49 protein-coding genes, 3 pseudogenes and 3 CRISPR repeat arrays (1 of these 55 running past the window's edge) are annotated in these 57,671 nt (G+C 68.2%); of the genes and pseudogenes, 23 read left to right on the forward strand and 29 right to left on the reverse strand.

Annotated features, from left to right (window positions below; translation table 11 throughout):
• The first annotated feature begins 94 nt into the window (after window positions 1-94).
• Complete coding sequence (locus ACIBM5_RS41595) at window positions 95-220, forward strand: hypothetical protein (protein WP_396011882.1); 126 nt, start codon at window positions 95-97, stop codon at window positions 218-220.
• A 138-nt stretch (window positions 221-358) separates the two neighbouring features.
• On the opposite strand, the pseudogene ACIBM5_RS41600 reads toward ACIBM5_RS41595, so the two are convergent.
• The 10 genes and pseudogenes from ACIBM5_RS41600 to ACIBM5_RS41645 form a co-directional block, all read right to left on the reverse strand.
• A pseudogene (locus ACIBM5_RS41600) lies at window positions 359-1,068 on the reverse strand (IS110 family transposase); the annotation flags it as partial.
• Window positions 1,069-1,853: 785 nt separating this feature from the next.
• A complete protein-coding gene (locus ACIBM5_RS41605; RefSeq protein WP_396011883.1) occupies window positions 1,854-2,117 on the reverse strand; it encodes a hypothetical protein in 264 nt (87 codons plus the stop codon).
• A 346-nt stretch (window positions 2,118-2,463) separates the two neighbouring features.
• Window positions 2,464-2,715 (reverse strand): annotated as a pseudogene (locus ACIBM5_RS41610) (DUF721 domain-containing protein); the annotation flags it as partial.
• A 397-nt stretch (window positions 2,716-3,112) separates the two neighbouring features.
• The gene (locus tag ACIBM5_RS41615) at window positions 3,113-3,304 is read right to left on the reverse strand and encodes a hypothetical protein (RefSeq protein WP_396011884.1); all 192 of its coding nucleotides are present in this window, start codon (window positions 3,302-3,304) and stop codon (window positions 3,113-3,115) included.
• Between the two features lie 582 nt (window positions 3,305-3,886).
• Window positions 3,887-5,113: an erythromycin esterase family protein gene (locus tag ACIBM5_RS41620; protein WP_396011885.1), complete on the reverse strand. Its 1,227-nt coding sequence runs from the start codon at window positions 5,111-5,113 to the stop codon at window positions 3,887-3,889.
• A 20-nt stretch (window positions 5,114-5,133) separates the two neighbouring features.
• Window positions 5,134-6,243 (reverse strand): methyltransferase, encoded by a 1,110-nt coding sequence (locus tag ACIBM5_RS41625; RefSeq protein WP_396011886.1) that lies wholly within the window; start codon window positions 6,241-6,243, stop codon window positions 5,134-5,136.
• Window positions 6,218-7,243 (reverse strand): Rieske 2Fe-2S domain-containing protein, encoded by a 1,026-nt coding sequence (locus tag ACIBM5_RS41630; protein ID WP_396011887.1) that lies wholly within the window; start codon window positions 7,241-7,243, stop codon window positions 6,218-6,220. Before ACIBM5_RS41630 ends, ACIBM5_RS41625 begins: the two co-directional genes overlap by 26 nt.
• Entirely contained in the window at window positions 7,240-8,337 is a 1,098-nt protein-coding gene (locus tag ACIBM5_RS41635) for a hypothetical protein (RefSeq protein ID WP_396011888.1), read from the reverse strand. The genes ACIBM5_RS41630 and ACIBM5_RS41635 overlap by 4 nt, the downstream gene beginning before the upstream one ends.
• A gap of 56 nt (window positions 8,338-8,393) precedes the next feature.
• Entirely contained in the window at window positions 8,394-9,734 is a 1,341-nt protein-coding gene (locus ACIBM5_RS41640) for a cytochrome P450 (RefSeq protein WP_396011889.1), read from the reverse strand.
• Window positions 9,734-10,807 carry a polyprenyl synthetase family protein gene (locus ACIBM5_RS41645; RefSeq protein WP_396011890.1) on the reverse strand — a complete coding sequence of 358 codons (1,074 nt, stop codon included), beginning with the start codon at window positions 10,805-10,807 and terminating at the stop codon, window positions 9,734-9,736. Before ACIBM5_RS41645 ends, ACIBM5_RS41640 begins: the two co-directional genes overlap by 1 nt.
• A 249-nt stretch (window positions 10,808-11,056) precedes the next feature.
• Between ACIBM5_RS41645 and ACIBM5_RS41650 the strand changes: the two genes are divergently transcribed.
• From ACIBM5_RS41650 to ACIBM5_RS41665, 4 genes are all read left to right on the forward strand, one after another.
• On the forward strand, window positions 11,057-12,301 hold the full coding sequence (locus ACIBM5_RS41650; RefSeq protein ID WP_396011891.1) for a cytochrome P450: 1,245 nt from the start codon (window positions 11,057-11,059) through the stop codon (window positions 12,299-12,301).
• Between the two features lie 79 nt (window positions 12,302-12,380).
• Window positions 12,381-14,291, forward strand: a complete 1,911-nt coding sequence (gene dxs, locus ACIBM5_RS41655; protein WP_396011892.1) for a 1-deoxy-D-xylulose-5-phosphate synthase — start codon at window positions 12,381-12,383, stop codon at window positions 14,289-14,291.
• A gap of 421 nt (window positions 14,292-14,712) precedes the next feature.
• Window positions 14,713-15,378 (forward strand): helix-turn-helix transcriptional regulator, encoded by a 666-nt coding sequence (locus ACIBM5_RS41660; protein WP_396011893.1) that lies wholly within the window; start codon window positions 14,713-14,715, stop codon window positions 15,376-15,378.
• Between the two features lie 67 nt (window positions 15,379-15,445).
• Window positions 15,446-16,252: an SDR family oxidoreductase gene (locus ACIBM5_RS41665; protein ID WP_396011894.1), complete on the forward strand. Its 807-nt coding sequence runs from the start codon at window positions 15,446-15,448 to the stop codon at window positions 16,250-16,252.
• Between the two features lie 69 nt (window positions 16,253-16,321).
• Here the strand turns inward: ACIBM5_RS41665 and ACIBM5_RS41670 are convergent, their stop codons facing one another.
• Window positions 16,322-16,777, reverse strand: coding sequence for a hypothetical protein (locus ACIBM5_RS41670; protein ID WP_396011895.1), 456 nt, complete (start codon window positions 16,775-16,777; stop codon window positions 16,322-16,324).
• Between the two features lie 26 nt (window positions 16,778-16,803).
• Window positions 16,804-18,351: a restriction endonuclease fold toxin-2 domain-containing protein gene (locus tag ACIBM5_RS41675; protein WP_396011896.1), complete on the reverse strand. Its 1,548-nt coding sequence runs from the start codon at window positions 18,349-18,351 to the stop codon at window positions 16,804-16,806.
• A gap of 401 nt (window positions 18,352-18,752) precedes the next feature.
• On the opposite strand from ACIBM5_RS41675, the gene ACIBM5_RS41680 reads away from it, so the two are divergent.
• From ACIBM5_RS41680 to ACIBM5_RS41690, 3 genes are all read left to right on the forward strand, one after another.
• Complete coding sequence (locus tag ACIBM5_RS41680) at window positions 18,753-19,301, forward strand: Mu transposase C-terminal domain-containing protein (RefSeq protein ID WP_396011897.1); 549 nt, start codon at window positions 18,753-18,755, stop codon at window positions 19,299-19,301.
• 356 nt (window positions 19,302-19,657) lie between these two features.
• Entirely contained in the window at window positions 19,658-19,894 is a 237-nt protein-coding gene (locus ACIBM5_RS41685) for a DUF397 domain-containing protein (RefSeq protein ID WP_396011940.1), read from the forward strand.
• 91 nt (window positions 19,895-19,985) lie between these two features.
• Entirely contained in the window at window positions 19,986-20,906 is a 921-nt protein-coding gene (locus ACIBM5_RS41690; RefSeq protein ID WP_396011898.1) for a helix-turn-helix domain-containing protein, read from the forward strand.
• A 23-nt stretch (window positions 20,907-20,929) separates the two neighbouring features.
• On the opposite strand, the gene ACIBM5_RS41695 is transcribed toward ACIBM5_RS41690, so the two are convergent.
• The 8 genes from ACIBM5_RS41695 to ACIBM5_RS41730 form a co-directional block, all read right to left on the reverse strand.
• Window positions 20,930-21,739, reverse strand: a complete 810-nt coding sequence (locus ACIBM5_RS41695; protein WP_396011899.1) for an SAM-dependent methyltransferase — start codon at window positions 21,737-21,739, stop codon at window positions 20,930-20,932.
• Between the two features lie 232 nt (window positions 21,740-21,971).
• The gene (locus ACIBM5_RS41700; protein ID WP_396011900.1) at window positions 21,972-22,481 is read right to left on the reverse strand and encodes a hypothetical protein; all 510 of its coding nucleotides are present in this window, start codon (window positions 22,479-22,481) and stop codon (window positions 21,972-21,974) included.
• Entirely contained in the window at window positions 22,478-23,407 is a 930-nt protein-coding gene (locus ACIBM5_RS41705) for a hypothetical protein (protein ID WP_396011901.1), read from the reverse strand. Before ACIBM5_RS41705 ends, ACIBM5_RS41700 begins: the two co-directional genes overlap by 4 nt.
• Before the next feature lie 88 nt (window positions 23,408-23,495).
• Window positions 23,496-23,651, reverse strand: coding sequence for a hypothetical protein (locus ACIBM5_RS41710; RefSeq protein WP_396011902.1), 156 nt, complete (start codon window positions 23,649-23,651; stop codon window positions 23,496-23,498).
• A gap of 828 nt (window positions 23,652-24,479) precedes the next feature.
• A complete protein-coding gene (locus ACIBM5_RS41715) occupies window positions 24,480-24,674 on the reverse strand; it encodes a hypothetical protein (protein WP_396011903.1) in 195 nt (64 codons plus the stop codon).
• 153 nt (window positions 24,675-24,827) lie between these two features.
• Window positions 24,828-25,232, reverse strand: coding sequence for a DUF6009 family protein (locus ACIBM5_RS41720; protein ID WP_396011904.1), 405 nt, complete (start codon window positions 25,230-25,232; stop codon window positions 24,828-24,830).
• A complete protein-coding gene (locus ACIBM5_RS41725; protein ID WP_396011905.1) occupies window positions 25,229-26,755 on the reverse strand; it encodes a phage/plasmid primase, P4 family in 1,527 nt (508 codons plus the stop codon). The genes ACIBM5_RS41720 and ACIBM5_RS41725 overlap by 4 nt, the downstream gene beginning before the upstream one ends.
• Entirely contained in the window at window positions 26,752-27,828 is a 1,077-nt protein-coding gene (locus ACIBM5_RS41730; protein ID WP_396011906.1) for a bifunctional DNA primase/polymerase, read from the reverse strand. The genes ACIBM5_RS41725 and ACIBM5_RS41730 overlap by 4 nt, the downstream gene beginning before the upstream one ends.
• 2,156 nt (window positions 27,829-29,984) lie before the next feature.
• On the opposite strand from ACIBM5_RS41730, the gene ACIBM5_RS41735 reads away from it, so the two are divergent.
• A complete protein-coding gene (locus ACIBM5_RS41735) occupies window positions 29,985-30,260 on the forward strand; it encodes a hypothetical protein (RefSeq protein ID WP_396011907.1) in 276 nt (91 codons plus the stop codon).
• Between the two features lie 180 nt (window positions 30,261-30,440).
• Here ACIBM5_RS41735 and ACIBM5_RS41740 read toward each other — a convergent pair whose 3' ends face one another.
• Entirely contained in the window at window positions 30,441-30,629 is a 189-nt protein-coding gene (locus ACIBM5_RS41740) for a hypothetical protein (RefSeq protein WP_396011908.1), read from the reverse strand.
• A 50-nt stretch (window positions 30,630-30,679) separates the two neighbouring features.
• On the opposite strand from ACIBM5_RS41740, the gene ACIBM5_RS41745 reads away from it, so the two are divergent.
• The 5 genes from ACIBM5_RS41745 to ACIBM5_RS41765 all read left to right on the forward strand — a co-directional run bounded on the left by ACIBM5_RS41745 (window position 30,680) and on the right by ACIBM5_RS41765 (window position 34,914).
• The gene (locus tag ACIBM5_RS41745) at window positions 30,680-31,087 is read left to right on the forward strand and encodes a hypothetical protein (RefSeq protein ID WP_396011909.1); all 408 of its coding nucleotides are present in this window, start codon (window positions 30,680-30,682) and stop codon (window positions 31,085-31,087) included.
• Window positions 31,088-31,347: 260 nt separating this feature from the next.
• Window positions 31,348-32,637, forward strand: coding sequence for a transcriptional regulator (locus ACIBM5_RS41750; RefSeq protein ID WP_396011910.1), 1,290 nt, complete (start codon window positions 31,348-31,350; stop codon window positions 32,635-32,637).
• 450 nt (window positions 32,638-33,087) lie between these two features.
• Window positions 33,088-33,924: a hypothetical protein gene (locus ACIBM5_RS41755; protein ID WP_396011911.1), complete on the forward strand. Its 837-nt coding sequence runs from the start codon at window positions 33,088-33,090 to the stop codon at window positions 33,922-33,924.
• A 295-nt stretch (window positions 33,925-34,219) separates the two neighbouring features.
• Window positions 34,220-34,633, forward strand: a complete 414-nt coding sequence (locus tag ACIBM5_RS41760; protein WP_396011912.1) for a hypothetical protein — start codon at window positions 34,220-34,222, stop codon at window positions 34,631-34,633.
• On the forward strand, window positions 34,630-34,914 hold the full coding sequence (locus ACIBM5_RS41765; protein WP_396011913.1) for a hypothetical protein: 285 nt from the start codon (window positions 34,630-34,632) through the stop codon (window positions 34,912-34,914). Before ACIBM5_RS41760 ends, ACIBM5_RS41765 begins: the two co-directional genes overlap by 4 nt.
• A 286-nt stretch (window positions 34,915-35,200) precedes the next feature.
• Here the strand turns inward: ACIBM5_RS41765 and cas3 are convergent, their stop codons facing one another.
• A complete protein-coding gene (cas3, locus tag ACIBM5_RS41770; RefSeq protein WP_396011914.1) occupies window positions 35,201-38,215 on the reverse strand; it encodes a CRISPR-associated helicase Cas3' in 3,015 nt (1,004 codons plus the stop codon).
• 58 nt (window positions 38,216-38,273) lie between these two features.
• On the opposite strand from cas3, the gene ACIBM5_RS41775 reads away from it, so the two are divergent.
• The 5 genes from ACIBM5_RS41775 to cas6e are packed head-to-tail and all read left to right on the forward strand — an operon-like array spanning window position 38,274 to window position 43,366.
• On the forward strand, window positions 38,274-39,845 hold the full coding sequence (locus ACIBM5_RS41775) for a type I-E CRISPR-associated protein Cse1/CasA (RefSeq protein WP_396011915.1): 1,572 nt from the start codon (window positions 38,274-38,276) through the stop codon (window positions 39,843-39,845).
• Entirely contained in the window at window positions 39,842-40,429 is a 588-nt protein-coding gene (gene casB / locus ACIBM5_RS41780) for a type I-E CRISPR-associated protein Cse2/CasB (RefSeq protein WP_396011916.1), read from the forward strand. Before ACIBM5_RS41775 ends, casB begins: the two co-directional genes overlap by 4 nt.
• Before the next feature lie 53 nt (window positions 40,430-40,482).
• Window positions 40,483-41,793 carry a type I-E CRISPR-associated protein Cas7/Cse4/CasC gene (locus ACIBM5_RS41785; RefSeq protein WP_396011917.1) on the forward strand — a complete coding sequence of 437 codons (1,311 nt, stop codon included), beginning with the start codon at window positions 40,483-40,485 and terminating at the stop codon, window positions 41,791-41,793.
• Window positions 41,790-42,629: a type I-E CRISPR-associated protein Cas5/CasD gene (gene cas5e, locus ACIBM5_RS41790; protein WP_396011918.1), complete on the forward strand. Its 840-nt coding sequence runs from the start codon at window positions 41,790-41,792 to the stop codon at window positions 42,627-42,629. Before ACIBM5_RS41785 ends, cas5e begins: the two co-directional genes overlap by 4 nt.
• Complete coding sequence (gene cas6e / locus ACIBM5_RS41795) at window positions 42,626-43,366, forward strand: type I-E CRISPR-associated protein Cas6/Cse3/CasE (protein WP_396011919.1); 741 nt, start codon at window positions 42,626-42,628, stop codon at window positions 43,364-43,366. The genes cas5e and cas6e overlap by 4 nt, the downstream gene beginning before the upstream one ends.
• A gap of 904 nt (window positions 43,367-44,270) precedes the next feature.
• Here the strand turns inward: cas6e and ACIBM5_RS41800 are convergent.
• From ACIBM5_RS41800 to ACIBM5_RS41810, 3 genes and pseudogenes are all read right to left on the reverse strand, one after another.
• On the reverse strand, window positions 44,271-44,972 hold the full coding sequence (locus ACIBM5_RS41800) for a hypothetical protein (RefSeq protein WP_396011920.1): 702 nt from the start codon (window positions 44,970-44,972) through the stop codon (window positions 44,271-44,273).
• Window positions 44,973-45,748: 776 nt separating this feature from the next.
• Window positions 45,749-46,303 (reverse strand): annotated as a pseudogene (locus ACIBM5_RS41805) (ImmA/IrrE family metallo-endopeptidase); the annotation flags it as partial.
• A 386-nt stretch (window positions 46,304-46,689) separates the two neighbouring features.
• Window positions 46,690-46,860 (reverse strand): hypothetical protein, encoded by a 171-nt coding sequence (locus ACIBM5_RS41810; protein ID WP_396011921.1) that lies wholly within the window; start codon window positions 46,858-46,860, stop codon window positions 46,690-46,692.
• 103 nt (window positions 46,861-46,963) lie between these two features.
• Between ACIBM5_RS41810 and ACIBM5_RS41815 the strand changes: the two genes are divergently transcribed.
• Both ACIBM5_RS41815 and ACIBM5_RS41820 read left to right on the forward strand, forming a co-directional pair.
• The gene (locus ACIBM5_RS41815) at window positions 46,964-49,909 is read left to right on the forward strand and encodes a tetratricopeptide repeat protein (RefSeq protein WP_396011922.1); all 2,946 of its coding nucleotides are present in this window, start codon (window positions 46,964-46,966) and stop codon (window positions 49,907-49,909) included.
• On the forward strand, window positions 49,893-50,567 hold the full coding sequence (locus tag ACIBM5_RS41820) for a hypothetical protein (protein WP_396011923.1): 675 nt from the start codon (window positions 49,893-49,895) through the stop codon (window positions 50,565-50,567). The genes ACIBM5_RS41815 and ACIBM5_RS41820 overlap by 17 nt, the downstream gene beginning before the upstream one ends.
• 24 nt (window positions 50,568-50,591) lie before the next feature.
• A CRISPR array of direct repeats spans window positions 50,592-50,925; the repeat unit is 29 nt; unit sequence GGAACCATCCCCGCGCTCGCGGGGCCGAC.
• A gap of 170 nt (window positions 50,926-51,095) precedes the next feature.
• Here the strand turns inward: ACIBM5_RS41820 and ACIBM5_RS41825 are convergent.
• The 3 genes from ACIBM5_RS41825 to ACIBM5_RS41835 form a co-directional block, all read right to left on the reverse strand.
• Window positions 51,096-51,797, reverse strand: coding sequence for a DUF6508 domain-containing protein (locus tag ACIBM5_RS41825; protein WP_396011924.1), 702 nt, complete (start codon window positions 51,795-51,797; stop codon window positions 51,096-51,098).
• Between the two features lie 259 nt (window positions 51,798-52,056).
• Window positions 52,057-52,572: direct repeats of the CRISPR family, unit length 28 nt; unit sequence GGACCATCCCCGCGTTCGCGGGGCCGAC.
• A 611-nt stretch (window positions 52,573-53,183) separates the two neighbouring features.
• On the reverse strand, window positions 53,184-53,720 hold the full coding sequence (locus ACIBM5_RS41830) for an NUDIX hydrolase (RefSeq protein ID WP_396011925.1): 537 nt from the start codon (window positions 53,718-53,720) through the stop codon (window positions 53,184-53,186).
• Between the two features lie 27 nt (window positions 53,721-53,747).
• Window positions 53,748-55,085: a transcriptional regulator gene (locus tag ACIBM5_RS41835; protein WP_396011926.1), complete on the reverse strand. Its 1,338-nt coding sequence runs from the start codon at window positions 55,083-55,085 to the stop codon at window positions 53,748-53,750.
• Window positions 55,086-55,250: 165 nt separating this feature from the next.
• Here ACIBM5_RS41835 and ACIBM5_RS41840 point away from each other — a divergent pair, with 165 nt between their 5' ends.
• Window positions 55,251-55,463, forward strand: coding sequence for a hypothetical protein (locus ACIBM5_RS41840; protein ID WP_396011927.1), 213 nt, complete (start codon window positions 55,251-55,253; stop codon window positions 55,461-55,463).
• A 203-nt stretch (window positions 55,464-55,666) separates the two neighbouring features.
• Window positions 55,667-56,230, forward strand: coding sequence for a hypothetical protein (locus ACIBM5_RS41845; protein WP_396011928.1), 564 nt, complete (start codon window positions 55,667-55,669; stop codon window positions 56,228-56,230).
• A gap of 121 nt (window positions 56,231-56,351) precedes the next feature.
• Window positions 56,352-56,928: a CRISPR direct-repeat array (repeat unit 28 nt; unit sequence GGACCATCCCCGCGTTCGCGGGGCCGAC).
• 623 nt (window positions 56,929-57,551) lie between these two features.
• Here ACIBM5_RS41845 and ACIBM5_RS41850 read toward each other — a convergent pair.
• Window positions 57,552-57,671: the end of a hypothetical protein gene (locus ACIBM5_RS41850; RefSeq protein WP_396011929.1), read on the reverse strand. 630 nt of this gene lie beyond the right edge of the window; only the last 120 of its 750 coding nucleotides appear in the window; the start codon falls outside the window, past its right edge — the gene reads right to left on this strand; its stop codon occupies window positions 57,552-57,554.

A 57,671-nucleotide genomic window follows, 5' to 3' on the forward strand; every position in this document is an offset into this window, starting at 1 on the left:
CAACCCCGCCCGCAGGCCCCGAACCTGCCGCATGTCCACACCCACAACATGCTCTCGACAGACATATCTGGCAAGACCTAACGAAGTCCTACTAGTGAAGAGTCTGGACACCGAGGCCGTCCGCGCGGCCGCGCGGGACCCGCAAACGCGGGCGATGCTGCGCGAACTGCTCGCGGTCCTGGACGAGTACGACGACAAGGGTGAGTCCGCCTCGGCCTGAACCGGCCGAGACCACGAGGCCCGCGCGTTCGCGCGGGGCCTCGTCGTGGAGGACCCAACTGCCGGCCGACGACGCGGATACACCACCACGACAGCCTCGACAGCGCCCTCGATGCTATCGCCGCCATCGACCGTGCCGGGCGGCGGTCCTCTCCCCGGGGACGGCGGTGGACTGTGCCTCGGCGGCGGTGACGGCCGCTTCCGCCGCGCTCTTGGCGTGGTTGGCGGCCCGGACGCCGTGGTTCTTCAGCCAGGTAACCGGCCGGGTCCGGCCGATCCTGCGCAGGGCGGCCGGGGTCTGGTAGCCGGTGAGCAGGATGAGCGCGGTCTCGGAAGTGCTGTAGTCGAAGGCCCGTTCCAGGGCAGGGAAGTACTCCAGCATCTGCGCGCGGAGCCTGTTGATCGCCCTGGTGCGGTCCGCGACAGGTCCATGCTGCGGGCGGTCAGGATCTTCAGGTCGACCGCGATCTCGCCGGTCTCCTGCAGGGGTTGCAGGTCCCGGCGCATCCGGGCCTGGTCGGCGATGACGAAGGCGTCCTTCGCGTCGGTCTTGCCGTCACCGCGGTAGGAGCCGGAGGCGTGGTGCACGGTCCGGCCGGGAATGTAGAGCAGCTTCTGTCCGTGGTCGACCAGCAGGGCGATCCACAACGCGGCGCCGCCGGCGTTCAGGTCGACCGCCCACGTGACAGGGTCTCCGTCGGCCAACTCCACCACATCGCCCAGCAGTTCTAGCAGTTCGGCCTCGTTGTTCGGCACCCGGCGCGAGAGCACCTTCGCGCCGTCCGAGTCGATGACCGTGCAGTGGTGCTCGGCCGTGCCCGCGTCCGTCCCCGCCCACAGTTCGGGCACCGGACCTCCTCCTCGTCGTTGTTCCGCTCTCCCAGCAGACGACCTCGCCGACGTGTCCATACAAGCGATCCGGTTCGCGCATCCCAATGAGCGGTCGAGTCGTCGCGGGGCGCCGGGCGGCCAATCTCTCTAAGCCACAAACACGGCGTAACCATGACAGCCACACCCGGCACCCCTGGGTGTGTCCCGATCTTACGAATGACCCGAATCAACCCACGAAGAAAGGTATGGAATCCATACCCGGATCTCGATCGCCGACAGATCGGTCGGGAGTTCCGGAGCAAGGCCCGGGCGGAGAACGGGAGACGGGGGCCATTCGGTCCGTTCTCGGTCGGGCCTTCGGCGTTCGACGGCCCGGAGCACTTCGTCGCGTGTCGGGACGGGAGTTCCTGCCAGGGCGTTCATCGGGTTCGCACAGCGGGCAGGTGGCGCCCGACTCGATAACGTCGTGTAAACGGAGGACGCACACCGTGCCGCAGTGTTCGCCGGCGCTCTCCCAGCCGTGGTTCGCTCCGGGGTAGGGCGCTTAAGAAGTCGTTTCATTTGGCGTACCTGCGGTAGCAGATGGATGCGGCGGCGATGCTGACGAACGCTCCGAAGTGCGATCGCGGCCGCCGGTTGTGGGTCGCGACCGTCGGCGCTGGCCGCGCCGCTTGCCCGGGTCCGTGGGCGCGAAGCGAACGGGGCCCGCCACGCGCCGCGGTGTTGGCCGCTAGCGCGGCGCCCAGGGCCTGGCGGGCGAGGTCGGCCATGAGGGAAGGCTGCTGCCGAATGCCGGCGGCGGATCAGGCAGGGTCGTCGGGGGCGATGCCTTGTGCGCGGGCGAGGGCGAACAGGACACGTTCGATGGTGTCGAGGCGCTGGGCGATGCTTCGGTCCCCGGGGGCGCCGACGGCGTCGGCGAGGGAGTCCACGTTGCGGAACGCCGTCTGCTGCTGCTCGGTGACGGTCTTGAGCTGCTCCGAGTGCTCGGCCAGGGTACGGCCGGTGCGGAATGCTTCGGCCTCGAGGTCTCGCAACCGTTCGTCGTGCGTCGTCTCTCGCGCCATGGCCCCATCCTGTCAGACGAACGACACGGCACGCCCGGGCCGGGGTCGTATCCGACAGGCGCATGCGGACTGCCGGAGAACGGGCGGCCTCAACCGTCTCGGAACCGGCCCGTCCGGGCCTGACGCTCCCGGCGGGCCGTGCAAGGGCCCGCGTCCAGGAATCCCGCCTGCTGGATCCGGGAGAGTCTGTGCCCGCCTCCCGGGCTCGTGGGCGAGGAGGATCGGGCTCTCGGACCACGTTGTCCCGGCGTTGTGGCGGTGGTGTCGGAGACTGGACGCGGGGCCGCGCGTCGGTGTGGTCCGGTGGTGTGCGGGGCGTCGCGCAGGGCGGAATCACGCGCAGAGAGTGGACGGTTTCCGCGCCGACGGTGGCGTTCATCCGTCCGATCAACGACTTCTCCAGCAGGCGGAGTTGGGTGGCGTAGGTGGGTGAGGCGGGGTGCAGGTCCAGGCGGCCGGTGTCGGGGTCGTAGTGACCGGCGCGGACGTGTTCGGCGTATTCGGGGCAGGCGCGGGGCCAGATGTCGGCGATGGACCCACCGGTGAGCGGCTCGGCCCAGCCGCGGTCGACGAGCAGCTGCTCGAGGAGACTGCCCAGGGGCTGTGGGTCGCGGTCGTCGGTGCGGGCCGCCCAGGACCTGCTGGCGCGGGCCCGTTTCGCGGGGGCCTCGCCGGTGCGGTCGCGGGCCGCAGCAGGGGCGGCAGCGCGAGGCGGGCTGGGTCCTGCGGGCGGACGTCCTCGGTGGACGCGATCACCTGGCGCCCGCGCTGGTCAGCTTCGTCGTGGTCGACGTCGCCAGGCGCTGCGCGAGGTCGATCAGACTCGCCATCACCAGGAGCGCCCCCAGTTTCGGGTCGTCGGGGTCGTGGGTGACGTCCTACCGGAGCCGGTTCCGTTGCGCGGTGGTCGTTGCGGCCGGTTCGGGCAGGCCGTCCTCGCGCTCCCGGTCGTCGACGGGCGGATCCCCAGCCGGGACCGAGGCGTGACCGGCTCGTCATGCGTGGGGACTTTCGGTCAGCCAGACGTGTCCCGGCGGGACGAGAGCGTGGTGAAGGCCTTCATCGGGCTGAGGAATCTCGCCGTAGTCCTCATTGTCGTCCTCGACACGCAGACCGTGGACGACCGCCTCGAGCACGTTGGGCAGGCGGGGCAGGTCGCCGCGACGGCACTGCTCGAGGATCGCCATGCGGCTCGGGCAACAGCAGCAGGTCGCGGCTGTCGTGGGGACCGACGGCGATCGGCGCACGGGCGAGGTCGTGGGCCTGGGCGAGCCAGTGGTGGGAGTCGCGGACCTCGCCGCGGGTGCGGTGGGTCGAGGTAGAGGCAGTAGGCGGCGGTGTGGCTGCCGGCTCCGGCAGCGAAGCGCCACCAGAAGTCGGCAGCCTCGTCGCGGCCGGTGAAGTGCAGCAGGCAGGCGAACACCAGGGCTCCGCGCGGCTCGATCCGGCTGTCGTTGACCAGCCGTGACAGGCGGTGTGCCGCGTAGGGGGAGGCCAGGACCATCGCGTCGGTCGAGCCGAGTTCCCGCGCGGCGCGTTCGTGCCTCGACAGGGTCAGGCCTCGGCCCAGGCGGCCGGCCTCGATCCCGGTGGGGGTGTCGGCGCGTTCGCGGGCGAGCTGCTCGCGGGCGGGGGCCGGGTCCAAGTCGTCGTACTCGTGCGAGCACCCGCGCGCTCCGCATAACTTCCTCACTACTACGCCCGCATAGGTACGGTCCGGATCCGGCACCCCGCGTGGACCCCGTAGAGCCTTACGCGGTTGTCGGATATCACCAGGTTCGAAGGTCGTCCGGTGACAATGCCTGAGTCGGGCTGATCGTTTGGGTATGCATGAGAATATCGAACCAATCACGTAGGGAGCCGCCCGTCATCGAGAACTCGGGGTCGCGTGTTGGTTCGTATAACGGCCCCACCGACCGAATCTTTGCGGGGCTGGTGAAGAATCCACAATCGCCGCGTGCTTGAGTTGGATCAATAATGAACGCGGGGGTCTCCACCCGGCCGAGAACTGATTCGGTGAACGCGGCGTCCGGTACAGGTATTTCACTATGGATTCTACCCGTCGAGAAGGTGAATCCAATCGACTGATATCCCTCGCTCAAATGCTTCCGCAGTAAGCTACCCGTGTTGGGTTGAGTGATCTCCGGATTGGACAGCGTCAAGGTTGAAGCAACCGCCGTATGTGCTGCACCGCCGAGATATATAACCTTTGCGTCATGCGCTTCGAGCCACCATAGCAGGTGGTCCGCCATTCGGGCCGCCGCATAGCGCAGAATATCGCCACGTGAATTCGAGTGGTATCGGTAGAAGTCCACGATGGCGAGCGCATGTCGTTCCAACAGACCACTGTTGCTGAGAGGCTGTCGTGATACCAGGGAATGAATCCGACGGGCTTCTTCCAGAACGGCCTGCTGTTCTGTGGAACCGAGAGCACGAAATCGTCGAGCATGTTCCTGAATATCGGCCGTCGGGGCCAGGCGGTTCAATAGTCCAGCCAGTTCGGCTGCCTCCGCGTCTGGCAGTTTTCCGGCACAGCCGTGAGCAATGGCATCGTAGGCGCTCGAGCGTGTTGCATCCGCGTTCAGCCCCAGGATTCGAACTTCATCATTCGTGTGGCTGGCATTCCACAATCTGACCCAGTTCAGTAGACGCATTGTCTCCACGGTGCTCCAGAAGGGGCGGGCTTGTGCCAGAAGTCGGTGCAGATTGTCCTGTCGTCCACGTACGGACGCGTCGAGTTCCACGCACAGCGTCCAGTCTTCTTCCAACGCTATTCCCCGAAAACCGTGGAATGACACAAGGTGTGTCACGATCCGCGTTTGCTGGCGGGCGAATTCGCGGGCTTTCCTCGTCGTCCCGCCGAGCCCCACCACCCGGGCCGATCCGACCTTCTGCAGCACGGAGCGGAGCTCCCGGTTCGGATAGTCCAAGGCCACGGACACCGGTAGAGCTATGCGCCGCAGTTCCAAGACGTCGGGGTCTTCCAAACCAGTCATGCTGTCCCCCAAGCGGAGTTCTACACCCGGTCGCCGGGCTCGTTCTCTTCGGCCGCAAATTCGAGCAGAAAAACCGGGTCGCCGGATATCACCGGAGTTACGCTGGTCAGTGTTAGGTCGGCCGAGTCACCAAGCATTCGAAACTGCTCGGCATCCCTCTCCTTGCTTCCTAGAATGAGGAGTACTCCCAAGTCACGCTGGCTCACCATGGCGTTGCCGACACTGCCCGTCGGGGGGACCAATCGCTCCGCCACGAGTACCTTGCCAGTACGACCTGCGGCTTCTCGACAGCGTCGCAGAATCGATCGGCTCGATACGTCCGGCCAGTCGTGGATGACGTGCGAGAGCAGGTAGACGTCGCCGTCGTCCGGCAAGGCATCGAAGAAACTCTGTCCGACCACCCGCGCGCGCCCGTCCAATCCGGCTTTGCGGAACCCTTCTGCCGCCCGGGCAGCAGTCTCTGGCAGATCGACCAGGGTGCCTCGCAGATGCGGATGCGTGCGCAAGAGGACGGATAGGATTTCCCCAATTCCGCCTCCGACGTCGACCACGTGACCTACGTTGCTCCAGTCGTAGACCTCGGCTAGGCCGGGACCGAGCCGGCCAGCATGAATCGCCATTGTGGCGTCGAATGACGCGGAGAGCTCCGAATCGCCGATGATGTCCGCCCAGAAGGGCCGTTCGTGGAGCTTTTCCCATACTGGGCCACCGGAGCGTATCGCCTCCGGCAGCTCCGAGGTCACCAGATCGATACGTCGGATGAGCCCATCCGACTGGTCGAGTATGCGTGACAACCCTCCAGGATGGTCCTCCTGCAGCACAGTTCCCAAATCGCTGAGTTCGACCTCGCCCGAGACGCTTTCAAGGATGATCCCGACGTTGACCAAATGGCGCAGGAGGCGGTGCAGTGATTCCGGATGCGTATATGTCGCGGTCGCCAGGTCGACGGGATCCGATACTCCCGCCGCAATCAGGTCCGGGAGGCGCAGGGTGACTGCCGTCCGCAGTGCCCAGGGGGTAAAGAGAGTGGCCATCGCAAACACTTGCTCGAAGGCCGTTTTCCCTGCAAGCGCCGTGGCACCGGCTCCTTCGTCATCGACCGGTTCACTGTGCAGATTCTGCTCGGTCACGTGCGTCGTTTCCTTTCTCGGCGTCTGTGGAATAGAACTGAGCAGCCCATCTGCGGAATTGTGGAATTGGGCCGTCACCGTGTGCCAACCTCGGGTGCAGCACGTACTTCTTGTGCTCCCAGATCTGAAAATCGAGTTTGAAATCTCTCCAGAATAGTCGACCGACGGCATTGGTGAGCACTGCTGCGGTCAGGCTGTTGATTGCGGAGCCGAAACGGCGGCTGTCGGCCTTGGCGGCGACTCGAAAGCGAATCTCCAAATCCTTCGGTCCACGCAGAGTCGGCATCATCTGGATGACTACGGAAAGCTGCGGGCGGGTTAGTACGGCCGAGACGTACTCGAACCCGAGGCCGTGTGCCTCGACATCGAAGTCGACGTCTATGCTCCCGACGAGTGGTACGTCCCGTCGAACGGCCGGACCTATGCGAAGTATGTGCCCTTCGGTGGACATAACGTTGCGCAGGCGGGGTCGGTTGTAGCCGTGGACTGGCGTGATGTGGCCGATGTCGACCGCGTTCTCCACAACGTCCTGCGGGTGCCCGCGAAGACGGGCGGTGAATTGCCTGGTATGCGGATAGTCGTTCAATGCGAGTTTCGGAATGTGCCATGTCGGTGCGCTTGCGTCACGGTGGCGCCAAACGAAGACGACACCGTTGACCTCGTCGACCGGACGGTGCCGCACGACGGCCCGCGGCGGTGCCGTCCCGTACTCGGTGCGAACGCATTTTCCGGATACGTCGAAGGCGAAGCGGTGGAAGGGGCACACCAGGTGTTCGCCGTCGACGGTGCCGCCGAATCCGATGTTCGCGCCCAGATGCGGACAATACGGATCGACAGCCCGGATGGTCCCGCCGACGGTGCGGTAGACGAGGACTTCCTCGCCGGCCAGCAGACGTCGCGCGGTCTTCCCCCGCCGGACCTCGTCACTGAAGGCCACAGCGAACCATCCGTTGGGGTATCCCGCGCCGGAGTGCATCGTGGCCGCCTTTTCCGGGGTCACCGTCCTGACCCGTCGTCGAGCTCGTCCCACCACCACGAGATAGCCGGGTAGGGCAGAGGCGCGCGGTCCTGTGTCGTCGGGTGTGGAGCCCATCCGGGGAATTCCTGAAAGACTTCGCCGGTGTGCGGGTCGACGTTGTAACGCGCTGCCTGAAATCCCCATTCGATGATTCCCCGCCACGTGTGCTCGAGGTTACGGACACATGTGCTGAGCGCAGGGCTTCCGTGCTTGTGGACCCGCTGCGCAAGCGCCGTGAAGAGTGCCGAGATTCGGTCGCAGATCAGATAGGCCTCACGTAGGGCGTCCTGCGGTGTGCATCCTCGCTCGTGGGCGATCACAGTCACGATGTTGCTGCTGGTATCGCCGTTCCGCGCCTCTTTGGCGTACGAGGTCAGATCGTTGATGATGAGCGCGAACGTGGACCAGGACTCCATCAGGGCCCGTACGTGTCCCGCAGCGCTCTCGCGGGGCGCTAACTCGATTCCTTGGGCGATGTTCAGGCTCGTCACCCAGCTCGCCAGGCCACCGGTGTGCATCCTCATCATCAGGTAGTCGTTCAGACCGGGCGGCTTCCCGCGCTCGGCGTTTCCGACGTCCCACGCCATGCCGAAGAACCAGGCGCGCGCCGTCTGGCTCCATTCCAGCAGTTGCAGTGGCGTGGCCGATCCGGTGATGCTGCGGACGAGGTCGCGCAGGGCGTCGGAGAACGGTAGCTCGGAGGCGAAACTGGCCCGCGGCTCCTCGCACAGCCGCACCAAGCGCGCAGCCATCTTCAGGAAATCCGCCGCGTTGACGCTGGTGGGTCCGTTGTCGTAAAACATGTCGTCGGTGGCGAAGCCCCAGTACAACCATTTCGACACATCGGCGACCCGCTGGGCGTCAGCCTCGGGGAGTGCCATCGAGTAGATGAGGGCGGCCTTCGTCCCGATCAAACGGCTGCGCTGCGCGTCATCGAAGTAGAGCTTGAAGCGGTCCAGCCACTCGACGCAGTGTTGCTCGATGGCGTCGGCGTCCGGATGCACGGCTTCGGGAATCGGACAATATAGAGGTAGAAGTTCCAGTCGGTGATTTCGTTCCTTGGTATCGCTGTCCACTTGATCTCGACCCTTCTTTCGGCGTCTCGTCGATCTTTGGGAAGCCGCACCATCGGTCAGCGTGGTTCCCAGCGTGTACGGACGGGCCCGGCTGGCCGTAGGGAGACAAGCTGTGCGAGCGGCAGTTCGGCGTCCTGTGACACGACGCGGTATCGCGACAGCAGGCTGCCGATGACCGTGGTCGCCTCCAGCATGGCCAAATGTTCACCGATGCAGACCCGCGGCCCGCCACCGAACGGGAAGTACGCGTATCTCGGCCTCTTGTTCGGCCCCCGGAACCGCTCGGGCCGAAAATCGTCCGGATGCGGCCAGAAGTCCGGATGACGATGGGTCACCCACGGGGACACCATGACGTCCGTCCCGCGCTTGATGCGGTGTCCGGCAAGAACGGTGTCCGCCGTGACCCGTCGGGCCACGGCATAAGCGGATGGGTACAACCGCATGGCTTCCTGGACAGCGCCGCGTACGAAGTCGAACTCCCCAGGGCCGATTGTGGGTTGGTTGAGGGATTTCGCCACGATTTCCTGGATCTCGGGATGGCGACCGAGGAGGTACAAGGTGAAGGTCATCGCGTTCGACGTCGTGGTGTGACCCGAGACCAGGAAGATGAGCGCCTGGTTGCGTACTTCGTCGACCGTCGGGCGTCGGCCGGTTTCCGGATCTCGGGCTGCGCGTATCCGCCCCACCAAGTCGTCCGGATTGCCCTTGCGAGGGCGCGCCAGTATTCCGTCTACCGTCTTGTACAGCTCCTTCCTGAGGGCCAGAAAGCGTCTCGACGAAAGAATCGGGGCACCGAGCGGCAACCGGGGGACGGCGCTGGCCCGCCCGCGTACACGAGATCCAATCAGTGGAACCAATCGCTCGAATTTCTCGATTGCCTCTTCCACTCCATCGTGGCCTCGAAAGAGCGTGCGGCTGAGGATGCGCAGTGCGTAGCGCTCCAGGACCGGAACCAGGTCCACGATTCCGTTCGTCTGGACATACCCTTCTTGGCGGAGTCGGTCCGCTTCCTCTTGCATGAGTGCCACATACTGGGAGACGTGTCGTGGGGTGAACAACGGTTGGAGCAAACGCCTCTGCCGGCGCCATGCGTCACCCTCCGTGGTCACCAGATTCTCGCCAAACATCTCTCCCAAGCTGGCGAACGACGAAGTGTTGCGGCCGTACGTTTCCAGGTCCGCGAAGACCTCGCTGACAACTTCCGGGCGATACACGGCGACGACTTTGCGGTTCCATCGCTTCGAGCCGATCCTGAACTCGACGATGTCGCCGAATTCGTGAAATCCGGCGTGCAGGGTACCGAGAAGATCACGTTTGAACGCGCCTGCCATGCCGAGCACGGGGTGGCCGTGGGGACCGGGGATAGCGCCGTCGAGTGTTTCGGGGGTTTCGGTCATCAGGCCCCCTGCCTTAGCGAATGCAGCGTTTCGGCTGCTGCCGAGTGCGGCCGCCTCGGAAGGGATGTCGTGCGGAGCTGGACACTCACCGCGTCGGCAATGTGGGTGAGCAGGTCGGTCCCGTCGGCTCGGCCTCCGCAGGCCGCCAGATGCTCGAGCGCCAATTCCATGTGTCGGAGCGCAACGGAGGCTGCCCGGGCGGCCGCCGCAACGACCGCCGGATCGGAAATTGTCTCTTGAACGTTGGTCTCGCTGGGGCTCACGCTCAGCAGACGTGATAGCGACGGTGACTGTTGGATGGCCAGGATCAGCGGCAAGGTGTACACGCCTGCGCGTAGATCGCCGCCCACCGGCTTTCCGAGTGAGGCAGGGTTTCCGTAGAGATCCAGGATGTCGTCGATGATCTGGAAGGCAATGCCCAACTCCAAGCCATAGCGGGCGAGTGCCTCGGCTTGGGCGGGAGTCGCTCCGCCCTGTCGGGCGCCGAGCCAGCAGGCCGTCGCTAGCAGACACGCCGTCTTACCCTCGATCGACGTCCGGTACTGCTCGATCGTTCGCCGTGGATCGAACGCGGTTTCCATTTCCTGAACCTGACCGCTGCATAACTCCTCCAATGTTCGTGATATTCGATCCAGGTCTTCCACCGCCAGCGAAGATGCCACGAGATAGGCCTGTGCCAGCAGCATGTCGCCCGCCATGATTGACCGGTTGTTACCCCAGAGCGAGTTTGCCGTGGGCCGATCGCGCCGGGTTGCCGCGGAATCCATCACATCATCGTGGTACAGAGTCGCAAGATGTAGAAGTTCGACGGCCGTGGCAGCCTTTATCGCACCGTCGGGGATCTCCGCCGACACAGCGTGAGCGCTCGCCAGCACCAATAGAGGCCGAAGCTTCTTTCCGCCCGCTCGAGTCAGATGTGCCGTCAGTTCCGGACGCGGAGCATTCGGTCCCTCGGTCGCATCCTGTAATTCGCTGTCTACTCGCGCGAGCTGAGCCGTAAGAGGATGCGGGATTTCGACCCAGTGTGCTCTTGATTCCGCCGACGCGCGCTTGTCGGTAAACGTGCGATGCATGATTCATTCCCTTCTGGAGCCCCTCGGGGTGTCTGCCGGTGATCGCGGCGGAATCAGTCGCCCCCGACTCCCCTGGGAGCCTGTGCGCGGGGAGCCGGGCGGGTCAAGAGCGAACCGCCCGTCCGAGACACCGTCTCAACGTGTCGCTGGGGGCTGTCGAGACAACCAGGCACGGCACTACGGTGACGCACTGACCACCGAAAAACCCGTCTCCGTCATTTCCAGGGACCGAAGGTCAGGTACACAACGGTGCGACTCGATGACATCGACCTGTTCGATACCGACAGAATCGTCTCGCGGGCTCCACACGAGGAACTCGCATTCCTGCGCCGGGAGGCGCCGGTCTGGCGACACCCCGAACCGAACGGCCCGGGATTCTGGGTGGTGACCAAGCACGCAGACGTCGTTTCCTGTTCGCGTGACCCCCTGACCTTCTCCTCGGCCGCGGATCGGGGCGGAGTGGTGGGAATGCACGATCTGACCGAGGACCAAGCCGCACTAGCCGCGCTCGAAGGTGAGGTGCTCCTCTACATGGACCCGCCGAAGCACACGCGCTACCGCTCCCTGGTGGGTCGAGGCTTCGCCCCAGCGATCGTTGCGCGACTCACCCGACGGATCGAAGCCCTCACCACAAGCATCATCGACAAGGCGCTGGCAGCCAAGACCTTTGACTTCGTTGAGGACATAGCGAAACCACTTCCTTTGCAGGTCATCTGCGAGATTTTGGGCGTCCCGGAGAGCGACCGTGACGAAGTCTGCAGGTGGACAGACCGGATGTCCGCTTTGGACGACGAGGAAGCTGCCATGACGGCGCGTTTCGAGATGTACTCGTACATCGCCCGTCTGCGCGAGAAGCGGGTACGCGAACCCGGGGACGACCTGTTTTCGGACCTGTTGGCGGCAGCCGACGGGGAGCTCAGCGACCTCGAGCTGGACATCTTCTTCCTGCTCTTGGCAAGTGCCGGCAACGAAACCACGCGCAACGCGCTCTCGGCGGGCGTCCATGCGCTGATCACCCACCCGGACCAGATGCAACGGTTGCGGAGCGCGCCGGAACTGCTGCCCAACGCAGTGGAGGAGGTCTTACGGTGGGCCACTCCGGTGATGTACTTCCGACGAAACGTCACGCGAGAGACCCAGCTGAGGGGAGTCACCCTCAAGGCGGGCGACAAGGTGGCACTGTCCTATCTCTCGGCTAACCGGGACGAGGAAGTCTTTTCCGAACCCTTCCGCTTCGACGTCGGGAGGTCCCCGAACGAGCATGTCTCATTCGGGGGCGGAGGCCCGCATTTCTGCCTCGGAGCGAGCCTCGCGCGTATTGAAACCCGCCTGGTCGTGGCCCAAGTGGTCCAGAAGATGCCGACTCTGACGCTCGCGGGCGACGTCACCCGTCTGCGTTCCGACTTCCTCAACGCGCTCACCGGCTTGCCGGTGGAAATCACCCGGCGCGGTTGGACCGTCGGTTCCGCGGCTCCTCCTCCGGCCACCGGTTGACGAAGGACGACACGCACCGGACCGTAGACTCGACCAGTCCGGCATCGTCCGCAACGAGCCACCCCACCAAGGAGAATGCGTGAGCCTGTTGACCCGCATCGACGGACCGCATGACCTGGCAGGCCTCGTCCCTGCGCAACTGGAGCAACTGGCGGGGGAGATCCGCACGTTCCTCGTTGATGCGGTCAGCAAGACGGGCGGCCACCTGGGTCCGAACCTCGGTGTCGTCGAGTTGACCATCGCCCTGCACCGCGTATTCCACTCCCCGCAGGACAAGATCGTCTTCGATACCGGACACCAGTGCTATGTGCACAAGCTCCTCACAGGCAGGCGGGACTTCGGCAGGCTCAAGGGCAAGGGCGGGCTCTCCGGATACCCCTCGCGAGCCGAGTCGGCACACGACTTCGTCGAAAACAGCCATGCCTCCACAGCTTTGAGCTGGGCCGACGGTCTGGCCGGCGCCAATCGCCTGCGCGGGTGTGACGACCGCGTGGTCGCAGTGGTCGGCGACGGGGCGTTGACCGGCGGCATGGCCTGGGAGGCACTCAACAACATCGCGGCTGCCGGGGACCGTCCGTTGGTGATCGTCGTCAACGACAACAAACGCTCGTACTCTCCCACGATCGGCGGGTTGGCGAATCATCTTGCCTCCCTCCGCATGAGCAACGGATACGAGCGTGCCTTGGCCCGCGGCAAGGATTTCCTGGGGCGTACCCCCGTCGTCGGACGACCGATCTACGAAACGCTGCACGGCGCCAAGAAGGGGCTGAAGGACTTCGTCGCCCCTCAAGGCCTGTTCGAGGATCTGGGTCTGAAGTACGTGGGCCCGATCGACGGCCATGACATCGGCGCCCTGGAGTCGGCTCTGCGTCGGGCCAGGTCCTTCGACGGCCCGGTTATCGTTCACTGCCTCACCGAGAAGGGGCGGGGATACGGACCCGCCGAGCAGGACGAGGCCGACCACTTCCACGGGATCGGACCGATCCATCCCGACACCGGATTGCCCATCGCCACCGCGGGGTTGGACTGGACTGCGGTGTTCGGTGAGGAGATGGTCAAACTCGGCCGCGAACGCGAGGACATCGTGGCGATCACGGCCGCCATGCTCCAGCCGGTCGGGCTGGAGAGGTTCGCGAAGGAGTTCCCCGACCGGGTTTTCGACGTGGGCATCGCCGAACAGCATGCGGTCACGTCTGCCGCCGGCCTCGCGCTCGGTGGCCTGCACCCGGTCTTCGCCGTGTATGCGACGTTCCTCAACCGTGCCTTCGACCAGGTCCTGATGGACGTGGCGCTGCACAAGTGCGGTGTCACCTTCGTCCTCGACCGGGCGGGAGTGACCGGTTCCGACGGTGCGTCGCACAACGGCATGTGGGATCTGTCGATCCTCCAATGCGTCCCATCCCTGCGGATCGCCGCGCCGCGCGACGCCGACCAGGTCCGGCTGCAGTTGCGGGAAGCCGTGGCGATCGACGACGCGCCGACCGTCGTGCGGTATTCCAAGGGCGCTGTCGGGCCGGCCGTGGACGCCGTCGGCAGGGTGGGCGGCATGGATGTCCTGCGTTGCGACGGGCAACCGATCCCGGACGTCCTGATCGTCTCGATCGGCGCATTCGCGCCCATGTGTTTGGAGGTCGCGGACCTGTTGAACGGTCAGGGGATTTCGTCGACCGTTGTGGATCCGCGCTGGGTCAAGCCGGTCGACGACGCTCTCGCCCCACTGGCGCAGCGGCACCGCCTGGTCGTCACCGTCGAGGACAACTGCCGTGTCGGCGGCGTGGGCAGTGCGGTCGCCCAAGCCCTCCGCGACGCGCATGTGGACGTCCCCACGCGGGAGTTCGGCATCCCGCTCCGGTTCCTCCCACACGCCTCCCGTAAGGAGTTGCTGGCCGAAATCGGTTTGACCGCGCAGGACATCGCACGAGAAGTCACCGGCCTGGTCGCGATGCGCCAGCCGGAAACCACCCGGGCGGCGGCGCCGGCGGACGACTGATCAGCAGCAGCTTCGCCGGGCACTGGCTAGAACGCCGCGCCGTACAAACAAATACGTCTCCGCGTCCGAGCGCCGCGACCGGCTACATGCCGGTCGCGGCGCTCAGACTTTTATTCCGATTCGAACATGTGCGAAACCGGAATTTGGCGCATTTCCGTGAATCCGACCGGCCGCGCGCCCGCAAGAACAAAGCCCTCGTGGTGCCCTCCTCGCCGGATCATCTACGACCTCCGCGCGGAGCAAAATATTTGACCCCTTCCCGCCCCTCGATCGAATCCAGACATGATTTCGAGAGCCCTTGTGACACATCGTCGGCTGCTCGTACGCTGCGAACGCAAGCCCAACCCGCAAGGTGGTTGGGTGCGCATCTCGGTGCAGAGGAATCCCATACGTCCCACCGAAACCGGGGAAGGTGGCATTCATGACAGCCGCGAAGGATCGAAACTCCGTCCCCCTGGCGATCTTCGTAGGGTTCACCTGGGTAATGGAGGACGACCCCCTCGCCACATTACAGAGTCTGGGCTTCCGCATCCTCCGGATCGATTCGGCCGAACACGTAGAGGACGACCTGCGTCCTTCTGTCGTCGTCGCTCCCTTCGTCTCGCAACGCGATCGGGCCAGGTTCCTGGAAACCTCCCGCCGTTTCGACGAATCTCCGATCGTTGCCGTCGTCGCCAAGGCCACATCCGAATCGGCTCGACAAGCCCTGAGCTGCGGCGCCTGCGTCATCTTCGCTTCCTCGGCGCCTCCCGACGAAGCCGCCGAGACGGTACGACAGGCCAGCATCGGATACGCCCGCTTTCCTGTGCATGTGACTCGACACATGCACAGGAAAGCGGGCGTATCCGATGCTGGTCCTGTGCATGTGACCCAGCACGAGGACAGAATCCCTGATTTCACGGAAGAACAACTCGAATGGCTACGCACACTTGAAGACGAGTCTCTGCCCATGAAGGAGGTTGCCCAACAGTTCTCATGGTCCCGCGCCGAATTCTATCGACGACTACACTCGATCTTCGCATCTTTGGGTGTATCCACCAGGCGCGAGGCAGTGAAACGAGCCAAGGAACTCGGAATTCTCTGCTAGTGCCCGAACACCCCCCGACCCTTCCTCGGTCCGTGTTCTCTGAATCTCCCCGGAAGAGGGAACCGCGATGGTTTCTCGCGACACAAATCCGCAAAGCATAGTCGTCACCGGTTCGGCATCCGGTATGGGGGCATGTCTGGTACGGCGTCTCCGCGCCCAAGGCGCGAATGTCATCGGTGTTGACCGACACACCGCAGACGTCGTCGCTGATCTCGGCACCGAAGGCGGCCGCGACACCGCAGTGACAGCAGTGGCACGGTCATTCGGCGACACGTTGACCGGCGTGGTGACGTTCGCCGGTCTGTCCGGGCACTCCGCCGCGCCCGGCCGCGAGATCGTATCCGTGGACTACTTCGGCACGACCAGGTTCCTGACCGGCCTGCTTCCCCATCTGAAACGGCCGACCGCCGCAGTCGTTATCGGATCGGTCGGTGCGGTCATCGGCAGGGGCGTCTCAAGCGCACTCGTCGATGCCTGCCTGCTCGACGACGCGGAATTGGCGTGCGGCATCGCCGACGGTATGGGTGCTTCCGATACCTACGTGTCGGCCAAGCTTGCAGTCGCCCGTTGGGCCCGCAGACACGCCCCGTCGCCGGAATGGATCGGATCCGGGGTCAACTTGAACGTGATCTCCCCTGGCATGATCGACACACCCATGGTCGCCGAAGCACGGCGAACACACCGGGGGAACAGTGTCGTCGACAACATGAACGTTCCAGCAGGAAGGGCCGGGCGGCCGTCCGAGGTCTCCGCCGTTGCCGAATTCCTACTGGGCAACAGTTCTCGTTATCTCGTCGGTTCGGTGATCGTGGTCGACGGCGGACTGGAGGCCGCTCAACGGCCGGACGATTGGCCGTCGGCACGGCGTGGCTGACGACCTGCATCCCCTCACATCCGCCGTGGCGGCCGGCCTTCGGGCCGGCCGGCCCGACATACCTGGGGGTCAGGATGTGTCGGTCGTGTGGCCGGTGCTCCACACTTGCCGCAGGTGGTCGCCGAGAGCGCGGGCGACGGCCATGGCGCCTCCGCCGTGGGGCAGGGTGTAGTTGGTGTTGCCGTAGCCGTTGTCGACTCCGTCCTGGGTGTTGAACACGATTTCGGCGCCGGGGGGGAGCAGGCCGAGGAACCAGGTGGTGAGGACTTCGGAGGCGGCGGGGGCGGTGCACATCTCGAGGGTGAGGGATTCGCGGTCGGGTGCGTAGGCGCCGGTGAACATCCAGTCTCCGATGAGGAATCCGAATTCGATTCGGTCCCTTCCGGTGATCGTGCGGTGTGTCGTGCACACGGCGTCGGGGCGTCGGGCGAGGTCGGTGGCGAGGTCCTCGGCGGTCAGTCCCCAGGGGTGGCCGTCGGGTGGGGCGAGGAACCAGTGGGTGGCGTAGGTGGCGGGGTCGGTCATCGACTCTCCGGATGGTGTCGGTGTGGTCAGGGGGTGAGGACGACGCGTCCGGTGGTGTGGTGGGCGGCCATGAGGATCTGCCAGTAGGCCACGCTCGGGGCGTGGTTGGTGTGCAGTTCGACGCTGCGTATCTGGCCCTTGGACTCGGTGACGGCGTCGTTGTATCGGCGTATCTCGGACTCGTCCTGTTCGAAGATGTTCTTGTCCCAGATCATGGGTTCGTTGATCTTCGAGTCGGCGAGTCTGACTTCGGTGCGGCAGGTCGACTTCGTGTTGCGTACGTTCTTGGCCTCGACGATCGCGCCGTCTTCGGGGCGTAGTCCGTCGGCTTGGATCTTCTTGTCGGTGTCGGGGAGAGGGAGGTCGTATTCGGGGTATCCGGCGGTCCGACGCTGGTAGGCGTTGTCCGGGTCCTTCTCGTCGCGGTTGTTGGCGAACGAGTGGCTGGACAGGCCTGCCTGCCAGGCGTCGAATCGGGCGCGTTCCTGCGGGGTGAGGAGCGGGGTTCCCGGGGGCGGCGGCAGGGGTGGTGTGATCAGTGTCGGGTCGACCGGGGGTGGTTGGCCGAACGTGCCGGTGAAGAAGCCGGCGAGGCTCATGTTCGTGGTGGAGGCCAGGGCCACCGGTACCGGCACGATCGGGACGGGGACGGGGACCGGCAGGATGGGCGGCAGGCCGGGTAATCCGGGGGTTCCGCCGCCGCCTTGGGGAAGGACGACCCTGGCGCGGGTGCTGTCGAGGATGGGTGGCAGGTCGCCCAGGGCCCTGATGGCGGGGTCGGACAGCACGGCGTTCTTGAGGTGGTCGTCGCCGCCGAAGACGCGGGGTGGGAAGTGGAAGTCGTTCTGGTCCTTTTTCACGTGGGCGGCGTAGTTGTCGCAGGCCTGGGCGATCTGTCGGCAGGCCGCGGCCAGGTTCGCGACCAGGGTGGCGCAGTCTGTGGGTACGTTCGGTGCCGGTTGGTAGCCGACGAACAGCTTGAAGTAGGCGTCGAAGCCTTCCATGGCGATGCCGCGGCACTCGGCGAGCATCGTCCGGGCGCCTTCCTGCGCGTCGGTCAGGACTCGGTCGACGAGTCCCGCCGCGGAGCGCCAGCTGCCGCCGGCGGCGGAGAGTTTCCCGCGGTTGCCCTTGGAGGGGTTGACGACCTTCTCGAAGGATCCCTGTTCGTCGACGATGTGCGGCAGGTCCTGTCCGCGGGCTGTCGAGTTGCACGGGTCGTTAGCGGGGCCGCGCATCAGGTCGATGCCGGCGTTCACGGAGTTGGCCTGCAGCATCGACGCCGCGACGGCGTCCTCTGTGGCCAGGTAGTTCGCCGCCGTGCGCATCACCGTCGCCGAGGTCTCGCCCATCACCGCCGCGGCGAATCCGATCTGATCGACCGTCGCGCGGGCCGCCGGTTGGTACACCTTGGCGAACGCGTTTCCCGCGCCGTCGTCCCCGGCCATCCCTGCGGAGCCGCCGAGGTCGTTCGCGAGGCCGTTCGCGATCAGGTCGATCCGCTCCCGTAACAAGGAGAACCCCCTCGCGGTCACCATCAGCCGTTCCAGGCTCGCTTCGAACCCCTCGGTCATACCGCCCCCCGGCGTCAACAGAGTGTGAGCGACACCGAACCTATCGCGAGTTCGAAGAGTTGCATGGCGTCGCGGCGGAGACGCCTGCTTCCCGCCATGGCCGCAACGGCACGGAGTTCTTGGTTGCTCTGCGGGAGGAATCCGGCGTCCGGAGATTCGGGAACGTCTTGGGAAGCGTGGTGTCCCTATCCGTTGTTGCGGCGCGGTGCTTGCGGATCTCGTCCGGGAGGGCGTGGGCAGCGCGTTCGGCGGCATGGGCATCGTGGCGGGGGTCGGCCGCCGCACCGCGAGCGGCGGGCAGTCCCCGTTCTGGCCGGGGGCTGGGTACCTGGTCTCCCCCGTGACCGACGCCGCGGAGTCCGGTCGGTGCGGCGCGAGGGTCCGCACCGCGGGAAGTGGCGATGGCTCAATCGAGCGCCTGGCCGAGCGGTTCGCCGCGTGGGCGCTGGTACAACACCGAGCGCCCGCACCGCGCCCTCGCCGGCTGTACTCCGCTGGCTGCGCGGAACGAGGACGAGGCGCCCGTGCACCGCTTGGACGCCGCGGTGTTGCGGCACCTGCTGCTGGCCGGTGTCGGGCGGGTGGGCAAGGACGGCGTGAACAACCATGGCCTGGCCTACGTCGCCCCGGAGTTGGCCGGCCGGGGCGGGCAGAGCGTCGAGGTCCGCCACATGCCGCACGACGACCGCTCGACGAGGTCTTCCTCGACGGGAGGCACCTGTGTACCGCGTATCCCACCGGGCAGCTCACCCCCGAGCAGACCCGGGCGTTTCTTGAGCACGCCCGCGCGGAGGCGGAACGGCTCGGCGAGGAACGCCGCCGGGCGTCGCGCCGCGAACGCCGCGAACTCGCGCCGTTGCCCGGCGACGGCACCGCGACCGCCGGTTTCCGCCTGGTCGTCGAAGGCGACGGCCGAGGCGTCTCGCGGGCCGCCCAGGACGCGGTGCTGACCGCGCGCTCCGGTACCTCGCTCCCGGCTCGGACCCGGCCGGGCGCCACCCGAACCGGGCCCGGGTACGGAGACTCTGCCGGACCGTGTCGAAGCTGTTCGGTGCCGGGCTCGGTGTCTGGGGATGGGCGATCGTCGGTCTGGTCGGCTGGCCAGTCTCTGGCGACCGGCAGGTCGTCACTTGGGTCCTCTCTTTCGATGGACTCCCGGTTCTCTAGTGGGGGAAGCGACCACTCTTTCAGGGGACTTCTGGCCGGTTGGTGGCCGTGGTTACGCTTTCGGAATCGATCGTCGTGCAAATGCATACGCGATTCGCGCGGCCGGTCGGGTTGTCGATCGAAGGTGGAAGAGGTCGTGATGACGCAGATCGGTTTCGTCGAGCACGCGGACGCGTTGGTCGATACGCGATGGGCGAAGAGCAGTGCAAGCAATTTCGAGGGGAACTGTGTGGAGATGGCGAAACTCGACGATGGCGGTGTCGCGGTGCGGAATTCCCGGAGTCCGCATGGGCCGGCGTTGGTGTACACGCGGGAGGAGATGATCGCGTTCCTGGCGGGCGCCAAGACGGGTGAATTCGACCATCTGACCGAGTGATCGCCCTATTCGGGGTCGTTCAGGCGTGGGCCGGACGTGGCGCACCTGTTCGGGGATAATGACGCGCGTCGTCAGGCGTTCGGGAGTGTGCATGGTCGCGGATCGTCCGGTTCGGATCCCGTCGAAGGCGAAGGTGGCGCCGCTGGTTCGTCAGGAGAATCCCGCCGCGGCGGTGAAGATCCTGGGGGCGATGCTGCGCGACCTTCGCCGGGCGCGGGGGCTGGGCCTCAAGGACGCGGCGCCGGTGATCCGGGCTTCGATGTCGAAGATCTCCCGCCTGGAACGCGGTGAGCATCCACCGCGGGAGCGGGACGTGCTGGATCTGGTCGCGTTCTACGGGGCCGACACTCCGGAGACGATCGCCGAGGTGAACGAGTTGCTGCGGACTGCGGCGACGGAGTCGTGGTGGAGTCACTACAGCGACGTGACACCGGGCTGGTTGCGACGGTTGATCAGCCTGGAGGATTCGGCGGAGGAGATCCGCACTTACGAGGTCCAAGTGGTGCCGGGCCTGTTGCAGACCCGCGCGTACGCGAGCGCCGTGGTCCGGGCCGGGTTTCCGGGGGCGGAGGCGTCCGATATCGAGCGTCGAGTGGACATGCGGATGCAACGGCAGTCGCTGTTGCGGGGCCCGCAGCGGCCGACGTTGTTGGCGTTGTTGGACGAGTCGATCCTGTGGCGGCCGGTCGGTGGCCCGGCGGTGATGGCCGAGCAGATGCGGTTCCTGCTCGCTCAGATGCGCCGGCGTCGGATCTCGGTGAACGTGGTGCGCTACGGCGAGGCCGCCAGTGTGGCTCCGCCGTCGTCGGTCACGGTGTTGCGGTTCGCTGCGGGCGGCCCGTCGGAGCTGGTGTATCTCGAGCAGATCGACGGGGCGTTGTATCTCAGCCGGGAGAGCGAACTGGACGCCTACCGGCTGCGGTTGTCGAAGCTGGTGCAGGCGGCGGAGGACGGGCCGGGCACCGAGGCGATGCTGGAGCAGGCGATCACCCGGTACATGCACCAAACGTGAGGTCCGGGTTGGGTGGGCGTCGGTCAGCGGACGCGGGCGACGCCGCCCCACTCCTGCCATTCCTTCGTACGTTGGCGTGGCGCGAGTTGGGAGTCCGGCCGCCACAGGGAGACTTCGACCAGACCGGGATCGACGATGTCCATGCCGTCGAAGTAGGCGCGGACCTCGTCGGGGGCGCGAACCCTGCCCCACTCGGGGGTGGTGTGGGCCATGAAGTCGGTCACCGCGTCGCGGACGGCGGCGTCGTCGCTGACGAGTTGGCAGATCACCATGTAGGACCCGGACGGCAGGCGGGCTGCGACGCGGCGGATCAGCGCCGCGGGGTCGTCCTTGTCGGGGATGCAGTGCAGGACGGAGACGAACAACGCGGCGACCGGTTCGTCGAGGCGGATGAGGCGTTCGACCTGTGGGTGGGCGAAGATGGTGTCGGTGTGGCGCATGTCCGCGCGGATGACGGCGGTGTCCTCGTTCTCCTGCAGGACCACGCGCCCGTGCGCCAGCACGATCGGGTCCAGGTCGACGTACACGACGCGGGAGGCGCGGTCGATCGACTGGGCGATCTCGTGCACGTTGTCCTGGGTGGGCAGGCCCGATCCGTGGTCGATGAACTGTCGGATCCCGCACTCGGCGGCGAGGTGGCGCACGACCCTGCGCAGGAACGCCCGGTTGATGCGGGCAAGGGCCTGGGTGCTGGGCGCGATCTCCAGGAGTTTGCGGCAGGCGTCACGGTCCGCGAGGTAGTTGTCGGTGCCGCCCAGGAGCCAGTCGTACATGCGCGCCACGCTCGGGGTGTCCACGTCGATCGCCTCGACAACGCGTTTCTCCGCACTCACGGTTGCCACCCCTTCCGGGGTTGCCCCGGCGGGCGCCCCGAATCGCCGTGCCCTTCATGCTAGGTGCGCGGCGCGCTCTCGCGCAGCCACCCGTTCGAGGGGAGCCCGCCGATTCTCGGCGGGCGCGTGGGGGTACCGGGGTGGGGAGAATCGGCGCCCGACATCCGCCCGCCCGCCCCCGGCGGGCGGCCGGCGCGGCACTGCGGGGACGGCGGCCGGACGATCGGGTCGGTCAGGGGTGGGCGGGCCGTAGGGTGAGGGCGCGAACGGTGGGTTGGGGCAGCCGGCGTTCCGCCAGGACCAGGCGTGCGGCGACCTCGGGCACGTCGGTGCCCATCAGGGCGGCGGCGGCGGTCAGGGTCAGGCCCAGGCGGTAATGCAGGACCACGGCGTCCGCCTCGCGCACCGGCAGCAGTCGGTGGGCGCGGTCGCCGTGCCGGACGGGCCGGTGAGCGCCGACCGCCCGGCGAAGGCAGTCCCACGCGCGGGCGGTCGGGTTCGCGTCGCGCATCAGGCCGTCCCAGGCGCCCGCCAGGCGACCCAGGGCATCGTCGGCGACGCGGGTTCCCTCTGCCTCGTCGCCCAGGCGCGCTCGCGCGTAGCGCCGCCAGGACTCGCGGTGCAATTGCGCGAACGCGGCGACGTCGATTCCGACCGCCGCCTCCGGGGCCCGTTGCCGGGCGCACGTCGAGGCCGTGCCGGGGCGGGCCGGGGTGCGCGGCGGGCGTCCGATGGCGATCACCGCTCCCCGTCCCTGTGGTGGCGCCCGGCTCGACGGCGGCCGAGGGGGCCCGGGTCGGCGGCATGCGCATCCGACCACAGGCGCCGCAACACGTCCACGGGAACGTCGAGTTCCGCGCTCGTGGCAGCGAGAGCGGCCCTGTCGGGCACCGTCTCGGCACACGGCCGGTCCTTCGTCCCGCCAGGGGCGACCGAGTCCGGCTCGCGGGCGTCGGGACGCGAAGGCCGGGTGTCGCGCAAAACACGCAGCGCCGCGGCGAGCAGGCGGGTCAGGTCCTCGCGGCTGCGGTTGGGACGATGATCGAGGTCGCAGGCGACCTCCCACAACGCCCGCGCACCGTCGACGTCGCCGCCCACGGTCGCCACCAGGGAGTGAACCGAAGGCCAGGACGGAAGCCGCTGCTCCCCGTTCAGGAGTTCGGCCAGGCGTCGACCGTCGATGCCCGCGCGGCGGGCGAGGCGGTCCACGGGCGCGCCGTCGCGTTCGCACCACAGGCGCAGCGCCGCGGCCAGGCGACGGCTCGCATGGGTGGTCGCCGGCTCACCGCCGGCACCGACGGTGTGCGTCCCGCGGGGTTCACGCGCCGGGCGGTCGGCGCCGACGACCGCGCCGTAGCGGACGATGCGGCCGGAGTCGCGGTCGGTGTAGGACAGGCGCACCCGCAGCACCGCCCGGGCGCGGCCGGCGTCCTCGACCGCGCCCGCGAACGTGCGCAGCAATGTGGCCAGTTCCGCAGCGGCGGTGGCGCGGACGGGTTCGGGAGCGGGCGCTCGGCGGGGCGTGCCGGTGCTGGTTCTGGGCCGGGCCCGTTCGGCGGTGCGGCGGCAGTCGATGGTGCAGTAGCGCCGTTTACGGCCGGTGCCTGGGTGTTGGTCGAACATGATGCCGCACGCCGCGCACGCGGTGGTTCCGCGGTCGGTGTTCATCGTGCGGTTTCTCCCTTCGCGGGGCTGACACGGTCGCGGGACCGGGTCGCGCCCACCTCGTGGTGGGCGCGACCGGGTGGCGTTCGGGTCAGCGGACGTGGACGTAGCGGACGACGGAGCGGCCGGCCAGGGCCGCGGCGGTGGCCAGGAACGCAGCCGCGCCGACGTCGAGGGACCCGGCCCAGGCGACCAGCGGCGCGGTGGGAGCGCACACCACCAGACTCAGGCGCAGGGACACGTCCACAATGCGCAGGCTTCGTGTCGTTTCACCGTGCCCGCGACACGGAATGGTAGTTTCGGGAGGAACCGAATGCCGTGCAAGGGCATTTTGGTGGGTGAAGGGCATGATGCGTAGAGCACCTTTCATCTGACTTTCCCTCGACCCCGTCGGCGCCACTAACGCCGGCGGGGTCGCGTTGTCTTCGGGCTTCTGGACCGTACTGCCCCCGGTCAGGGCAGCGCCATCGATTCGCGGGCATGCAACGTGGCGTGACAAAAGCCGGGGAACGGCTTCCTTGACCGAGTCACTTTCAGTGATCGAATTCGAAGTCCCCGGCGTTGCAATCGGGAATTTTCCGTCATCGTTTCGCGATCGTCCCACCCAGTTTCGATCAATTTCCGCGAAATCCTGCGATCGCCCGGCCGGGCCGTCGGCGATCTCCGTTCTAAGTTCACTCGTTCGGGTCAATATGCGCGGGCATCGGCGCGTGCATACGCAAAAAATCCCCTCCGGGAAGGGCCGTGGACCACCGGCCCGAACACCGTCGGGGCTCGTGACGATCCCAGCACACGGCACCGACACCGGCAGGGCGGGGTGTCTCGGCCTCCGCTCGGACGCCGGGGTTCGCCGCGAAAGTTCTCGACGAGTCGCGGCCCGGGCAAAGCGCATGCCTACCGCGACGGGGCCGGGGTCCAGGTGGTGCAGGCGCGGTGTTCGAGTTCGTCAGCGCCGGGGACGCGGTTCGATGTGTCCCGACATCGAACCGCGTGAACCGCTCGACGTCGTCCGCGACGAGGGCAGGATGCCGTCTCCGCGGACATCACCACGTGCCGCTCCGGGTCGATGGTGCCGTCACATGGCCGCACGGTAGGCGATCAGCCATCCGGTGCCGATGTGGTCGCCGCGGCGGGTGAAGACTGCCGTGCCGCGTCGTCCGCCCGAGGGGTCGTCGTCGAGGGGGTGCGGGTAGGGCAGTGTGGTGGTGTCGCCGGTGTGGATGTGGGTGGTGAAGGCGGCGCCGTCCCACAGGTGGACGACGGCGCCCAATGGCGCGGTGGCGATGGTGGCCTGTGCCGGTGCGGCCTCGAGTGTGGTGTGGGTGGTGTCGACCGTCGTAACGCAAACCCGTTTCCGAACTTCGGTCGCTTGGGTCGCTTGGGTCGCTTGGGTCGCCGAAACGAATCTCCGTCGGGTCGGGGCCTATCCCTTGGGCAGCGTTATCCCCAGCTCGCGCATGGCTTCGGACGGCGGGCCGCCTTCGGAGCGTTGCGTCTTGTGTCCGGGGACCTTGGGCTCGAGGGTGCGGGGATCGACCGCTTCGGAGGGGGCGCCGGAGACGTAGGCACCGGACGGGGCTTGGTCGCGGTCGTGGGGGGCGAGCCAGAAGACGCGGCGGCGGTAGGTGCCGGAGGCCCTGGACGCCCTCGCTTGGGGGCCGAGGGTGGCGTAGCCGATCATGCGGCCGTCGCGGTGGAAGGCGGGGGTGCCGGTGCGGCGTGGGAGGCGGTCGAGGACCTGGCGGACGTAGTCGAGGTCGGTGGGGTCCTCGAGCCAGACGATGTCGGCCTCGTGGGCGATCTGGTCCGGCGTGATCAGCGCGCTCACGGGGTCTCCTCGGTGTCGTCGAGCAGGCCGATGCCCGGGTAGTACTTGCGTTGGTTGGACGTGGTCATCTGGCGGGGCGAGGTCAGGCCGACCGTCTCTCGGATCCTCGCCGCGAACGCGCGGGCGGAAACCGGGGAGGCGTCCTCGAAGCCGCACCAGGTGCGGTAGGCGGCGTACAGGCCGGTCTGTTCGGCGCGCATGCCCGGGGCGAGGGTGCAGCGTTCGTCGACGAAGCGCCCGATGTGGTCCTCGGTCTCCGCGTAGGCGTGAGTGGCGACGCGTACGCGGGGCGGGCCGGTGAGGTCGCGGTCGCCGGCGAGGTAGCGGCGGGCGCCCTCGACCAGCCAGGCCAGGATGCCGGGGCCCTCCTCGGAGACGAGGACCTGGGCGAGGTTGTCCACGCGGTGCTCGTCGGCGACGACGCGCTCGAACGGGACCAGGCGCATGCGGCGCCAGAACGCGAAGCCGCCGGAGGTGACTTCGGGGCGGTGGTTGCCCAGCAGCCAGAGTTTGTGGGTGGGTTCGAAGCTGAAGAAGTCCTGCCGCATCCGGCGGGCCTTGAGCCGGTCGCCGCCGGTCAGCAGCTTGAAGCGGGCCTCGTCGAAGCGGTCGCCGGGCTTGAGTTCGGAGCAGACGATGACGCGGCGCCCGTGGAGCTCGGCCAGGTCCGTGGGGTGGCCCTCGAACGGCTTGGCCATGAGGAATCCCGGCGGGGCTGCGTCGGCGTAGTCGCCGAGCAGCGTCACCAGCACGTCCAGCAGGACACTCTTGCCGTTCTTCCCGAGGCCGTACAGGAACGGCATGATCTGCGCGCCGACGTCGCCGGTGACCGAGTACCCGAGGAGCAGGTGCAGGAAGTCGATCATCTCGGCGCCCTCGGCATCGTCACCGAAGGTGTCGGTGAGGAACCGGTTCCACCGCGGGGTGGGCATCGAGCTCGGGGCGACGGTGCACGAGCGGGAGTGGTTGTGCTTCTCCGGGTCGGGGGCTGCGATGGCGCCGGTGTGCAGGTCGACGACTCCACCGGGGGTGCACAGCGCGTACGGGTCGGCGTCCAGGTGCTCAGCGCGGAGCACCATGCCGGGGGCGGCCTGGGCCTGCATGAGCATGGACTTGAGGCCCGAGGTGGACAGCGACCGGCGGCGGTGCTTGCGCAGTTCGGCGTCGGAGTGGGCCCGGTGGGGGTCGGACGTGGCGAGGGTCTCGGCCATGTCGCCGGCCGCCCACAACACGGTGTCGTCCTCGTCCAACTGCCAGCGGTGTCCCGCCCATCGGTACCAGCCCAGACCGGGGACGTGCCGGAAGTCTGCGCCGTACAGGGCGACGAAGGCCTTCGCGTTGCCGCGGTCGGAGAGCGAGTCGGGGACCAGCCCGTTCCTGGTGACCCCGCCCGGGCCCGGGACTCGGCCGTTGTCGGCGGGTCCGGTGTCCTGGGCGGGGAAGAGCGGCAGGGTCGCCTGGTCGGCGAGGATGCGGGCGGCGGCGGCCGCGGCGTCGAAGCGGGAGGGCGGGATACCGCTCACGGGCGGCCTCCGGGGTTCAGGGGCCTGGCGCGGCCGGCGGTCATGCCGCCGCGAATGGTGGACAGGGACCGCCGGCGGTGGCCGGGACGGGCGTGCTCGGCAGCCTCCAGGAGCAGACGTTCGGCATCCGCGGCATCGAGGTGGCCGGCGGCGACCAGGCCTCCAGCCGTGTACGCGGCCCGGTTGAGCTTGTCGTTGAACGCGGCCCCGGACGGCACGAACGCGCAGTCCGCGACCTCCTGGAGGACCGTGGCCAATGCCTTGGCCGCGACGCTCGCGTGGCCTCCGGCGGCGGCGGCGGCGAGACGGGCCCGCGGCGGCACCGGGTGGGGCGTGATCGGAGGGTGGGGCTGGTCGGCGTGGCCGGTGCGGGCGAGTTCGGTGGCCAGCCAGGTCGGGAGCAGGGCCGGTACGCGGCAGGTGCCCACGGGGGTGTAGACGCCGGACGGGGTGCGGGTGCCGGGGGCCACGATGTAGCCGCCGACGCCGCGCACGTCCACCTGCCAGGCCAGGGCCCTGCCGGTGCTCGAGCCGCTGGAGCACAGCCACTTGCGGGTCGGTGGGGTGCGGTACCAGACGTGCATGCCGCCCGAGGGAGTGCGCACGCGGAGTGTGTCCCGGTCCTGGGATGGGTCCGGGGCGCCGCGCAGCGCGGCGAGGAGGGCCAGGCTGTCGAAACCGCTCGCCAGGCCGGTCAGGTCGACGTGTTCACCGATCGTGATACCCGGCAGCAGCCGGTTCCGGTCGGGTAGGACGGCGTCGTGGGCGTCGACGTCGATGACGACCAGGTTCGCCGGGCCGCACGCCACACCCACGCCGAACCGCGATCCGCGACCCCACCAGGCACGGATGCGCTCCGGATCCAGCGTGGCGGCGTGGAAGCCGTGGCACCAGCGACCGGCCGCCAGGCAAGGACAGCCGGAGTGGGTGTGTCCGGGCTCGTGGCAGGCCTCGCAGTTCGCGGGCGGTGTCTTCCGTTGCGGGGCCAGCGGGTGCACCGGCCATCCGGCCCGCGCGCACCATCGCGCCACCGCCAACGCCTCGGGCACCGTGTCCCGTTCCCGCTCGACCACACCGGCCTCCCCCACCCACGATCCGCAGTCCCGACCGGCGACCGAGGTCCGGCAGCGGCCAAGGCGGCGATCCGACGGGACCTGTCGGTCGCTGCGGTGTCGCCGCCCGGACGGCCGAGCAGGCGTACACCGATGGCCGGTTCGATCCGGGTCGCTCGCGTACGGTCGCTGACTGGACCTGTCGATCGGGCGTCTTCCTTTCGGTCGCTGGCCGAAAGGCCAGGTCAGAGCGTTGTGGAGCGACGGTAGCGACCGAAGCGACTGAAGCTCCCAATTGGTTTCAGGCACGTCAGGGTAGCGGAGACCCGGCGCGGAACAGCGTGCACCCGGTGTCCGCGTGTCAGCGACTGTAGGTCTTCGGGATCAGCGACCGAAGCGTTTCGGTCGCTGATGCGCCGGTATGCGAAAGAGCCAGGTCACAGCGCCGGAGAGCCCGGATCAGCGACCGAAGCGACTGAAGGTCGGACTCTATGACGCACACGCGCACACGCGAATGTCTCCATAATCCGGAACTCCAGTCGCTTCAGTCGCTACTCACGAAGTCGAATGGCTCTGACCTGCGGGTTTCATCAAGCGACTCAAACAGCGACCGAAGACATCCAGTCGCTCGGCTCCACCTGCCGCGGCTTCGAACCGCGCCCGTGAACTTCACATGCGGACAGCGCGGTTCCTCTTGAGGATTTGGGTCGCTTCAGTCGCTCCGATCGCTCCCACACACGCCCAACCACATGGAGACCCCGGTCGCTTCGGTCGCTGCCAGAAGGATCGAGTGGCCCTGACCTGCGGATTCACCGGGAACGCCGCAATAGCGACCGAACGTCTCCGGTCGCCCCATCCCCTGTCGCCGGAGACTCGGGACCCCGCGGACACGCATCCACATACGGAGAATGCCGTTTCTCTTCCGAAGTTCAGTCGCTTCGGTCGCTTCCGTCGCTCACCCGACGACACGTTCACACATTCGCGCCGACAGCTCATTCCTTCGGTCGCTTCGGTCGCTCCAACCCCCGCGACGACTGCCCCGCTCCCCGACGAACCCGACACCGACACCCTTGCTCCGCCGGACGTCACGATCCAGCGGATCGAGCACTTGTCGAACACCCTGACCGCCGACAACCGTGGTCGGCACCCGCTCCCCCACGGTCATATCGGGCCGGCGTCTGGCGCTCAAGAACCTCCTCGACTTCCGCCGGCAATTCGCCCTGACCGATGTCGAGACGAACCGCCTCGCAGGGGCCGCCCGGCTGCGGTCCGGCTGCGCGGCCGCCGGATCCTGGTCAACCCCTGTCCACGCGGCGCGCTCCTGCAAACTCACTCTGGGCACCCCGGCCCCGCCCGGCGCCCTTGCCGCCGCAGGTGCACAGTCGGATCGGCATGCTGGGAAACGGTGGGCACGGTGTTCGCGTGTGCGCTCACCGGACACGGCACCACCCTGGTGGTGGGCGCACACCCTTGCCGTGGGCGGCACACGCGTGGATCCTCACCAACGACGGCGAACTGGCCATCACGGTCGAGAACGCCGAACCGGCCGCCACAACCGGGCCGTGGCGGACCTACCAGCCGACAACTCGCCGTCCGCCTCCCGCGTCTGGTCGCCGCGCGATGTGTCACCCCAGGGTCGACACATCGAACGCGGACTTGCCTGCCGGGGGCAACTCGGTTGCCTCCGCCGGGCAACCTCCACCAAAAAAGGCACGTCCTGCCGGCTCAGGGGCGGTTGTGAACCCACCCACCAGATGGCCGAGGTCGGGTTCGGTGAGGGGTCGCGCGCGACCCGGCGGGGCGCGTCAGTCGAGCAGGGTGCGCAGGTCGGCGGGGGCGGTGTCCAAGTCTCTGGCGGCCGTGGCGATGACGCGGCGGTGGGAGCGCCACACGACGTGGATGGCACCGTGGTGGGCCTCTCGCAGCCGGCGGGTAAGGGCCCCGGCGGTCAGGAACCGCCCTTCATCACCGACGACAGCCGCCCGCCGACTACGTCGCCCACCTGACGGAGCTTGTAGAGCAGGGGGCGCACGGCGATGCCGTGGCCTACTTCATGACCGCGGCGGTGGGCATGCCCGCCGAGGCAGTCGCCTGGATGCGCCAGGCCCCCTTCTGGGCCAGCGTGGAATCCACCGCCCGCACCCTGCCCTAACGACGACCAGGTTATGGGCCACACCATGTCAGGCCGGCCGCTGCCCGCCGACCGCTGGCAGTCCGTGACCGTGACCGTGCCTGTCGGCAGCGGGAACGCGGGCGCACCACAGATGCTCACCGGGACGCGGGAACTCGCCGCACTGGCCGACAACTTCGCCCTGCACGTCTTCCCGGGCCAGGAGCACAACAGCCTGGTCGTACCTCGGGCGAAGCGCCCACGCACCGAGGCGGGACCGGTATGTGCATCGGCCTGCGCCCGCCCGTGCGGCACACGAGACTTGGCGATACCCGGTCCCTGATCGGGCGGTACGCGAAGGGGGATTCGTGACGGCCATCAGATGCCCGACGAACGCGCTTCACCCGCACACCCCAAGGCCACGGGCTCCCTCCGCGATCGGCAGTGAACAGTCGAGCCATGGTGGGGGCGAACCACTCCTGGATGGGTGATCGCGGCCAGTGCGGAAGGAGCATCTAGCCGGTCATATTGCCGCGACCACGAGCGAGAGCATCGCGACGCACAGCGTGCAGGTGGCCAGGAATGCCACCGCGCCGCGTTGTACGCACGCCATCGGGCGTGCTCCGTCGAGGCGGGCCATGGTGCCTGCGGCGACGCCGATGATCACGGCGAACAGCACGGCCACCGCAAGTGCCAAGAGGAGCAGGGTCAAGTGAGCAAGGGAAGCGTCCATCGTGGGTGTCCCGAGGGTGGTAGGGATGCGTGGACATCAATGTCGGCGCCGTGGTATTCGCCAGTTTTCGGATGATTGGGGGCAAACCTGAACAGTCGTGGGGGCTGAGAATGAAGTTGCCGGCAGGGGATGGGTTGGCGGCGCGGTCACGGCAACCCCGAGTGGAGCGCGGGTTGCCAGCGGCAAGCGTTGCGGGTGCGTTCAACGGTCGGGCGGTGGCCTCGGACGCCACGGTGGTCACGATGGCGAAGGGCCTGCGCGCCGATGCCGTGCAGAATCGTCATCGTGTCACCAATGTGGACACCGATGGCGGACAACAGAATGGTCGTCAGTGCGGAACTCCATCTCGTTCCCCTGATGTCCTTCTTCCTTCCCTCGGCATGCAGCCCCCTCCTATCGGCGGAGGCCTATCCGAACGACATCACCGATTGGTGTGATAATCCACTATCCAGTGAATCGGGAAGCTTCCCGGTGGGCATAGGCGCAACAAGCAGGTTGATGCTCGTGCCAGGGGGCCCGAAACGGGCGCACTTCGGGTAAAGGCTCGGTCAATCGGATACGAGTCTCTACAGTGGACGATGACTGAAGAACCTCGGGGGATCTTGTGGCAAATGGCCGAGAGCCAAACCGAAAGCTGGCCGAACTGATCTTGGAAACCAAGTGCTCACGGAAGGGACTGGCCCGCCGTGTCAACGAGTTGGCAGCAGCCCAGGGATACTCCACCAGTTGTGATCACACATCGGTCGCCCGCTGGCTGGATGGCTCGGTACCGCGTGATCCGGTACCGGAATTGCTCGCCCAGGTATTCTCACAGCAAACCGGGCGTCTACTGAAACCGCAAGATCTCGACATGGATTCATGCGCGGATGAGATCTCCATCGGATTGCGGTACCCCCGAACCTTGGAAAACACCGTGGAAACCGTTACGCGTTTATGGAGATACGATTTGGAACGCCGGAAATTTCTGGTGGGCTCGGCCTTCGTCTCCGGCGCCGCTTCTGTGAGCAGCCGCGACTGGCTGATAGGGAATTCCCAGGATCGTCTCGCGGTCGTCGGGAGCGGAACAAATGTGTGCATGGAGGACGTGCGCCAGATTCGCGCACTGGGTGATCAATTCGAGCGTCTGAGCCACGAATTCGGTGCCCAGAGGATCCGCCGGCACATGACGAACTTCCTGAACTACGACGTGCGCCCCCTACTGGGTCTGCCGCGGACTGAAGAGGTGGGAAAAGAGCTCTTCCGGACGGCCGCCGAGTTCACGGCTGCCGCCGGGTACATGGCACTCGACTGCAACGATCTCGGTCTGGCCGAGCGCTACCACATCACGGCGCTACGTCTTTCTCAGGCGGCTGACGACAGGGGTTTCGGTGCTTACATGCTCGCCGCGCATATGGGACACCTGGCCCTCTACGCAGGTCATCCGGACGAGGCGGTGCAATTGGCGCAGGCGTCGCGGGAGAGCAGACGGCATCGGGCCGAGCCTCTGGCAGTGACGATCTCGTGGATCGTCGAGGCCCGTGGTCGTGCCCGAATGGGTGACCGCCCGGGGTGCCTGCGGGCGCTTTCCAGAGCCGAAAGCAGTTTCCCGACATCCAATGGATCGAGAGACTTCTTCGCTCCGTATCTGCGCTATTTCGACGAAGCCTATCTCGCGGATGCTTTCGCACACTGTTTCCGCGATCTCGATTGCCCCGAGTTGGCTTCGCGGTACGCACACGAGGCATTGCGTGGCCTTCCCTCGTCCTACGTCAGAAGAGCATCGATCAATACGGCCATCGTCGCCGGGGCGAGCCTTGACAAGGGCGAGCCCGACAAGGGAGCGAAGGAAGCGCTGGAAGCCGTTCGACTGACCAGCAAACTCTACTCACCGCGAGCCGTGAGAAGAATTGCGACATTGCGGAGAAGGTTCGAGCCGTACTCGCAAGTCGACGGCGTCCGCCAATTCCTTGTCGAGGCCGACCGTGTGACCGAGACGGCAACCAGCTGACAGTTGACCGCCGTCTCGTCCGGCCGCTGAAGGTGAGGGCGATCGGAGCTGTCGGCGAACTTGCCCACCGAGGTCACCGGGCCCGTGGAACGGCAGCCGAACGTGGTGTTCCGCTTGAGGAGCGATGCCGACGTGACGCTTGCCTCGCTCGCCCGGCGGGATCTCTCTGGGACGGTCGGCTGTCCTAAAGACGTCGGCGCTTTCCCCGGGCGGCCCGATCTCGATCCGCGGGCGTCACCGACGGCCTCCGCCCCCACGGCACCTTCGAGCACGGCTCTCCCGGCACGGCGCCTTGATCGTCGACGCGCCGTTCAAGCGCGGCCTCGTTGACGTCGGGGGTCTGAATTTTCAGACATCATGCAGATTCGAATCAAACCGGCCGGAAGCTGCGGGCTCGGTTCCGATGCCAAGGCAGTGTAATCGCGTGGTTCCTTCAATCGGGAGGATGCAATGACGAAGGCTTCACGACTCGCGGTCGAACTCGAGTCGGCCATCGGCAACTACATGACGGTTGTCGCCGGAAAGCTCTTGGAGGACGGCCTGCCTATTACCTCCGTGCGCGCGTACGGCGTCTACGACGATGACCCGGACGGGAGCGATGATGTGGAAGGAAGCATCAACTTCGGTCTCACCTTCCAGGCCGGACTCGTCCCCGGCGGGGAAGCGGGACTGGAGTGGAACGGTACCTCCGGATGGTTCTTCGCCCTTACACCCGCCAGCCACCGTGATCTCCATGGCGGGGCACGTTGGCTCCGGGCCGGATTGTTGCCTCCTCCCGAGCAGGTGGCTGCCTTCGTCTCGGCGATCCGGCTGGATGCCGCGAATACCGGAAGCAGCGAGCGACCCTTCTACCGGAGTACCAGGGAAGGACATCGAGATCTGCTGGAACAACTGGCGGTGTTCGCCCCCAAGGACGCGCGGAACCGGACCCTCGAATACGACCATTGGTTCCGCTACGACCATTGGTTCCGCGAACTCCAAGGACAGGCCTACCGTAATCGCGTCCTGGGCGCGCTGACGTCCCCCGACGACACGATCCTGAACCTTCCGATCCGGCGATCCGAACTGCACGCCCTTCTCCACATGATCGACTACGCGGAGGCAGCGGGCCCAGGCCGCGGTGTGGACGACCTTGTCATGCCCTTCACCGTCGACCTGAAGCAACGAATCGGATGCGGCCACGACAGTGCCCGGGAACACCGGCAAGCCATCACTCACGCCCACCACGCTCGTGAGCTGGAGAAGCAGTTCGAACGCATGCAAATGCCGGTCTCCGGGCAGGAGTAGACCGCACGGCGCGACCTCCGGCCGCCGATCGCAAGGCGTCTGCGGTGCGGCCGCAGTCGAGCGGCCCTGAACACTGGTCGCGGACCAACCTGGTCGACCGATCACGTACCGGCCGGGGGCGTTGCGCTCCTCGACCCCCGGAGGCTGATCGCCAAGTCGAACAAGTGGACTTTGTCTTCACTCGTTCGAGTTAATCGATGGCGGCCCGCCCCGGCGGGCCGCTGCCATGAACGCGTGACCCACACTCGAACCGCTCCCGACACCGCCTCCTCCCGCGCGTGCCGCGCCGCCCGTCATGGAACTGGAGGCCGGCCGGCACGACCTCGCCGTGCGCTCGCTCACCAGCGCCCACCTCGCCGCGCGACTGCCACGCCTCACCGGCGTCACCTTCCGTCTCGCCTGGCAGGCCGACCCCAAAGCCCTCGTCGCACTGATCGCGTGCCAGTTCGCCGCTGCGGTGTGCGCCGCGTTCGGGCTGGCCGCCACAGTTTCGCACCTGTTCGCGAATACCCCCACCCCCGGCCGCTTGCGGGACGCCCCGCCGGGCTTGGCCGTCGTCGTCGGAACACTCGTACTGCGCGCATTGCTCGGCGCGGCCGTCACCGCCACCCAGGCCCCACGCGCCCGGGCCCGCTCGCGCAAGCGGATGGTCGGTATGCGGTCGATGGCGGTGCTGCCCATCCGGTCCCCCCGGGAACAACTGCGGTGACCCGAATCCCCACCGTAGAACTCGGCACCGACGTCGCGGCACTACGCCGCGCGCCCACCGTGGAATGTCCGAACGGTGTCCATCGCTTTGACCTCCAGCCGATACGGGTCGGGACGGGGCACTGGTGTCACCGGCAACCGCCGAACCCGCGTCCCGAGGTCGCGGGAAGCGTCCAAGCGCTGGCCTTCTGGGCCGAGTTGGCCGACACGGTCGTCGTGGGCAGCAAGAACGATAACGAAGCCGACGAGCCGATGTACTTCGAGGGCACCGAGAGCTTTTGACGCTCCACGGTCCACGGCACCACGACGCAGGGCTCGCATCGACCGCGATGCGAGCCCTGCGTCGTCGACAACGACACGACGGAGCATCCCCGCGTTCGCGGGGCCGGCGTACGCCCCGCCGTCGTGCCGGTGCCGCCGTGTGGCGCTTCCCCGCCTGTGCGGGGCCGACCGCCGGGCACCGCCGAAGTACGCCTCCTTGGGAGGAACATCCCCGTTTGCACGGGGCCGATGCTCAAAAAGGACCTCTTCATGGGCCATTCCCGCTCGCGGGATGAACGATCGGATGTTAGCCGGTGCGGCGTTTGGGGAGCACGCGACTCAGTCCGGCGACGGGATCGTGTCTCAGGAACTCGGCTTTCGGACTCACGCAGATGCCGTCAGGAGTGAACTTCAGGATGGGGCGATCGCGAAGCGCGTTCCCGCCGGATTCGGGCCAGGGCTTCGGAGACCCCTCCCGCCTGGCTTTCGGGGCCCAGTGTCCGGGGATGCGGATGGTGTTGCGGAGGAACTCCCTCTGCTGGAGCTTGTACCGGGCGGGATGTGTGCGCGGATTGTGTCGACGTAGGTCGACCGGTTCTTCTCCTGCGGGGTCGTAGGTGAGTGCTCCGGAGGTTTGCTCGTACAGCAGGACGGCTTCGATGGACGGGGTACCGAGGCGGGAACGGGCCGTGAGGTAGTCGGGGCTCTTGGGGTCGTCGGCGTCGGTTCGGGAACGGCCCATGGGGAGGTCGTCGATGCCGATGGCCGTTCCCCTGGCGGTGTACGGGGCGCGGCTTCGGGGTGCGGCCTGGCGAAGTTCCTCGCCGAGGGCGCGTTGCCAGTCGTCCCAGGTCCGCGCGAGCAGGACGCCGAGTTCTCCTGTCGGGGGTGCCGTTCGTGTTCCGTAGACGGCGGCGAGGAAGCGGGGAGTGTCGTGGGGAGTGGAGATGCGCGGTACGTGATGGTGCCGGATGGTGCCGTTCGAGGCTCGGGTGCGTGTGGTGCGGCGTTGGATGCCTCGCAGGATGCGCCAGGTGACGGCGAGGACGTAGGGGGCGTAGACGAATCCGTCGGCGGAGGCGGGCGGTTCGACGGCGGGTAGGCCCTTGGCGTCGGCGGTCCACAGGACGCGCATTAGGGGTGTGCGCCGCAGGTGTGCCGGTCGGTTCGGGTCGTTGAGACGGTGGCGGTGGACCCGGCCTCGGCGTTGCAGCAGAAGGTCGATGGGCGCGAGATCGGTGTAGAGGAGGTCGACGTCGACGTCGACGGACTGTTCCAGGACCTGGGTGGCGACGACGATCAGTCGGGCGGGGCGCGCGGGGTTGGCTCGGGTGTGTCGATGTTCGCGGTCGGGATGTTTGCCCAGCTTGGCGAGGAGTGCTTCCTGTACGGGAAGGCGGTTGCGGTCGATGGCGCGCCCGTGCAGGAGGACGATCTCGGTGGCTTTCCAACCGGCGCTCTCGGCTTGGTCGAGGAGTGCGGCGTGCAGTTCGACGGCGCTGGCGACGCGGTTGCGCACAACCGCGATGATGCCTCCGGCGGTTCCTTCCCGCAGCAGGTTCCGGGCGAGGTCGTCGGCGCCGGGGTCTCGCACGAGGCGGATGTCGGTGTGCAGCACGGGCACCGCGGGCGGGGTCGCGCGTCGGATCAGTCCGTTCTCGTCGACAAGCGTGATCGGTGCCTGATCGTCGCTCGTTCCCGCGGCCGCGCGCGCGGGGCTGCGGTGCCCCGCACACCACGCCGTGGTGATGGCCTCGCGGACCGGCGCGGGCAGGGTGGCGGAGAGGACGATCACCGAGGCTCCCGCGTCGGCGAGCCAGGCGACCGCGTCGTGGAGCAGGCGTTGTTGGTAGAGCTCGTAGGCGTGGGCCTCGTCGATGACGACGACCTTGTTCGCGAGGCCGAACATCCGCAGGAACCAGTGGCGCGAACGTTGGGGCGCCAGGACGATCTGGTCGACGGTGCCCACGCCGAAGGGCGAGAGCAGTCCACGCTTTTCGCCCAAAAACCATCCGTTCAGTACGGCGCCCGTCCGGTGGCAACCCGTGGTGTTGACGCTGTCGACGAGCGCGGCAGGTCCGGCTGCCGCTCGTTGGAGTTCGTCGGCGACGGCCGAGAGCGCCGCGGTGCCGTGGACGACGGCGAGGTTGGCCTCCACGCCATCGCCGAGAGCACGGGTGAGATAGTCGGCCTTGCGGCGCGCGATCTGTTCCGCTGCGGCGCGGGTGGGCAGGGCCGTGTAGATGCCGTGGTGCCCGCACACCAGCGCCAGCGCGTGAGCCAGCCACCACGCGGCCTCGGTCTTCCCGGACCCTGTGTCGCCCTCGATGAACGCCAGCAACGGGCCGCTCGGTTCGCCCACGAGATCGATCAGCGTCTGCTGCGCCGGACGCGGCGCGGTCTTCGGGAACAGGTCGTGCCATCGGGCCGGGCGTGGTCGCCATGCGTCGAAACGGAGTTCGCGTACCGCTGTGGCGGCGTCGCGTCGTGCGTGGTCCCACCACTGCTCGACGGGCGCGGTGACGCTGCGATAGGCGAATCGGGACTCGTCGGAGGCCAGCCAGTCGGACAGCACGACCAGGCCCGCGAACAGCGGTATGACGCAGGGGCGTTCGGGCCTGACCAGTTCCTGCAGGTCCGCCACGTCGACATCGAGGATCCGGGTGAGATCGGCGAGCAACGCGCGGTGGACGCCGTCCCACTCGGCGGCGTGGCGGGCGCTCGCGTCCGCGATCGTCGACGCGTCGGGGATGTCGCCGTGATGGCCGCCCAGGAGAGCGGCCACGACGTGCAGGCCACGCCGGGAAGGACCTTCGTTGTGCGGGTCGCAGTCGCCGCAGCGACACCCCAGCAGGGTGGGCAGGTAGTGGGCGGTGAGGAGTTCGTGCCGCGGCGACGACTCGGCCGCGAGATCCGGCGGCAGCGGCAGGCCGGTCTCCCTCGCCCGGTTCTCCCATTCCCGTGCCGCGCCGAGGAGCCGCTCGTTCCGCGGATCCAGGAACAGCTTCTGGAACCCGGGAAACGCCTTGCCCGGCATGTCGTGCAAAGCCGCCAGCAGCATCAGCACCCGGCGGGCCGTGTCCCGGTCGCCGCCGCCGAAGGCGGCGATCAGGCGGTCGCGGACCGCGTCGGACAGGTACGTGTCGAACAGCCGGCCGCAGACCGCGGCCGTGTTCAGACAGTGCGCCAGCAGCGGATCCCACCGGGGCCCGGGGCCCACGACAAGGTTCCGATAGTCGGTCTTACCCCAACACCACAAATGAGGGAACGAATTTCGCGATAACCCCACGGGCGGACCTCTCTCCTCTCTAATCTCACACACGGAAGCCAGGCGATCACGGTCGGCTTCGATCCGAGACTAAGTGAAGAGGTCCTTTTAAGTGAGCGAAACGTTGGAACTCGTCGACCGCACACTGCGCAGCGACGTACGAGAGACACCCTGCATGCCCGCACTGACACATCCCCCCGACCCCGACGCCCCCCGGGTCGAACTCCTGCCGCTGCTCGACACCTTCGAACGAGCGGAGCACCTCCAAGGGATCACCCACCCCTCCCCCGGCACCGAGATCGCCCTCTACGAGCTCCTCCTCGGCCTGTGCTACGCCGCCGACGTCCACCCCGAGACCACCGACGAATGGCGCGCCTTCGTCGAGGACCGCGAACCCCTCACCCAAGTCGCCGACTGGCTGCGCTCACCCGAGTGCGACGGCCGCTTCGACCTGTTCGACCCGGCCCGCCCGTTCCTGCAGAACCCGCAACTCGCCCCGTTCATGGACGAACACGGCTACGGCCCGGCGCAACTCGTCCTCGAACACGCCGGGGACTACGCCCAGTTCCACGACCAGATCCACCTGCACCACCCCCGACGCCTGCCCCTGGCCGAAGCGTTCGCCGCCCTCGTCACCCAGCACGCCTACGGCCTCGGCGGCCGCGTCATGGCCAAGGTCGACTGGCTCGGCCGCGACTTCACCTACGGATCCGTCGGCCGCCTCGGCACCCGCATCCGCACCCTCGCCCTCGGCGACACCCTCGCCGACACCCTCCGCCTCAACCTCGCCCCCGTCCCCCGACCCGAGGACGTCGGCCGCTTCAACTACAGCTGGGACGGCACCCGCCCCCGCCGCGTCTTCACCGGCCCCGGCTCCAAACGCGCCCACCACCCCGAAGGCCCCGCCGACCTGCACAGCCTCCTCGGCCGCTCCATCCTCCTGCGCCCCGCACGCGAACCCGACGGCACGATCGTCGTCGACCGCGTCCTGGTCGGCGCCGGCGAACTCACCAAGAACATCCCGGTCGCCCTGACTCCCGACATAGTCCTCATCGGCACCCGCCCCCTCCAGGCCAGCGCCGAACGCGCCCTGTGGCGCGACGCCCACTCCCTCTACGCCGCCGCCCTCGACCACACCCTCGGCAACGACCTCTACGCCCGACTCACCCGACTCGGCCGCCCCGTCACTCTCCTCAGCGTGGGCCTGGTCGCCAAGAACCAAGACGTGACCGGCTGGGTCCGCGACACCTTCCCCTTCCGCCCCGGCCGCGAGGAACAACTCCGCCGCGCCGCGGCGGACGCCGTCGCACACGCCGAATACCTCACCACCGCCGTCCGCACCGCAGCCGCCGTCGCCCGCGACATCGTCTACCCCAACCCCCGACCCGAGGACAAGAAAACCCTCCTGCGCCGCTTCTACGCACCCGGCGAACTCTGGGGGGGACTCGAGGAACCCTTCCACGCCCTCCTCGACACCGTCGCCGCCGGCACCGACCCCCACCAGGCACTCGCCGACCACGCCCGCGTCCTCGTCGCGTCCGGCACCGACGCCCTGGACCGCCGCCTCCGCGGCCTGCCCCGCAGCGGCCGCGGCGCCGAGGCCCGCGCCCGCTCCCGCGCCCGCCTGCACGACGAACTGACCAAACCCAAATGCCCGCCACTCCTGACCGAGGCCGCCCGATGACCGACGACCAACTCGCCCTCTCCATCCCCCACCAAACCGCCCCACCCGCCCCCGCCCCGCAACCCGCCCGAAAGGAACCCGAACCCGCCACACCCGCACAGGCCCTGACCGCCTGGCTGTGCGACCTCGTACGCCGCCACCAATACGGCACCCTCGGCGACCTGCGCCGCCCCCACCGCCTCTCCGAGGCCCGCCTGCTCGCCGCCAACTACGCCCCCACCGAAGCGGATCGGAGCGCGTACGCGTTCACCGCGTTCCTGTTCGCCCGCTACCACCAGGGCGCGTCCCGCCCCTCCCACGGATTCGGCGACCTCGGCACCGCGATGCGCCGCATCGGCACCGACGCCGCCCGCGGCCCCGCCGACGACGGCTGCAAACGCCTGTTCAACCGCCTCGTCAACGCGAGCGCCCTCCCCGAGGCCGCACTGCAGAACGCCGTCGAACGCCTGCGGACCGGCGGCAACGTCGCCCCGTCCTGGGCAACCCTCGCCCTCGACCTCACCCGCTGGAACACCCCCGACCGCCGCGTCCAGGAGACCTGGGCACGCAACTACTTCACCCCGCCACGCCGCCCCACCCCGTGACCCCACGACCCGCCGCCCCAACGGCGGTCACCGACCCCACGAAGGAGAACACCATGACCAAGGACACCGACATGCAGCCCTACCTGTCCCTGCACTCCCTCACCACCTACACCAACGTCCTCCTCGTCCGCGACGAGAACGGCCTCCCCAAGGAAACCCCCTACGGCGGCGTCACCCGCACCCGGATCTCCTCCCAGTCCGACCGCCGCGCCCAACGCACCCACCTGCGCGACCGCGCCAACCTCGGCGAAGGCCCCCTGTCCGACTACACGTTCGGCACCCGCACCCGCGAATGGGCCCTCACCGCCGCAAAGGAACTCGAAGCCCTCGGCTGGAACCACGACGACGCCGTCGACGCCGCCCGCCACGCCCTCATCGGCCTCAAGGTCAAGTTCGGCGACAAGGACAACACCCGCAACCTCACCAAAGTCCTGCTCTTCGCCCACGACAACGCCGGCCGCGACATCGCCACCGCCCTCCACACCCGCCGCGACACCGTGATGCCCTGGCTCGCACAGGCCCGCGCCGCCGAAGCCAGCACCGCCAAGGCCAAGCCCAAGGGACGCGGCAAAACCACCGAACCCGCCGAAACCCCCGACACCGAACCCACCGAAGAAATCAAGGCACCGCCCCTCGACGCCGACATCAAGAAGGAACTCCTCGCCGCCCTCGCCCCCGCCGACGCCATCGACATCGCCCTCTTCGGCCGCTTCCTCGCCGAGATCGTCGAATCCCCCAACGTCGACGGCGCCATCCAGAGCGCCCACACCTTCACCGTCCACGAGGCCCAGGTCGTCGACGACTTCTACTCCAGCGCCGACGACGCCAAACTCCGCCGCAAGGCCACCGCGCTCGACGCCCTCGAGGACGGCGGCGCCGGCATGACCGGCTACCAGAGCCTGACCACCGGCACCTTCTACCGCCACGCCTGCCTCGACCGCCGACAACTCCGCCGCAACCTCCACGCCGCCGGCCTGACCCCCGACAAGGTCGAAGCCGCCGCCGTCGCCGCCGAGAAGGCCTTCCTCGACGCGTTCTGCAACGCCGTGCCCGCCGCCAAGAAGAACAGCACCGCCGGCCCCGGAACCCTCCCCAAATTCGTCCTCGCCACCGAAGGAACCCGCCCCTTCAACTACGCAGGCTGCTTCGAAACCCCCATCCACGAAAACGCCGGACCCGCCAGCATCCAGGGCACCCGACTCCTCCTGCGCCACCACGCCCTCCTGGCCCGCAAACGCGACGACATCGGCCCCGCCCGCGTCCTCACCTACGACGTCCACGTCCAGGAACTCCTCGACGACCTCCGCGACACCACCGCCGCCACCGTCACCGAGGTCGACCGCCCCGAGGACCTCGCCTCGTGACCCACACCCTCCTCCTCCACCTCGCCGGCCCCCTCCAGACCTGGGGCACACGCGCCCGCTTCAGCGAACGCGACTCCCACACCCACCCCACCAAATCCGGAGTCGTCGGCCTCCTCGCCGCCGCCCTCGGCCTCGACCGCGCCGACGACGACGGCCTGCGCCCCCTCGCCGCCCTGCGCTACGGCGTCCGCGCCGACCGACCCGGCGTCCTCGTCCACGACTTCCACACCGTCGGAGGCGGCCAATACCCCCTCCGCCCCCGCGACGTCCTCACCGACCCCACCACCGCCAAACGCGCCACCGCCAACCTCGAGGACCCCACCCGCCGCACCTTCGGCCCCACCGCCGGACGAACCCTCCGCGACTGGTACGGCGCACCCAAGGGCATCGCCCCCGACGCCGACGGCCACCTCACCGCCGCCAACACCCGCCGCCACCCTCTCACCGAAAACCGCTGGTACCTCGCCGACGCCGCCTTCCTCGCCGGACTCCAAACCGACGACCACACCCTCCTCCTCCGCCTGGCCCGACACCTCGAAGCCCCCGAACGCCTCCTGTGGCTCGGCCGCAAGGACTGTCCCCCCGCCGCCGACCTCCACCACGGCATCCACCCCGGCGACCTCGAAACCGTCCTCGCCCACGCCGCCCCACTCCCCAACGCGACCACCACCACACCCCGCGCCTGGCTCGAAGTCCCCCGCGACACCCCCGGCGCCGCACCTGTCCACGACCAACCCCACAGCTTCAAACCCCACGACCGCGTCCACGTCCTCCGCCACGAACTCGCCATGACCCTGACATCCGCCGCCACCGCACCCCGACCGGAGGGAACGTGACCACCACCGTCGCAACCGAGGCCACCTTCGTCGCCGCCCACAGCATCATCGAACTCTCCGCCCGCCACCCCCTCGCCGCCCGCGCCCTCCTCGACCCCCAGGACATGCACCGCCTGGTCATGAGCGGCTTCCACGGCTGGGTCCCCGACGGCGAACCCGACGCCCGCGCCCAACTCGGCGTCCTCCACACCTACGCCCTCGACCTCAAAACCGAGACCATCACCCTCGTCGTCCAGTCCAAACTCCCCCCGGACTGGAGCCGCCTCCCCAAGGCCGCCCTCCTCGACAAACCCCACAGCATCACCGCCGACATCACCCTCCGCCCCGGCCGACGCCTCCGCTTCCGCACCACGATCAACCCCGTCCGCGACCGCGTCCCCGCCGGAGCCCCCACCACCACACCGCAGGAACGACGCCGACTCCCCGACACCACCCCCGCACACGCCAAACGATGGTTCGGCGAACGCCTCCAACCCGCCGGGACACCCCCCGTCGGCCCCACCGGCGTACGCCGCATCGGCGCCCACGCCCCCGAACCCGACTACGCCGTCCGCATGCTCCCCAAACTCCGCTCCACCGGCACCCGCAACCTCCACATCACCCGCGCCGAAGCCCACGGCCACCTCACCATCACCGACCCCACCGCCCTCGCCGCCGCCCTCACCACCGGCATCGGCAAAGGCCGCGCCTACGGCTGCGGACTCCTCCTCGTCAAGGAGGAACCGACCACCACCTAGACACCCGACGGCACCGACACGCGGAAGCAGAAGCGGCCGCCGACACCGCATACGCGACAGGGCGGCCCCGTGACCGGGGCCGCCCTGTACACATTCCTTGAGTCGATGCGAACCACCACTCGGACAACGGCATCCGAACTCTGGTTGTCGGATTCAATCGCTCGGAGCCGGGGGGCATTCCGCCCCGCACCCCTCGTTCGCGAAGCCGACCCCCAGAGTGAACCTACTTGGCGTGGAAGAGAGCGTCCCTGCGCTCGCGGGGCCCACCACGCCCTGTCCACCCACGCCGTCGAACTCGATGAGCAATCCCCGCTCGCGCGGGGCCGACACGAGGCTGGGCAGGGTGCAATGGGCAAACGTGGGAACATCCCCGCCTGCGCGGGGCCGACATCCCACGCGGCCACGAACTCGGCCTTCTGCGCAGGAACATCCCCGCTCGCGCGGGGCCGATTGCGCGCGGTGGCCGGTGCAGACCTTGACCTGGGAAGCATCCCCGCACACGCGGGGCCGACCTGGATTCCGGGACTGAGATGTCGTGGTGGTCGGGACCATCCCCGCACACGCGGGGCCGACGCGGCCGAGTCGGGCGGTGCAGCGTGACGACGGGGACCATCCCCGCGTTCGCGGGGCCGACGCAGCGACCCCCCCCGACCCTCGTTCCAAGCCGATTCAGAGACAACCTTGGGCCGAGGGTCGGGCGACTCTCGGCCCAAGGGGCTAGCGATCGAACTTGTCGTAGATTGCCCAGATCCTGTAGACGGCCCAGGCCCCGCTGGCAACCTTCCCGACGACCGTGACGGCCCTCGGGAAACGTGTCCGGCGGGTGCTAGCCTCGAAGTTGTGGGTTGGGCCGCGGTCGCGAGGGTCTGTCTGGCTGGCATCCTCCTCGGATCGTGGCCCCTCCTCACCACCCTGCGGTGGAGGGCGGTATGGCGCCATGACTCACCTTCTCTGTTTGGTTGTGGGTGGAACCGATGGCCGGAACGTCATCGGTGGCTCGGGGGTCCAACCCCAACAGGGTGGACAGTTTCTTGTACGTAGCGTCGGGAACCCAGATGCCAGCGTCGTCGCGCAGCTTGTAGACGCCACGTTCGACGCGTTCAAAGAATTCCTCGTTCGCTAGTGTGGACATAAGATTGCTGATCACATTTGTCCTATATTGGGACTTTGTTGACCAGCCTGCCTCCTCGAGCGACCGGCCGGCGAGGTCGGTGGTCCAGACCGCATCGGGGTCGAGGACTGCGGATTCTCGGAGGAGCCCACGACCGCCGTTCATGTGCCGCAGCATGGTGACTGACAATTCGAATCGCGGATCCGAACGATCTACCCATTTCCAACCCGATTCGTCCGGAGGATCCTCCGAGGCGACTTCTCGCGCCATCTCGACCAGCTGCGACACCAGCGACTCCGTGTGTCGCCGTACCGTCCGATCGGCCGTCCGTCTGGCCCAGTCGCCGAAGTCCGACGCTCCCACCGGCGCGCTCAACTGCACGAGGGTTTCGAAATGTCGGGCCGCGGTGCGCAGCGACTCCATCATCTCCAGGGCGGTGGTTATCGCGAACGTCTCGATCGCTTCGGGAGCCTCCCGCAGAGCGCTCCTGCGCATGGTCCGGAGTTCAGTCATCGACCCCTGCGAACCGGCCAGGGCCCCTCGCAGAGCACATCCGAACGGAGCGTCGGGTTTCAGCCAGTCCGTTGACATACGCGTCCCCCGCTCCCGAAGTCTCATTTCTGACATGAAACCTTGCTCGAACTCTGAAAGTGTACATGGATGCGGAACGGGAGAGGTCGACCTCAACTCGCGGGAGGCTGATACGAGTTCCCGTCGCTGTGCCAACCGCCAATGGACCGGTGAACACGTCTGATGTGACCCAGCCCTGTCTGCTCCCGTTGCTTGGCCACGATGGGCGGAAGCGTCGCCAAATCGTCCGCTAACGACCAGCTTCGCGGGTCAGAGTGGGGAGGTTATGAGTCCACGGTCACCTCACGCCGATCACGAACAGGGGTTCCAGCCGTCTGACCCTCACACGATCGACAACCGAACACGACGAAGGGACCTGCATGCCCCGGCTGCCTGCTCAGGTTGGCTCTCAAGCCGGCCGGGGATCGCAGCACGCTGACCTACGACTCGCAGACCGCAGCGGGCATCGTGGCGGTCGGCTCTCAAGCTGGCCGGGGATCGCAACCGCCGGGTCTGCGCGATGCTGCGCGATCCGTCCATCGTGGCGGTCGGCTCTCGAGCTGGCCGGGGATCGCCACCAGTTCATGGGCACGGTCGCCGGAGTCATCGGCGCGGTGGCGACCGGCCTCCGGGTCGACCGAGGATTGCATCTACGCCAGGTCGTGAGCGTCCGCGTACGACGGCTGAGTGGCGGCTAGCCTTTACGCTGGCCGAGACGACGACACGCCTTGGAACAGGCCCGCCGACTCGCAGCCGACGACCGGACCTTGATCGATGCCTGTTCCTCCACGGATCAATCCCCGCTCGCGCGGGGCCGACCACGTCGCGAGACCGACGCGAACGCGGTGCTGTCGCCCCGCACGAGCGGGAGCGCTCCCTGCTCGTACGGGGGCCGACTCGCCGCGGTGACGACGCACGGACGGCCAACCTGGACTTTCGCCAGCGGGTTGTGATCTCAGTGGAGCAATCCCTGCGCCTACGGGGCCGACCAAGCAATCGAAGTCATCCGCGCGGCAGAGTGGGGAACATCCCCGGGCGCGGGGCCGACACTGGTTGGCCTGGGGATTTACCAGTGGGTAAACAGTGCTGCTCGAGTCGGGCCGCCTGTCGATGCTCATGCCCGCGAGATGTGGGCGGATCTCGGCGGACGGCATGAGGAACTCGGCGGCGAATCGGTCCGCTTCCCCCTCGCCGTCCGCCGTGGGGATCTCGTGCAGGACGAGGTGCCCGAGTTCGTGGGCGAGTGTGAACGGTTCCCTGTCGGACGGCGCCGTCGTTTAGGACGACGATGGGCAGGGTGCCGGGTGGCCAGGTGCCAGTCCGGAGATGCGCGGCGAACGCAGGTTTCGCCGCAGGACGATGATTCCCGCCCGTTCGAGCGTCTTGATCATGTTGAGGATCGGCCCGGTCGGCAGGTGGCCCGCACGAGCCGGGCCGCTTCTCGGGCGTCATGTCGTACGCATCGATTCGCGGAATCTTGTAGACGGGCTCGTTCTCGACCCTGCGCTGTAGTCGTTGCAGTCATTATCGTCGGGCCAATCCAGGAGTTTGCGGGTCTCCCCAATCCCCGTGCGGTTCACGCCATTGCGCTGCCGATGCGACCGCTCGCGCCGCTCGCTCGGATCTCCGTTCCACGATCCTGTCAGTGGTTGATCAGCCACCACGTGATCCAGCCGCCGACGGCGGTGCCAGCTCCGGTCGCGGCACCGCGCGTGGCGTTCTCCGCTAGGGCCCGGCTCGCGTGGATCACCCGCGTCCGAACGCGGGCTCGTCGGGTGGCGGGTGGCGCGGGGGTGGGCGTGGTGTCATCCATGGTCGTCTCCCGAGTCGTCGCACCCCTTCGGAGCGGAGTGGTGTCGGTCTCCAAGGAGCCTCGTTCGGGATTTCTTCGGCGACCGCTCCCCCAGGTCGTCCGGGTGTCTACGCTGGTGGCCCCGTCGATGTGGGGATTTCGGAATCGATTCGATCCGAAGTGGGTCGAACCGGGGGCTTGGATGGGCGGCGAGGACGGTGCGAGTGAACGGCTCAAGCTGCGGTTGCGGGAGCTGTACGAGCAGGCGGGCTCGCCCGGCTACGACCGGCTCGTCCGTCACGGCGCGGCCCAGCGGCCTGCGGTGGAGTTGAGCCCGTCGTCGTTGAGCGGCTGGTTTTCCGGTGTCTCGGTCCCCTCGGATCCGCGCAAGTTGCGGTGCGTGGTGGAGTTGCTGGAGCGTCTGGCCACCGAACGCGACCCCGTTCGCCGTTCGTTGCCCTCCCGAGTATGGGAGGAACGGCGATCGGAGGCCGTGAGCGAACGCCGCCCACGTGGTCGTCCCCGTCGCGGCCACCAGGATCAGGACCCGGTCGGGAACCGTGACAAGGAGGGGCGCGCGGGGCATCCGATCGGCGTGTTCACGGATCCGTACGCGTTGGAGGTCCATCGGGCGATCGAGGCTCCCGAACACGCCTGGGAGGGGTTGCCGGAGCTGCCGGTATACGTGCCGCGGGCCCACGACGAGCGGTTGCGGATGGCGGTGGATCGGGCGGTGGGGGGTTCGGGCTCGCTGGTCTCGTTGGTGGCGGCGTCCTCCACGGGCAAAACGCGGGCCTGTTGGGAGGCGATCCGGCGGCTGCCCTCGAATTGGCGGTTGTGGCATCCGATCGACCCTGGCCGCCCTGACGCGGCCCTCGCTGGGTTGTCGCAGGTGGGCCCGCGCACGGTGGTGTGGCTGAACGAGGCCCAGTTCTACCTGCTGACCGTCGACGGCACCGGCGAGAGGGTTGCGGCCGGTCTGCGCGAATTGCTGCGGGATCCCGCGCGGGGCCCGGTGTTGGTGCTGGCGACGCTGTGGCCGGAGTACTGGACCACGTTGACCGGGCCCGGTGACGAACATGCCCAGGCACGGGCCCTGTTGACGGGCTCCGACGTGAGTGTGCCAGCCGCGTTCGTCGGGGTCGATCTCGAGGCATTGCGCGTGGTCGCCACCGCGGACCCGCGCCTGGCCAAGGCCATGGCCGAGGGCCGCGATGGAGCCATCGCTCAGTATCTGGCGGGTGCTCCGGCCCTGTTGGCTCGCTTCCGCAATGCCTCCGCGCCGCTGCGGGTAATAATCGAAGCTGCGATGGACGCGCGCCGCCTGGGCCACGGCCCCGGCGTGCCCTGGAGCTTTCTGGAGGCGGCGGCGGAAGACTACCTCACCGACGACGAGTGGAACGAGCATGTCGTGGAGGGCTGGTTCGAAAACGCCATGGCCGCCGCCACGGCCCGCTGCCCGGGCGCCACCGTCGCGCCCCTGACCCGAATGCGCCCCCTCCACCGCGAACGTGTCGACCGGGCTCCGGTTTATCGCCTGGCGGACGTCCTGGAACAACACGGCCGCCGCACCCGCGGCGCACTGTGTCCCTCCTCGGCGTTCTGGCAGGCCGCGCTTGAGCACGCAAACGGTCCCATGGACCGGCACCAGCTCGCGGACGCGGCGCGGGCCCGACTGCGTCTGGACCACGCAAAAGCGTTGCTGGGCACGGTGATATCCGAAACGAACGACGCGGTGGCATCGGATCAACTGGCCATCCTGTACGAGAACGCGGGGGACCGAGCGGAGGCCGAGCGCCTGCTCCGCACGGTTGCCCAGGGAAATCCTCACTCGTTGGCCCGACTGGCCACGCTGCGCGAGGAGGCGGGCGACCATGTGGAAGCCGGGCAACTGATGCGCGCCGCCGCCGAGGCCGGTCACCCCGACGCTCTGGGCGTAATGATCGGAAGATGCGATTCGGCGGGCGACCACGAGGAGGCCGAACGCCTGATGCGCGCCTCCTTCAACGCCGGAAACCGGCAGGCCGCGCACTGGTTGATCGACCAGCGTATGAGGCCGGCGGGTGATCTCGCGGGCGTTGAACGGCTGGCCCGAGCCGGCGCCGCAGCAGGACACCCATACCTGCTGCTGGCCGCCGCCAAGGCATATGAGGACGCGGGCAGCCAGGCAGATGCCGAACGCGTTGCCCAGGCTGCCGCTGATATCGGCTATCCCGCAGTCCTGATGTGGCTGGCCAGTAGCCGCGAGAAGAGGGGGGAGCACGAGGACGCACAACGATTTCTGCAAATGGCTGCCGCCGCAGGCGACCGCGACGCACTATGGCGATTGGCACGCCTGCACGAACAGGCAGGTGAGCACACCGATGCCGAGCGACTCGCCCACGCCGCGGCTGCCGCCGGGAACCGCCACGCGCTCAAGGACCTGGCCTTACGGCGCGAACAAGCGGGTGATCATGTCGGCGCCGAGCGACTTGCCCACGCCGCCGACAAACTGGGGCGCAACCGCGTGATCCCCGAGTTGGTGGACTTGCGCCGGCGCGCTGGTGATCGCTCCGGCGCCGAGCGGCTGCTGCACGAGGCCGCCGCCCTCGGTAACCGCGACGCGCTGTTCGAATTGACCAAACTGAGCGAACGTGCGAATGACCCGGCGGGAGCCGAACGGCTGGCCTACGCCGCCGCCGACGCCGGGACGTTCCTCGCCCTGGTGTGGTTGTCCAAGACGCGACACGACGCGGGAGACGATGCGGGCGCCGAACGACTGGCCTACGCCGCCGCCGAGACTGGCGATGCCAACGTGTTGGGGCTACTGGCGGAGATGCGCGACGAGGCGGGGGACCGTGCGGGTGCCGAACGGCTGGCCTACGCTGCGGCATGCGCTGGCGGCACCCACGCACTGGAACAGTTGGCCATGCTGCGCGAAGTCACGGGGGACCGTGCGACCGCGGAACGACTGGCCCGTGCCGCCGCCGACGCCGGAAACCCCCATGCGCTGCGGAGAGTCGTCGAACTGCGCGAAGGAGCGGCCGGTGGTCCACTGACAGACCTGATGCGTCATGGTCTCGGCGAGTGAGAAGACGAACCTCCAGGGCAACACCCGAACAGCCCACACCTTCTACGAGTTGACGGGCACCCCACGCGAGCGGATCGTGCGACTGACGCCCGACCTCCTCCTGGTCGCCCGATCCGGACAGGCACCCGGACTGCACGCCGAACTCGACGCGCGATGGGACATCGTCGCCCAATCATTCGCCGCGGGCATCGGCCGCAGCCTCGTCCACGAAGGCTTCGCCGTGGACTGGGACACACAGACCCTCGTCGACAAGCACCGCCGCCGCTCCGTCACCGGCGTCGCGGACGCCCTGATCGGCTTCCAGCACGGCCGCTGCCTCATCTGCAACCAAACCATCACTCCCAACGACACCACCGCCGTCGACCACAGCTTCCCCTACTCGCTCATGCACCGCCTGGGCGTCGTCTCGGGCTGGCAGGGCCCCGACCTGGACGCCGTCCGGAACCTCGCCCCCACCCACTACGCCTGCAACGCCGCCAAGAGCGACCGTCCCCCCACCCCGGAACAGTTGCACCGACTCGCCCGACGCAATGAGGCGATCATGCACTCGCCCCACCCGCTGAAGAAGACCCTCACCCTCAGCCTGGAAGCCGCACGACCGGGAAGCGTCGACCCGTGGCCCCACTTCCTGCGGCACGTGCAAACGGCCTGCGGCTGAACCGCCGACATCGTTGGCAACCCGGGAACCATCCCCGCGTTCGCGGGGCCAACTACTACGCCAACGTCGAGTGGCGTGTGCGGAGGGGAGTATCCCCGCGCTCGCTGGGCCGACCAGAACGTGATCGTTCCGTATCCCGAAGATCAGGGACCATCCCCGCGCTCGCGGGGCCGACAGCACCCCGCCGGACTGGTGCAACATCCTGCCGGAACCATCCCCGCGCTCGCGGGGCCGACCGGGCCCGCGGTACGCGCGGTCGTCCCGGCGTGGAACCATCCCCGCGCTCGCGGGGCCGACGTCCCGCGCGCGGGCGGTTCCGTCGCGTTCGGGGAACCATCCCCGCGCTCGCGGGGCCGACCCTGGATGACCTGGGGCTCTACCGGTGGGTAACACCGATTTCGTTCAGTTGCATCTTGCCACCTGTTGTCGCCTGTCGTGAAGCGGATCTCCCTCGACTCCACGGTATTTCACCGTGCGGCTTCTCCCCGGCATTCCTCATTCCCGGCTTTTCGAGCAGATGCGGCGGGGTCAGGAATCGTCGTGTTCTGTGGGGTGGTCGGGGTCGTCGGCTGTGTCCCAGCCGTGTTTGACCTGTTCGTAGGTCTGCTTCTTGTTCCAGGATCCGGTGGTGGCCCAGGTGAGTTCTTGGACGTCGAAGGCGTGGGTGTCCTGGTTCCACACCAGTCGGGTACGGCCGTCGCGGGCGATGTGGGTGACCTGCCCATGTCGATGATCACCGACGTACACGTGTCGCGCCGGGGCCTTCCCGCGCCGGGGCGCCGGCGCTGGACCGTCCCGGTGGGCGCGGCGGGTCTCGACGAGGGTGGCGAGCACAGCGTGGAACAGCCCGTCGGTGATGGCCGTGTCGATCGTGCCGTCGCAGAAGCGTTCACCGCGGACCACCTGCGTGGCGGCGAGGACGGCTTCGTCGGGGGTGAGCCCGCCCGGCTTGTGGTGGTCGGGCCGGGGCGACGCGGTCCAGTCTGCGCGTGGGGTGACCGCGCCGACCTCGTACAGCAGCTCCACCGCGCGGTTCACCCGATCCGAGTAGACCGGAAAGGCGAGGGCGAGGACGCCGTCCTCGGCTTGTCGTGGCCGGGTCCAGACCACGTCGCCAGCCGCAGGGGTGACGAAGTCGTCCGCGAGCGACGCGAGTTCCGCCCATGCCTGCGTCCTGTCCAGGTGCAGGGCGGTGGTCAGATCGCCCTTTCGGGCGCGGCCGTCGTCCATTTGCGGCTCCCTTCCGAAACGAGGGGTCAGGATCTGATCGCGGGGCCCTGCGGGGCGCCGGTGCGGCCCAGGGCGGCTTGGACAGGGTGCGGCAATGTCGTCGACGAAAAGTCGTGCGCGTGGCGGCCGTTGGTGCCCCCGTGCCCAGTGTGCACCCCGGGGATCCCGATGGTGGCCGACCCGGCGATCTCCGGCCGGCCTTGCTCAACCGCTTTCGTCGCCGCACACCGGATCCGCGATCGCGCAGGTCACCACGAACCGACCATCCCCGCGGACGCGGGGCCGACTGGCCATACGGGCACCCGGGAATCGCGCACCCGGGACCATCCCCGCCTGTGCGGGGCCGACACGCCGCCGGCGGTGACCGTGCGCGCGATGGCGGGAACATCCCCGCGTTCGCGGGGCCGACGCCGCGTCCGGCTTGTTCTTCTTGCCCTTGCCTGGACCATCCCCGCGTTCGCGGGGCCGACGCACGCCACGCCCGCCGCCGCCCTACCAGCGCCGGACCATCCCCGCGTTCGCGGGGCCGACAACCCGCAGGTGAGGCTCGGGGACGACGCGCTGGGACCATCCCCGCGTTCGCGGGGCCGACATCCAGGAGGCGGACCGCCTGGCGTCCCGCGCAGGACCATCCCCGCGTTCGCGGGGCCGACTCTGGGTCACCTACTCGCACGGGTACGCCGAGGGGACCATCCCCGCGTTCGCGGGGCCGACCTGACGGCGGGCGAGACCCAACTGTTCAGCGGCGGACCATCCCCGCGTTCGCGGGGCCGACACTGGATGACCTGGGCTTCTACCAGCGGGTAACATCGTTTTCGTTCGGTTGCATCATGCTACCCATCCGCTCTCTCCCCCGACGCGGATCCCTCTCGACCTCACGGTAGTTCACTCGCCGGCCTCCTCACCGGCATTCCTCCACCGACGCCAACGAGAAGCCCGGCATCCGGCTGTGCCGTCTCTACCGCCCCCGGACGGACCAGACAACCGCTCGGGTTGCCGATGCCGCCTTGGGACAATCCCCGCCTGCGCCGGGTCGACGGATGCTTGCTCGGGTAGTAGTCGTGGCGCGTGGGAACATCCCTGCGTTCGCGGGGCCGACGTGGCCGGCGGGTATCCAGATCGCGGAGGCAGCATCCGCGCCTGCGCGGGGTGACCACGCACACGTCCGAGCCGTCAAGGACCACGGAACGTTCCCGTGTTCGCGGGGGCGACCCAGTCACCTCCTTTCCTCCGGACCGCCGTTCCGCAGGAATGCAGGGCTGCAACTCGATAGAAATTAACGATCGAGCCCGTCGTCAAAACGATCGCAAAGGCCTCGGTCGACCCCGGCACATAATGCGTGGCCAGTCTCCAGCCAGATCCCGGTCAGGCCGCCGATTCGGCGAGTCAGAGCCCGCGAAGCCGGTGCAGCATGAGCAGGGCCGAGACTGCGTTCGAGGAGCGGACCTCGCCTCGCACGATCATGTCCGGCGCTTCCTTCAGGGGCACCCACTCGATCCGGTCCGACTCGAATCCGTCCTCGGGTTCGCCGACGTGCTCGCCGGAGTCGGACCAGTAGACGTGGTGCACGGCATCGGACAGGCCGTTGGAGGGCTCGACGCTGAGCAGGTGGCGTAGCGGCCCGGGGCGCCACCCGGTCTCTTCCAGCATCTCGCGCGCTGCGGCGTCCTCGACGCTCTCGCCGGCCTCCACCTCGACGACGCCGGCGGCGAGTTCCCAGCCCGATGTGTCGGTGATGAACCGATGGCGCCACAGCAGGAGTACGCGGTCTTGTTCGTCGACGATTGTCGCGAGCGCAACGGGTCGCTGCCGAATCAGGTAGTGGTCGAGGTGGCGTCCGTCGGGGAGTTCGACGTCTGCGAGGCGGATCGTGAACCAGCGGTTCGCGTACACGTCCGTCTCGGTGTGCTTGATCCACTGCATGCGTCTCCTCCGGGGGTGGTGGTTGCGTCAGATGGGCATCGACAGGACAGTCTCGACCCTTTCGGCCACCTCGCGCACTGTCGGCACATCGGTGTGGTGGGCGAGTTCGTGATGGATGCCGTGCAGGCGGTCGGCGAGGCGTTTGGATTCCATTCCCTGTGCGGCGTCCAGCGTGGCGTCGGCGGCGACCACGGCGTGGTCCAGGTCTCTGCATGCGATCGCGAGCGAGGTCATGGTGGCGAGTCGGTGGACCTTGCCGCGGGCGTGAGTCCGTGTGCCGACCGCTTCCTCGGCGTATCGCATCGCGGGCCGATGGTCGCCGAGGCTCAGCAGGGCCTCGGCGGCTTGGGCTTCGACGCGTCCGGGCTGGACGTAGCCGGTCTCCGGGGGTTCCTCGGTCCGCCGGATACGTCCGTTGGAGTCCTCGGCCCGGCTCAGGCTCGCGCGTGCGGAGCCGGGTTGCTTCATCCGCGCGAATGCTTTCGCCTGCATGGCGTACAGGTCGGTGGCGAGCGCGGGGGACAGGTGCGGACCGGCGGTGCGGATGCCTGCTTCGGCGAAGGCGATCACTTGGCGGTAGTCGCGTAGGTGCATGGCTTGGGTGACCAGCAGGGCGATGACGTACCCGCCGAAGGCGTGGTCGCCGGACGCCTTGGCCATGCGAAGGGCTTGGTGGTAGTACCGCTGCGCGAGGCCCTGTTGGTCGGAGTCGTAGGAGCAGATGCCGGCGATGGCGACCAGGCCGCCTGCCGCGCGGAACAGCTCGCGTCCGATGCGATCGGGGTAGTGGCCGCGTACGGCCGGGGCCACGGTCTCGGCGAGGAATCGGGTGACGCGGGGCTTGGCGGCGAGGCCGCCCGCCTGTTGGTACATCCGTTCGTAGTGGGTGCGGGCGCCCCTGAGCATCTCCAGATCCTCGGTGCCTACGCGGCCGATGCCGAAGTGGGACGTGTCGAGGTCGTGTGGTGGGTTCTCCCATTCCCAGACGGGGGCGATGGCGGCCATGCCGGTGACGGCGGGGGTCTCCTGTGCGGTGGCTGCGTGGCGATGGTCGGACGTCCACAGTGCGGGTGCGCGCTCGACGAACGCGGGCAGGGTCGTGCCGGGGGGTCCGTCGGTGCGGGTGTCGAGGTCGACGTCCTGGGGGGTGATCTCGCGGCCGAGGCGTTCGCTGAGGACGGCGCACACCAGCTCGATGGAGCGGCTCCGGGGGCGTTGGCCTTTGAGCCATCTGCCGACCGAGGTGTGGTCGTAGCGGAGGGCGAGGCCGGATGTGGCGGCGAGGTCGTTGACGCGTTGTGCGAGTCCGGCGCGGGACATCCCGGAGTCGTCGAGCACAGCGGCGAGCAGGTGGTTCGGGCTCATGGGTCCCCTTGGTGTCGCGTGTCAAGCCCTGGTCGTCGAGCCTAACGATTCGCGGTTCACACCCCGTGTGAATCGCGTACGTGCGCGGCCGGTTCTCACACCTGCCGCCGTGTGCGGTGGAGCCCCGAGTCTGTGGGAACGGCAGTCGAATCGCGAGGAGCCCACGTGAGCGAGAAGCCGCTGATGATCCGGGTGGATCCGTCCGGAGATCCCGTGCGGCCGATCCGGGTCGTGCTCGACGTCGGTGACGAGGGCGAGGCACCGGCCTACGACCTCGAACGCGACCAAGCCCGCGTCCTCGTACATCAGTTGCAGGTCGAACTGGCCCGGACGCTGTGCAGTCCGCAGAACGGCCGCATCTCGAACTCGGGTGACTGACGTGCCGAATGCCGCCCCTGCTGCGGCCGGCCGCATACCCCGGTCCGGCGGCGACCACTGCCCGTGAGGAGCCGCCGGGCCGGGCCACCCGCGACGCGGGGCCGGCAGGGGCTGGAGGAGCACTCCCCTCGCGCCGTCCCGACGGCGGCACCGGCCCCGCCCGCGCCCATCATCCGCGCCCGTTCATCCACGATGGAGTCCTCGTGACCGACACCGAGGCGGTTGCCGAGACGGTGACCCTGCCCGCCTGGACCATCCACCTGTCGCCCGCCGACCACCCGCGGCCGTGGCGCCTGGCCGTGGCCTCGGCCGGCCTGCACGCGCCGGCCGTGCAACTCGACCGTGTCGCCGTCCACCTCACCGACGCCGAGGTGACCGCGCTCGCCGAGACGCTGCTGTGCCCCCGGCACCCGACAGAGCCGCAGCCGGGACGGGCCCGCGTCGTGCGCGACGGAGTCGGCCTCCTGTTGCGCGTCGTTGTGCACCCGGCCGACCGGGAGCCGGGCGTGATCGCGCACATCGAGGAGCACCACCGCGCCGACCTTCTCGACGACATCGCCCACCACCGACCCGACCTGATCCCCACCACCGCGCCACCCGAGCCGAAGCTGTGCCTCGACCCGATGCCGGTCACCGGCCTGACCATCGACCAGGTCACCGAGTTGCACCAGCGCCTCGGCTTGTGGCTCGCAAGCGAGGGCGTCCGCGCAGCGGTCGCCGACCGAGTTGTCCGGCGGCACCTTCCGGAGTCCGCGAGCAGCCGGTGACCAGCGACGTCGAGTACGCCCTGGCCGAGCACGTCGATGCCGCTCTGCGACTCGACATTGCCCGCGGCACCCTGGCGACGGAGGTACGGCTGCGCGGATCGGCGAGCGTCGCGACCTCCGAGGACAATCCCCGCCTGCGCGGGGCCGACCTCTTGTACGCCAGGTCGTGCGCGTCCGCGTAGGGAACATCCCCGCGTTCGCGGGGCCGACGGCAGGTCGCTGAACACCACGGGGCGGGGTGCGGGACCATCCCCGCGTTCGCGGGGCCGACCGAATCATCCATCCCCCAAGTGCTTCGAAAGCAGGACCATCCCCGCGTTCGCGGGGCCGACACCAGCTACGGCACGCCCTACATCGACGCCTCGGGACCATCCCCGCGTTCGCGGGGCCGACCCGTACGTCACGGGTGTGCCGGACGCCGGCGGGGGACCATCCCCGCGTTCGCGGGGCCGACAGGTGCAGCCCGTCGACGTCCTCACCGCAGGGTGGACCATCCCCGCGTTCGCGGGGCCGACAACGGCACGGTGTCCATGTCGATGGGCGTGCTGGGACCATCCCCGCGTTCGCGGGGCCGACCACCCCGCCCAGCGGGACAACCTCCTCCGCGAGGGACCATCCCCGCGTTCGCGGGGCCGACCGCGAGCTGGCGACGCTGCTGGACATGCACGGCGGACCATCCCCGCGTTCGCGGGGCCGACGGTCCCGGGGAACGGGTCTTCGTGGAAGGAAACTCACTCGCCCGCTGCGAGAGTATGGGGAAGTGATACTGACCGGTGAGCGTGTGACGGCCTTGAGGATGTTGCTGCTGAACAGGGTGGACTTCGAGCCCGGGTGCTCGGTGTTCGAGCTGGAACGGCCGTTGTTCCTGTGCGCTGGGGACCGGCTCTGGGCCGAGGACGGCAGGGTCGTGGTCGAGCGTGCGTCGGGTGACCGGGAGCGTCCTGCGGGGGGCATGGCGTCCGTGTATCGCCGCTGGCGGCTCCTTTAGCTTGGTGTCGAACCCGAGGGCCCGGCCGGTAGCTGGCTGACATCCGTGTGTCCGGGCTTTCGGTCGGAACATGTGATGTCGGCGGCTTTTGCCGGGTTCTGTGCCTCGATCGATGGGTGGGGAGGGATCGGGGCGAAGAGCGTGGTGCTGCAGGCCGTTGGTCAGTGGCATTGCCACAGGTCAAGGGCCTGATGCCAGCCTTACTGTCAGGTCTCCTGACAGGGCGTCAGCTTCAGGGAGGCCGCAAAACACGTGCTGACCTGCCCGTACCGGCTGCTTCATCAGATGCAGTCCGACTGGGCACAACTCGGTGGTCGTGTCGCCCTGGGTGCTTCATACAGTGTTCTGGTTGCACAGCACGCAGGTCTCCCAGGAGAACCGACGCAGTCGTGCCTGCTTCACATGCGTGGCTGTATCTCCGTACTCGGTGTTGAGATGGCGTCCGAGGACGAC

Source organism: Embleya sp. NPDC050493 (assembly GCF_044458105.1).
Classification (GTDB): Bacteria; Actinomycetota; Actinomycetes; order Streptomycetales; family Streptomycetaceae; genus Embleya.

Excerpts from the sequence above, each read along its gene's own strand:
- ACIBM5_RS41605 (WP_396011883.1), bottom strand. The coding sequence starts at position 2,117 with ATGGCGCGAGAGACGACGCACGACGAACGGTTGCGAGACCTCGAGGCC.
- ACIBM5_RS41615 (WP_396011884.1), bottom strand. The coding sequence starts at position 3,304 with ATGGCGATCCTCGAGCAGTGCCGTCGCGGCGACCTGCCCCGCCTGCCC.
- ACIBM5_RS41620 (WP_396011885.1), bottom strand. The coding sequence starts at position 5,113 with ATGACTGGTTTGGAAGACCCCGACGTCTTGGAACTGCGGCGCATAGCT.
- ACIBM5_RS41640 (WP_396011889.1), bottom strand. The coding sequence starts at position 9,734 with ATGACCGAAACCCCCGAAACACTCGACGGCGCTATCCCCGGTCCCCAC.
- ACIBM5_RS41645 (WP_396011890.1), bottom strand. The coding sequence starts at position 10,807 with ATGCATCGCACGTTTACCGACAAGCGCGCGTCGGCGGAATCAAGAGCA.
- ACIBM5_RS41660 (WP_396011893.1), top strand. The coding sequence starts at position 14,713 with ATGACAGCCGCGAAGGATCGAAACTCCGTCCCCCTGGCGATCTTCGTA.
- ACIBM5_RS41665 (WP_396011894.1), top strand. The coding sequence starts at position 15,446 with ATGGTTTCTCGCGACACAAATCCGCAAAGCATAGTCGTCACCGGTTCG.
- ACIBM5_RS41670 (WP_396011895.1), bottom strand. The coding sequence starts at position 16,777 with ATGACCGACCCCGCCACCTACGCCACCCACTGGTTCCTCGCCCCACCC.
- ACIBM5_RS41675 (WP_396011896.1), bottom strand. The coding sequence starts at position 18,351 with ATGACCGAGGGGTTCGAAGCGAGCCTGGAACGGCTGATGGTGACCGCG.
- ACIBM5_RS41680 (WP_396011897.1), top strand. The coding sequence starts at position 18,753 with ATGGCTCAATCGAGCGCCTGGCCGAGCGGTTCGCCGCGTGGGCGCTGG.
- ACIBM5_RS41685 (WP_396011940.1), top strand. The coding sequence starts at position 19,658 with ATGACGCAGATCGGTTTCGTCGAGCACGCGGACGCGTTGGTCGATACG.
- ACIBM5_RS41690 (WP_396011898.1), top strand. The coding sequence starts at position 19,986 with ATGGTCGCGGATCGTCCGGTTCGGATCCCGTCGAAGGCGAAGGTGGCG.
- ACIBM5_RS41705 (WP_396011901.1), bottom strand. The coding sequence starts at position 23,407 with ATGAACACCGACCGCGGAACCACCGCGTGCGCGGCGTGCGGCATCATG.
- ACIBM5_RS41735 (WP_396011907.1), top strand. The coding sequence starts at position 29,985 with ATGTCAGGCCGGCCGCTGCCCGCCGACCGCTGGCAGTCCGTGACCGTG.
- ACIBM5_RS41755 (WP_396011911.1), top strand. The coding sequence starts at position 33,088 with ATGACGAAGGCTTCACGACTCGCGGTCGAACTCGAGTCGGCCATCGGC.
- ACIBM5_RS41760 (WP_396011912.1), top strand. The coding sequence starts at position 34,220 with ATGGAACTGGAGGCCGGCCGGCACGACCTCGCCGTGCGCTCGCTCACC.
- casB (WP_396011916.1), top strand. The coding sequence starts at position 39,842 with ATGACCGACGACCAACTCGCCCTCTCCATCCCCCACCAAACCGCCCCA.
- ACIBM5_RS41785 (WP_396011917.1), top strand. The coding sequence starts at position 40,483 with ATGACCAAGGACACCGACATGCAGCCCTACCTGTCCCTGCACTCCCTC.
- ACIBM5_RS41800 (WP_396011920.1), bottom strand. The coding sequence starts at position 44,972 with ATGCGCAGGAGCGCTCTGCGGGAGGCTCCCGAAGCGATCGAGACGTTC.
- ACIBM5_RS41810 (WP_396011921.1), bottom strand. The coding sequence starts at position 46,860 with ATGGATGACACCACGCCCACCCCCGCGCCACCCGCCACCCGACGAGCC.
- ACIBM5_RS41820 (WP_396011923.1), top strand. The coding sequence starts at position 49,893 with ATGGTCTCGGCGAGTGAGAAGACGAACCTCCAGGGCAACACCCGAACA.
- ACIBM5_RS41825 (WP_396011924.1), bottom strand. The coding sequence starts at position 51,797 with ATGGACGACGGCCGCGCCCGAAAGGGCGATCTGACCACCGCCCTGCAC.
- ACIBM5_RS41830 (WP_396011925.1), bottom strand. The coding sequence starts at position 53,720 with ATGCAGTGGATCAAGCACACCGAGACGGACGTGTACGCGAACCGCTGG.
- ACIBM5_RS41835 (WP_396011926.1), bottom strand. The coding sequence starts at position 55,085 with ATGAGCCCGAACCACCTGCTCGCCGCTGTGCTCGACGACTCCGGGATG.